The following is a 55,532-nucleotide window of genomic DNA, read 5'->3' as shown; positions in this document are numbered from 1 at the left end:
GTACTCCTTTCTCACGGTGTCGGCGAAGGTGTAGAGCTGCCTGGCGTGGGTGACCAGCGTGTCGGCGTAGCCGGGGTCGGTCGGCCGGAAGACGATCGACGCGGCGGCCATCGCCGCCGCCGTCTCGCCCGCCAGGTCCGACCCGCCGCACGACGCGTCGATCTTGTACGAGGGACGCGCCATGGACATCGCCTCGGCCGGGCCCCACCAGGCATGGTCGGTGCCGCCGTTGCCGACCTGGCCGTACAGGACGTTCGGCGACGGGTGGGCCTTGATGAAGTAGTCGTTGACCCACCGCAGGTTGTTCAGCAGGTGGGTGAGCTGGCCGGAGTTCTGGTAGGCGTCGCGGTACTCGACCGCGCCCCAGGCCAGCATGGTGGCGGAGAACGCCATCGGGAAGCCGAACTTGACGTGGTCGCCGGCGTCGTACCAGCCGCCGGTCAGGTCGCGTCCGACGTCGGCGCCGTCGTCCGTCGCGGAGTCGCCCCGCCATCCGACCCGGTTCCAGTCGGGCAGCTCGCCCGACTGCTGGGCCTCGTAGAACCAGAGCGACTTCTGAAGGGCCTCGCCGTACGCGAACGCCGGGGCCGCCGAAGCTTGGGCGCCCGGTACGGCGAGGAGCGGGAGGGCGAGGGCCGCCGCCGCGACGGCGGCGGCCCTCCGGAGGGTGCGGCTGATCACGGGAAGAGCCGCCCGTATTCGGCCAGGGCCACGGCCACGTCGACCTGCGCCCAGAACCGGTGGTAGTTGAACGTGGGCACCGGCCCGGTGCCGTCCAGGTACGCCTGGACCTCGGGCCAGTCGGGGTCGTCCTCGTAGAAGGACCTGATCGACAGGAACGTGGAGTTCGAGTTGATCGGGTCGCCGTTCGGCATGGTGCCGGTCCAGCCCGGCGGCACGTAGACCGGGTCGTCGACGCGCTGGTAGTCGGCCTTGGTCTCCTCGACCGAGACGCCCTTGTCGTCGCGGTTCTCCCACACGGCGTCGAGCAGCGCCTTGGCCGTGTCACGGGCCTCGGCGTGGTTCGCCCTGGCCGCGTAGTACATGAGCACCTTGGCATAGGAGCCGGCGACGCCCACGTCCTGGGTGTGGTTGACGACCTCGACGTGCAGGTTCGGGTTGGCCGGCGGCATGCCGGTGGTGGCGTTGAAGTTGCCCGCGGGAGCGCCGGTCCAGCGCAGCGTGGACGGGATCTGGTAGTCGCCGCCGCTGCTGACGGTGGTGTTGTCGAGCGCCCAGGTGACCCACTTGTCGAGCAGCCGCTTGGCGTCGGCGTTGCCGGTCACGTTGTACAGCTCGGCCACCCGCTCCATGGTCCAGGCCTGGAAGCCGAACCACTGGTTGGACGGCGGGTCGTGGTAGACGGGCTGCCAGTCGTAGGTCATGCCGTGGAACTTGGGCAGGTTGCTCGGCGGGGTGCCGTAGTCGCCTTCCCAGCTGTTGGTGGCGCCGCCCGCGATCGCGCCCTCGGCCGACTGCAGCCAGGTGTAGAACTGCAGCTGCCGGGTGAGGCTGGTGCTCCAGTCGTTGGCGCCGGTGGAGCTGCGCGGACGCAGCTCGGCCACGTTCGACAGGGCCCAGGCGGCGAACGGGTTCTGGTAGCCGGAGTGGTTGTGGCTGGAGCCGATCCGCCAGGCCCAGCCCGCGTTGGCGTCGGTCGCGCCGCCCCAGGCGTAGTACCAGGACATCAGGTAGGAGGCGGCGTTCTTGCCGGTGCCGGCCGGGCACGACGGGCTGGTGCACCCGGGCTGCTTGAAGTACTTGTCGTACATCGAGTAGCGCAGGTAGTCGCCCATCTTGGCGGCCTTGGCCACGGTGGCGGAGATCTGCGACTCCTTGCCCTGCGCCTTGGCCCAGGTCAGCGCCCAGTACGCCACCTGCACGGCGCGGGCGTCGGCGTCGGGGGCGTTGGTGTACTTCCACTGCTTGGCGTAGGAGGAGTCCTTGATGAACAGGTCGAGGAAGCCGTTGGGCCCGCCGTGCGCGAACGTGTCGCACGACGGCTGCGGGATGGTCTCGAACACGGACTCCTCGGCCCCGCGCTGGTAGGTGTTGATGTAGGCGGGCTTGGTGGTGCCGTCGCCGCAGCGGCCGAAGCCGTAGGTGTTGTCGACGTCGAGCAGCCAGTGCATGCCGTAGATGTCACGGGTGCCGTACGCGCTCTGCAGCTCGCCCGCGATCGGGTCGCTGCCCACGCTCACGCCCTGCTCGATCTGCGACGGGTAGTTGCTGACGCTGGTGTGCTCGGCCGCGTACGTGGCCGGCTTGGACGGGTCGTAGAACGAGTTCGTCGGCTGGTCGGCGGTGGCCGGGATGATGTACCTCTCCATGGAGGCCCAGGCGTCGTTGAACTTCGTCCAGTCACCGGTGACCTGCCCGTAGACCGCCTCCAGCCACAGGTAGTAGCTGTAGGCCTCGGACGTGGTCTCGTGCCCGTGGTCGGGCGCCTCGACCATGAACGTCTCCACCGAGTGGTACGGCACGCCCTCGGGCGAGAAGTAGCCGTTGGCGGGGTCGTGCAGGTCGTTGTACATCTCGGTGAAGCGCTGGATGTACTCGTTGTCGCCGCCGGTCCCGTCGTCGTCCACCTCGGTGGCGTTGACCTCGACCGGGGCGTAGCCGCTGGCGCTGACCCTGAACACGGCCGAGCCGCTGACGTCGTCCGCGTCGTCGGCGGCGTTGAGCGTCACGGTCTGCGCGGTGTTCCAGTTCGACGTGCTGAACGTGCGGGTCGCGCCGGTGCCGACGGTCAGGTCGGTGTCGCCGCTCACCCGCGCGGTGGTCACGGACACGTTGCCGGAGGGCTGTGCCGAGAGCCGGACGGAGAAGGAGGCGTCGCCCGACTCGGGCACGGCCAGGCTGAGCGGGCTGACGAGGAGCGCCGGCGTGTTGGTCGACGTGACGGTGATCCCGACCGGGGACGACACGGTGGTGTCACCGTCGTCGTCGGTCGCCCTGGCGGTGATCGAGTAGTTGCCCGCCGCCACGTTCTGCCAGTTGTAGGAGTAGGGCGCGCTGGTGTCGGTGCCCAGCAGCGTGCTGCCCTGGTAGAAGTCGACCTTGGCGACGGTGCCGTCGGCGTCCGCGGCGGTCGCGGCGATCGGCACGGTGGCCGGGGCGGTGAAGCTCTGCCCGGCGTTCGGCGAGGTCAGCGAGACCGTGGGCGGGTCGTTGACGGGCCCGGTGCCGCCGCAGGTGGTGCCGTTGATCGCGAACGAGGTCGGCGCCGGGTTGCTGCCCGACCAGGTGCCGTTGAAGCCGATGGAGGTGCTGGCGCCGGTGGCCAGGTTGCCGTTCCACGGCATGTTCTGCGCCGTGACCCGCGTGCCGGACTGGCTCCAGGTGGCGCTCCAGCCCTGCTGGTAGCGCTGGGTGGTGGTCGGGAAGTCGAAGGTCAGCGTCCAGTTGCTGAGCGGGTCGCCGCGGTTCTCGATGGTGATGGCCGCGGTGAAGCCGCCGCTGGAGCCGCTGCTCCAGTCGTTGGAGGTGTAGGACACCTGGCAGGCGACGGCCGCGCTGGCGGGCGCCTGGGCGAGTACGGTGGTGGTGCCCGCCACGAGGACCAGGACCGCGGGTGCGGCGAGCCTCCTGGCCAGGCGTGCGAGCATCGAACGGGGTCTACGGATCACGGTTGCTCCATGGGAGTAGGGGGTGGGAGCGCTCCCATGGGGATTGTGCGTTGCGCCGTGGAGGCGATGTCAACGAAATGCCCTCCGGGTGACGCCGGTATTTCCTCTCACCTGGTGGCGTGGCATGAAAGTTTCACGCCGGTTAAGGGGCGTTCGGCGAGCGTGCGACGGCGTGACGGGGCTCGCGGAGTGTCGTCGGCTGTACACCCTGGCGGACCGGTTGCACCATTGGGAGCGCTCCCAGTCAGCCTCTGTCCCCCTGGAGTTGATGACTCGTGAAGATCCCACGCGGCCTGCGCAGATGGGCCGTGACCGCGACCGCGACCCTCGTCGCGGCCTTCGGCCTGGTCGCCGGGCAGACCACGGCGGCGCACGCCGCGGTCGCCTGCGACGTCGTGTACACCCCCAACACGTGGACCTCCAGTCCGGGTCAGGGCGGCTTCACCGCCGGCATCACGCTGAAGAACCTCGGCGACCCGCTCAGCAACTGGACGCTGACCTTCGACTTCCCGACCACCACCCAGCGCTACACCCCCGACGGCTGGGGCGCCTCCTGGAGCCAGTCCGGCACCACCATGACCGGCCGGAACATGCCGTGGAACGGCAGCCTGGCCACCGGCGCCAGCATCTCGGTGGGCTTCAACGGCACCTGGTCGGGCACCAACCCGAACCCGACGTCGTTCGCCGTGAACGGCACCACCTGTGGCGGGCCCGGCGGCGTGACCCCCTCGGTCATCACCTCCGCCAGCTCGGTCGCGGTCGCCGAGGGCGGCACCGCCACCTTCACCGCCCGCCTTTCGTCCGCCCCCTCCTCCAACGTGACCGTGAGCACCACCAGGACCAGCGGTGACACCGACCTGACCGTCTCCTCCGGCGCCTCGCTCACCTTCACCCCGAGCAACTGGAACACCCCGCAGACCGTGACGCTCGCCGCCGCGCAGGACGCCGACACCGTCTCCGGCACCGCCGTCTTCACCGTGGGCGGCACCGGCGTCACCTCGGCGAGCGTCAACGCGAGCGAGGTGGACGACGACGCCACGCAGGAGCAGTCGCTGATCGTCACGCCCACGTCCGTGACCGTGCCGGAAGGCGGCACCGCCACGTTCACCGTCCGGCTGGCCGCCAGGCCCACCGCGAACGTGACCGTCACCACGACCGCCGGCAGCGGCGACACGAGCCTGACCGTCTCCGCCGGCGCCACGCGCACCTTCACGCCGGACAACTGGAACACCCCGCAGACCGTGACCCTGGCCGCGGCGCAGGACTCCGACACCACGGCGGGCACCCGCACCTTCACCGTGGCCTCCACCGGCCTGACCTCCCGCACCGTCACCGCCACCGAGGCGGACGACGACGGCGGCACCAACCCGACGCACGTCGAGAACCCGTACGCGGGAGCGACCGGCTACGTCAACCCTGACTGGTCGGCCAAGGCCGCGGCCGAGCCCGGCGGCGCGGCGGTGGCCAACATCTCCACCGCCGTCTGGATGGACCGGACCGCCGCCATCGCCGGCTCCGCCACCGCGATGAGCCTGCGCGAGCACCTGGACGAGGCGGTCAGGCAGGACGCCGCCAACGGCGCCTCACCGCTGACCATCCAGGTCGTCATCTACAACCTGCCGAACCGCGACTGCTCGGCGCTGGCCTCCAACGGCGAGCTGCGCATCTCCGAGAACGGCTTCAACCGCTACAAGACCGAGTACATCGACCCGATCGCCGACATCCTGGACGACTCGCAGTACGCCAACCTGCGCATCGTCACGATCATCGAGCCCGACTCGCTGCCGAACCTGATCACCAACACCGACCAGTTCGCCGACTGCCGCGAGGCGGACGGCCCGGGCGGCTACCGTGACGGCGTCCGCTACGCGCTCGACAAGCTGCACGCGATCACCAACGTCTACACCTACGTCGACGCCGCCCACCACGCCTGGCTCGGCTGGGACTCGAACTTCCAGCCCGCGGTCGACCTCTTCTACCAGACCGTGGCCGGCACCGCCGCGGGTGTGGACAGCGTGGACGGCTTCATCGTCAACACCGCCAACTACTCCGGCCTGAGGGAGCCGCACTACACGATCAACACGCAGGTGAACGGCACCTCGGTGCGCCAGTCCACCTGGGTGGACTGGAACTGGTACATCGACGAGGCGAGCTTCGCCACCGCCCTGCGCAACGCCCTGATCGCCAAGGGCTTCCGTCAGGGGCTGGGCATGCTGGTCGACACCTCGCGCAACGGCTGGGGCGGCACCGCCCGCCCGTCGGCGCCGAGCACCTCGACCAACGTGAACACGTTCGTGAACGAGTCCAGGATCGACCGCCGCATCCACGCCGGCAACTGGTGCAACCAGAGCGGCGCGGGTCTCGGCGAGCGGCCGCAGGCCGCCCCGGCGGCGGGCTTCGACGCCTACGTCTGGATCAAGCCTCCGGGCGAGTCGGACGGCGCGAGCAGGGAGATCCAGAACGACGAGGGCAAGCGCTTCGACCGGATGTGCGACCCCACCTACACGGGCAACGAGCTCAACGGCAACAACCTGACCGGCGCCCTGGCTGACGCGCCGATCTCCGGCCAGTGGTTCTCCGCCCAGTTCAGAGAGCTCGTCAGGAACGCGTACCCGCCGCTGTCCTGACACATGGCACAGGGCCCAGGCCGCCGGATCAGCCCCGGCCTGGGCCCTGTATCAAAAAGCCACGTATCAAAAGCACATGATCACTTCGAACGCCTCTCGCGCCACCGCGCGACGAGGCGTTCGACGTCGTACGGCACGAGGTTGAGCGGAGGCCCCGACAGGCCGGTCCTGATCGCCTCGCGGATCCTGTCGTTGATCTCCCCGACGATCCGCCGCAGCTCGGCCTCGGTGCGCGCCCCCTCGGCCAGGCGCAGCGCCTCCTCGGCGTCCTTGCGCAGCTGGAGCGTCGGCGGCAGCGGCATGGACAGGCCCTCGGCGCGCACCTTCTGCTTGATCCACCACATCTCGTCGTACGGCCGGTCGAGGCCGGGGATGGGCTTGCCGGCGCCCGGCAAATCGTCGAACTCCCCGCGCTCCATGGCCTCACGGATCTGCCGGTCGACCCAGTTCTCGAAGGGCATCCCCGGCGGTTTGCGCTCGCTCACGCGCTGCTCCCCAGATCTCAGGCTCTCCTGCGAGCCTATGCGAGGACCCCGCCCGCCGAAGGCGCGGGCTGTGTCACGGCAGGCGGGGCCTCGGTCCTGGGGTTCAGGCGACGAAGGTGCCTGGATGGCGGCCCAGCCCGGTGACCGCCACCCGGACGCGTCTCATGGGTGACAGCCGCCTCCCGCGGTTCTCCGGCAGGCGCATGGTGATCTCCACCCGGGTCCCCTGGGGACCGGTGCTGAACATGACGCCGTCGCTCAACCGGCGGATGAGGTAGAGCCCCCGGCCGTCGAAGGCCGAGTCGCCCGGCAGGCTGTGACCGTTCAGGCGGCCGCGGGGGATCCCCGATCCCCTGTCGACCGTCTCCGCCCGCAGGAGCCCGTCCACCGTCCACAGCGTGACGTGGCCGCTCCCGCCCGCGTGCGCCACGGCGTTGATGACGCTCTCGTGCACGGCCAGGACGAAGTCGTCGAGGCGCGGGCTCACCAGCCCGCAGCCCGTCGCGTGCCGCGCGACGGCATGGCGCAGCTCGGCCACCTCCTCGACGGTGAAGGGCTGGGCCAGAAGAGTGCGCATGGCAGGCTCCTCGCGATTGCCTGGTGTCGCCGACGCGCGGGACTCGAAGGCAGGCGTCATACGTGCGGTGCTCGTACGCGTTCGATCGGGTGGCGATGGTGAGCCCGGGGCGGGCGCGCGGGAGCCGCCGAGCTGCCGACCGGCCGGCACGATCGAGGGTTCGAGATCCATGCGGTTCCTCCGTGTCGCGATGACACCCAGGCCGCGCTTCCGGACCTCGCGTAGTTCACCCATTTCCCTGACATCAGGGATTTACACTGCCTTGCCGGAGACGGTGGCGTTTCTCACCTTTCAGGGGTGGCGCGGGCGCCGACCCCCGTGGCGAGTTCGCGCAGGCGGCCGCGCATGCTGTCGGGCGCGAGCGGGGCGGTGTCCCCGCCGGCGCCGTCGTGAATGCCCTCCAGCGCGGTACGGATCGCGTCCTCCGAGGTGTGCCGGGGCGTCCAGCCGAGCACCTCGCGGGCCCTGTCGACGTTCATCAGCGGGATCGCGAGCGCCAGCTCCATCAGGCCCGGCGCGGCGGGCACCAGCCGCAGGTGCCAGCCGGCCGACACGGCTGCCCTGGCCAGCGGTCCGGATACCGGCACGACGCGGGCGCCGAGCAGCTCGGCCAGCGTGCGCGGGTCGAGCACCGGCTCGGCGGCGATGTTGAAGGCCCCGCTGACCGGCTTGGTGACGGCCAGCCGGTAGGCCTCGGCCGCGTCCTCGGCGTGCAGCACCTGCAGCTTGAGCCCGGGGATGTCGGGCACGAACGGGATGCGCCCCGCCTTGACCATCCGCCGCGGCAGGAACGGCCCGGCGAACAGCCTGCGCTGCTCGGAGGCCGCCTCGCGCTTGAAGATGAACCCGGGCCGCATGCGCACCACCCGGATGCCCGGGTTGTCGTTCTCGAACACGTCGAGCACCCGCTCGACGTAGGCCTTCTCCCGTCCGTACGCGGCGCCGGGGAAGCCGTGGGTGGGCCAGCTCTCGTCCACCGGCACGTCCTTCGGCCGGGGCGAGTACGCGCCCACCGAGGACGCGTACACCAGAGCGGAGACCCCCGCCTCCGCGGCCGCCCTGAAGACCCGCGTGCTGCCGAGCACGTTGGCCCTCCAGGTGACGACGGCGTCCCTGGTCGGCTGGAACAGCCAGGCCAGGTGGACGACCACGTCGGCGCCCTCGAAGATGGGCGACAGGTCGGAGCGGACCACGTCCGCCTTGTGCCACTCGGTCGGGCCGCCGCGCGAGCCGGGCGGCCGTCTGGCCACGCCGACGACGGACGTCACGTTCTCGTCCGCCTCCAGCGCTCGCACCACACTGGTCCCGACATTCCCCGTCGCCCCCACCACCACGACTCTCATGGGCCTGTGGCTGCCCACCTCTCGCGCGGCGAAACCGCTGGAGTCACGGCTTGAGCAGGATCTTTATCGCACCGTCCCGCTTTTTCTGGAACATCTCGTACGCTTCGGGCGCCTGGTCGAGCGGCATGGTGTGCGTGGTGAGATCCATGACGCCGAGCGGATCGCCGTCGTCGGTGAGCAGCGGCATCAGCGCGCCGATCCAGCGCTTGACGTGCGCCTGGCCCATGCGCAGCGTGACGCCCTTGTCGAACATGCGCAGCATCGGCATCGGATCGGCCATGCCGCCGTAGACGCCGATCACCGAGATGGTGCCGCCGCGCCGGACGCTCTCGATGGACTGGTTGAGCGCGGCCAGCCGGTCCACGCCCGCGTGGGTCATGAGCGGCGCGGCCATCCTGTCCGGCAGGAAGCCGGTGAGCGTCTGGGCGAGCTTGCCGGCCGGCGAGCCGTGCGCCTCCATGCCGACCGCGTCGATCACGGAGTCGGTGCCGCGTCCGGACGTCAGGTCGCGGATGGCGGCGGGCACGTCGGTGACGTCGCTCGCGTCGACGGTCTCGATGCCGTGGCGGCGGGCCATCTCCAGGCGCTCGGGCACCCCGTCGACGCCGATCACCCGGTGGCCCAGGTGGCGGGCGATGCGGGCGCACATCTGGCCGATGGGGCCCAGGCCGAAGACGGCCACGGTGCCGCCGTCGGGGATGTCCGCCCAGTCGACGGCCTGCCAGGAAGTGGGCAGCACGTCCGACAGGTAGACGAACCGCTCGTCCGGCGGACCTTCGGGCACCCTGATCGGGCCGAACTGCGCCTGCGGCACCCGCAGGTACTCCGCCTGGCCGCCGGGCACCTGGCCGTAGAGCTTGGTGTAGCCGAACAGCGCGGCGCCCATGCCGTGCTCGCGGACCTGGGTGGTCTCGCACTGGGCGTAGAGCTCCAGCCCGCACATGTGGCAGTGGCCGCAGGCGATGTTGAACGGGATCACCACCCGGTCGCCCTTCTTGAGCCCGGTCACCTGGGCGCCGACCTCCTCCACGACGCCCATCGGCTCGTGACCGAGGATGTCGCCCTCCTGCAGGAACGGCCCGAGCACCTCGTACAGGTGGAGATCGGAGCCGCAGATGCCGCTGCTGGTGACCCTGATGACGGCGTCGGTCGGTTCCTTGATCTCCGGATCGGACACCTCTTCGACGCGTACGTCCCGCTTGCCGTGCCAGGTGACGGCTCTCATGGTCTGCCTCCCTCGATCGACCAGGCCCGAATACCCGGGATACGCGCCCCTAGACCCTCTGAACCGCAGGTCAAGGGACGTTCATGAGGAGGGCTTGGATATCCCTGGAAAACTCGGGTCCCTCAACCCGCTTTACACACTCCGTATTCGGTGAGTAACTACTCGTAGCACAGAGCAGCCCTGAAGGAGTCCGGCCGATGACCGTGAGCATCACCCCCGACTTGCTGGCGCCCCGCATCGACGACCGGCTGGCCGGGTTCCTCGAGGGCTGGCGGCCCCCGGTCGCCGACCCCGACGTGGCGGCGGCCTACGAGTTGCTGGTCGGCTTCATCCTCGGCGGGGGCAAGCGCATCAGGCCGCAGCTGTGCTACTGGGGCTGGCGGGGCGCCGGCGGCGAAGACTGCGACGAGATCATCAGCGCCGCCGCGGCGCTGGAGCTCTGCCACGCGGGGCTGCTGATCCATGACGACATCATGGACGGCAGCGAGTTGCGCCGCGGGCAGGCGACGATCCACAAAAGCCTCGCCCGCCTGCACGAAGGACCTGGCGCGGAGGCCTTCGGGCAGGCGGGCGGGATCCTCCTGGGCACGCTCAGCCTGTCCTGGTCGGATGCCCTGTTGTCGTCGTGCGACGTGGACCCGGTCCGGCTGCGGGCCGCGCACCGCGTCTTCGACGCCATGCGCACCGAGGTGATCAGTGGCCAGTATCTGGACATGCTGGCCCAGCTGCGCGCCGGGGCGAGCGTGGAGCAGGCGCTGACCACGATCAGGTTCAAGACGGCCAAATACACCGTCGAGCGGCCGCTGCAGATCGGCGGCGCGCTGGCCGGGGCCGAGCCGGACCTGCTGCGCGCCTACACCCGGTTCGGGGTGCCGCTCGGGGAGGCGTTCCAGCTCCGCGACGACGTGCTCGGCACGTTCGGCTCGTCGGGCGAGACCGGCAAGTCGGCGCTCGACGACCTGCGCGACGGCAAGCACACCGTGCTGGTCGCGCACGCGCTGGCGCGGGCCACGCCCCAGCAGCTCGCCTACCTCGCCGCCTGGCACGGCAACCCCGCGCTGGGCGAGGAGCAGGCGGCGGAGCTGCGCCTGATCCTGCTGGAGACGGGCGCGCTCGCCGAGGTCGAGTCGATGATCGACGCACGGGTCCGGCAGGCCGTGGAGGCGCTCGACACCGCCCCGGTCGCGCCCGACGCGCGGGCGGCGCTGACCCTGTTCGCGGCCCGGCTCGCCCACCGCGACAGCTGACCCCGGCCATGTCCAGAGCACGGCCGGGGCTGACCCCTGCCCACGAACGATTACCCAACGTACTTTTTCGTCACTCTCCGTAAATCTCTCATGATGGGTGGTGCCCGAATGACCGAGACGACCGACTCCGCCGCGGCAGGCCAGCAGCTGAGCCTCAGCACCGAGGCCGCGCGCAACCTCTCGACGACCACGAAGACCCCGCCGCAGATGCAGGAGATCACCTCACGGTGGCTGCTCAAGCTCCTGCCCTGGACGCAGACCTCCGGCGGCGTCTTCCGCGTCAACCGGCGGCTCACGTACACGCTCGGAGACGGCCGGATCACGTTCAGCACGAGCGGCGCCGAGGTGCGGGTGGTCCCCGCCGAGCTGTGCGAGCTGCCGATGCTGCGCGGTTTCGACGACATCGAGGTCCTGGAGGCGCTCGCGTACCGGTTCGCCCAGCGCGAGGTCGAGCCGGGCGACGAGATCGTCCGCGAGGGCGAGCCCGTCGACCAGCTCGTGCTGATCGCCCACGGCCGCGTCGGCAGGGTCGCCCAGGGCGCCTACGGCGACGAGCAGAACCTCGGCGTGCTGGCCGACGGCGACCATCTGGGCGACTCGATGCTCACCTCCGGCGGCACCTGGGAGTTCTCGGCCCGCGCCAGGACCGCCACCACCTTGCTGACGCTCTCCCGCGAGGACTTCCAGGCGCTGCTGGACCGCTCGCCAGGGCTGCGCGACCACCTGGAGGCGTGGCAGGCGGGCGGTGAGCGGGCGCGCAACGACCACGGCGAGGCCGCGATCGAGATGTCCTCCGGCCACAGCGGCGAGGCGACGCTGCCCGGCACGTTCGTCGACTACGAGCTGAGCCCGCGTGAGTACGAGCTGAGCGTGGCGCAGACCGTCCTGCGCGTCCACAGCCGGGTCTCCGACCTCTACAACCAGCCGATGAACCAGCTGGAGCAGCAGCTCAGGCTGACCATCGAGGCGCTGCGCGAGCGGCAGGAACACGACCTGATCAACAACCGCGACTTCGGGCTGCTGCACAACGCCGACTTCGCCCAGCGCATCCGCACCCGCACCGGCCCGCCCACCCCCGACGACCTGGACGACCTGCTGGCCAAGGTGTGGAAGGAACCGGCGTTCTTCCTGGCCCACCCGCAGGCCATCGCCGCCTTCGGCAGGGAGTGCAGCAAGCGCGGCCTCTACCCGCAGGCCGCCGAGGTGAGCGGCCACCGGGTGCCCGCCTGGCGGGGCGTCCCGATCTTCCCGTGCAACAAGATCCCGATCAGCGCGCAGCGGACCAGCTCGGTCATGCTCATGCGCACCGGGCAGGAGAACCAGGGCGTGATCGGGCTGCACCAGACCGGCATCCCCGACGAGTACCAACCGAGCCTGTCGGTCCGGTTCATGAACATCAACGAGAAGGCCGTCATCTCCTACCTGGTCAGCGCCTACTACTCGGCCGCGGTCCTGGTTCCCGACGCGCTGGCCGTGCTTGAGGACGTAGAGATCGGCCGCGAGGACTAGGTGCCCCGGTTGACCGAGCTGGAACGGCCGCTGAGCCTCGGCACGCCCGGGGCTCGCACGCTGGCCACGACGACCAAGACGGCTCCCCATACGCAGGAGAGCTCCCCCCGGTGGCTGCTGCGCGCGCTGCCGTGGGTGGAGCTCTCCGCGGGGAGCTACCGGGTGAACCGCCGGCTCACCCCCTCACCCGAGAGGCCCGACCCGCGCCCGCTGAACAGGCGCGGGGAGGTCGCGATCGACCTGGCGTCCGGCCACCGGGGGGAGCCGCGGCTGCCCGGCACGTTCCCCGACTACGATCCCAGCCCGCGCGAGTACGAACTGAGCGTCTCCCAGGCCGTGCTGCGGGTCCACACCAGGGTCGCCGACCTGTTCAGCGACACGATGGACCAGACCAAGGAGCAGCTCAGGCTCACCGTCGAGGCGGTGCGCGAGGCGCAGGAGCGCGAGCTGGTCGGCAACCCCCGGTTCGGGCTGCTGCACAGCGCCGACCCGAAGCAGCGGCTGACCCCCCGCTCGGGGCGGCCCGGCCCGTCCGACCTGGACGCGCTGCTGACCCGCCGGCGCAAGACCCGCTACATGCTGGCGCACCCGCTCGCCATCGCGGCGTTCGGCCGTGAGTGCAGCGCCACGGGCGTCTACCCCGACAGCGTCGAGGTCGACGGCAGCCGGATGACCGCCTGGCGCGGCGTGCCCATCCTGCCTTGCGACAAGATCCCGATCAGCCGGTCGGGCACCAGCTCGATCCTGGCCTTCCGCACCGGCGAGGAGGACCAGGGCGTGGTCGGGCTGCACCAGACCGGCATCCCCGACGAGCACCTGCCGGGGCTCAGCGTCCGGGCCATGGGCATCGACGAGCGGGGCATCACCACCTACCTCGTCAGCGCCTACTACTCGGTCGCCGTGCTCGTCCCCGACGCGCTCGGCGTGCTCGACGGCGTGGAGGTGTACGGGTGAGCTTCGACATGCCGGACTTCTACCTGCCGCATCCGGCGCGGCTCAACCCGCATCTGGAGGAGGCCAGGACCCACGCCAGGCAATGGGCGCGGGGCATGGGGATGCTGGAGGGCTCGGGCGTCTGGACCACCGACGACCTCGACGCCCACGACTACGCGCTGCTGTGCGCGTACACCCATCCCGACTGCGACGCCGCCGAGCTGTGCCTGGTGACCGACTGGTACGTGTGGGTGTTCTTCTTCGACGACCACTTCCTGGAGGTGTTCAAGCGGCCGGGCGACCGGGAGGGCGGCAAGGCCTACCTGGACCGGATGCCCGCGTTCATGCCGCTGGAGCAGGGGGCCGCCGTGCCCGAGCCGGGCAACCCGGTCGAGGCGGGGCTGGCCGACCTGTGGGCGCGCACGGTGCCGGGGACGTCGCCCGGGTGGCGTGCGCGGTTCGCCGAGAGCACCAAGGCGCTCCTGGACGAGTCGTTGTGGGAGCTGTCCAACATCAACGCGGGCCGGGTGCCGAACCCGGTCGAGTACATCGAGATGCGCCGCAAGGTCGGCGGGGCGCCCTGGTCGGCCGGGCTGGTCGAGCACGCCGTGGGAGCCGAGGTGCCGGACGTGATCGCCGGGTCGCGGCCGATGCGGGTGCTGCGCGACACCTTCGCCGACGGGGTCCACCTGCGCAACGACCTGTTCTCCTACCAGCGGGAGACCGGTGAGGAGGGCGAGCTGAGCAACGGGGTGCTGGTCCTGGAGACGTTCCTGGAGTGCACCACGCAGCAGGCGGCGGACGCGGTCAACGACCTGCTCACGGCACGGTTGCAGCAGTTCGAGCACACCTTCGCCACCGAGCTGGGGCCGCTGCTGGCCGAGCACCGGATCGACCCGGTCAGCTGTGGCGGCGTGCTGGCGTACGTCAAGGGGCTGCAGGACTGGCAGTCGGGCGGGCACGAGTGGCACGCCCGGTCCAGCCGCTACACCAAGGCCGCACCGGGGCCGGGGCTCGGCATGGCGTCGCTGGGGCTCCACCGGTTCCGCTCCCATCAGCACGTCCCGTACCAGCGGGTGGGGCCGGCCCGGGTGCCCGACCTCTTCATGCCGTTCACCGCGCGGCTCTCCCCGCACCTGGAGGGGGCCCGGCGCAACCTGGCCGCGTGGGCTCGCCGGATGGGCATACTCGACGTGGCCGTGTGGGACGAGGAGAAGCTCGCCGACTACGACCTGCCGCTGTGCGCGGCCGGCATCCACCCGGACGCCACGCCTGAGGAGCTGGACCTGTCGTCGGCCTGGCTGGCCTGGGGGACGTACGGCGACGACTACTTCCCGAAGGTGTTCGGGCGCAACCTGGTCGCCGCGCGGGCCGCGGTGGCCCGGCTGCCGGGGTTCATGCCGCTCGACGGCGTCACCTTCGCGACGCCCGCGAGCGCGCTGGAGCGCTCGCTGGCCGACCTGTGGCGGCGCTCGGCCGGGCCGATGAGCGAGGCGGCGCGGCGCGCGTTCCGCCGGTCCGTCGCGGACATGACCGAGAGCTGGGTGTGGGAGCTGGCCAACCAGGCGGCGCACCGCATCCCCGAACCGGTCGACTACGTCGAGATGCGGCGGCTGACGTTCGGCTCCGACCTGACGATGAGCCTGTGCCGGCTGGCCCGCGCCGACGAGATCCCTCCCGAGGTGTACGCGAGCGGGCCGCTCAAGTCGCTGGAGAACGCCGCGCAGGATTACGCCTGCCTGCTCAACGACGTGTTCTCGTACCAGAAGGAGATCGAGTTCGAGGGTGAGATCCACAACGGGGTGCTGGTGGTGCAGAGTTTCTTCGGCTGCGGCTATCCGGAGGGCCTGCGGATCGTGGTCGACCTGATGGAGTCGCGGATGCGGCAGTTCCAGCACGTGGCCGCGCACGAGCTGCCGGTGCTCCGCGCCGACCTCGGGCTGGACGAGCGGGCCGGGCAGGCGCTCGACGGCTACGTGCGGGACCTGGAGAACTGGATGTCCGGGATCCTCGTCTGGCACCGCGACTGCCGCCGTTACGACGAGGAGTCCCTGCGGCGGCACAACCGGCCCTTCCGCGGCCTGCCGTCCGGGCCGACGGGGCTGGGCACGGCGGCCCTGTCGGTCATCTAGACCAGCGGCTGCGCGCGGGCCTCATGGTGCCAGCCCATGAGGCCCATCAGCCGTCTCTGGAACGGTGTCACGTTGACCAGCCGGATCCACCGCCGGCCGGGCGGCACCGCGGGCATGACCAGCACCCGCAGGCCGGACAGGTCGACGAAGGTCAGCGCGCCGGTGTCGACGGTCAGCGGCTCGCCGCCGTGCCACGCGGATCGCAGGGTACGTTCGAGCGCCGAACTGTTGGTGACGTCGACCTCGCCCACCAGGAGGACAGCGTCCGAACCGCTCCGCGCGATGATCCGCAGCTGGGCGTCCTCGTAGAGCAGCCGCCCCATGTCATCGCTCATCATGCGCACACCCCCACTCGGTCTCAGGGGGTTGCCGGCGAGCCCTGCGGCCGAAACACCGGCCGCTGCCCACGATACACGCAATATGCCGACTTATGTAATCTTCGCCATGAAATGACCGTATTCACACCATCTCGTGAACGGGCGGGGCCGCGCCTCGACCGGCGGGCGAGCGGAGGCGCTCACGGAAAAACCAAGCCCTTTTCGGGATAGCGAATATCTCCTGCCGCTTCTTAGTGGCGATATGTCCGAGCTGATCCGCTTTTGTCGTGGGCCATTGTGGACGCATTTTCAGCTTGTCGCCATACGTGCATCCGGCCTGGTTAAAAGGCGTTTTATGCCTATAGGCCGGGAGCATTCATCAGGGGACGAGCGGTGCCGCGCCGGCGGCGAGGATCGGCGTGACCGACAAGGCAGAAGCGGTGAATATCCAGATGCGGGCAGTACGCATACTTATCGCCACGGCCATGGCGTGCGCTTTTCCCGGAACCTTGAATTCCGCCACGGCAATGGCACACGACTGTTTCGACCCGTACGCGGTCGAATGTTACGACGACCGGCCGTGGTATCCGCGGCCCGGCCGGGTGGTGGCCGACGCCGCCCTGGAAGCGATCGGGCTCCCGTACTCGTGGGGCGGAGGCGGCACGCGCGGGCCCGGCTACGGGATCGGGCGCGGCGCCAAGACCTGGGGCTTCGACTGCTCGGGACTGGCCCAGTACGCGTGGGCCAGGGTGGGCGTGACCATCAGCCGCACCTCGCAGAGGCAGTGGGAGGACGGGATCCGGATCCCCAGGGACGAGGTGCGCGCCGGCGACCTGGTCTTCTACGACAGTAACCCGCGCCGCCGCGGGCCGGAGCACGTCGGCATCGCGATCAACCGCAAGCGGATGGTCAACGCCCCGTTCACCGGCGCCACCGTACGGGTGGAACCGGTGGACAGGCCCACCTACATCGGCGCGGTCCGCCCGGGCGTGGAGCCGGACTGGTGAGGCTCAGGAGGTCCGCTGGATGCGGTCCATGGCGGCGCTGAGCCGCCGCAGGGACTCCACGCAGGCGTGGAAGCCGTCCGCGCCCAGCTCGGCGGCCAGGGTGGCGGCCAGCTCCCGGTGGCCGGGGACGATCCTGGCGACGGCCGCCCTGCCCTCATCGGTCGGGGTGAGGAGCTTGGCGCGCTTGTGCGCCGGGTTCGGCAGGTATTCGGCCAGGCCCTTCTCCACCAGCAGATCGGCGACCCGCTGCACGCCCTGGCGGGTCATGCCCATCACCCTGGCGATGCCGGCCACCGGCAGCGGCTCACGCAGCACCGCCCCGAGCACCTGCCACCAGGCGGCCGTCAGCCCGGCCGGACGGGCCAGCGACTCGGCCACCTCCAGGAACTGCCCGTTGAGCCGGAAGACCGTGAGAGCGGCGTCCGACAGCAGCTCCACCGTCTCGGGCGAGGCGCCGCTCACGCCGACATCAGCACCTCGTACGCCGAGGCGTCGCTGCGGGAGAACAGCCGGTACCACGCGTCGACGACCTCGGGCCGGTTGACGTCGAGCCGCAGGAAGATCTCGCGGGCGAAGGCCACCGGCTCGGTGGGGCCCGCCGTGATGAGGTCGCCGTCGGTGACCGCGTCCGTCTCGACGTAGCGGGCGGCGCCGGAGTAGCCCTCCTGGGCCTCCAGGTACTGCACCGCGCCGCTGGTGTGGGCGCGCCCGTCGAGCAGGCCCTCCCGTGCGAGACCGGCCGTGGCGCCGCAGATCGCGGCGACCGGGACCCCATCGGAGAGGAACGCGCGGGCGGTGCGGGCGAACGGCGTGAGGTCGTCCCCCTCGTCCCACGTGGCGGCGCCGGGCAGGATGAGCAGCGCGCTCCCCGAGGGCGAGAGCTCGTCGAGCGCCAGGTCGGGCGTGACCCGCAGGCCGCCCATGGTGGTGACGGGGTCGCGGGTGAGACCGACCATGACGATCTCGAAGCCGCTCTGGTCGCGGTGGAAGCGGCCGGTGCGCAGATGAGCCGTCGCGTGCCCGACCTCCCAGTCGGCCATGGTGTCGTAAGCCGCCACATGGATCGTTCTCTTCGCTTCACTCATGACAACATACTGTCATTTCGACAGCATGTTGTCAATCCATTTCGTGCGAGGATAGGGCCATGGCAGAGATCGTCGGGGGCGGGAGGCCGGTCAACGACGCCGAACGGCGCGTGATCGCCTTCCTGAGAGACAACGCGCCCGCCGACTGGCTCCTGCTGCACAACGTGGAGGTGCCGCGCGGCGACGACGTCTTCGAGGTCGACCTGATCGTGCTGACCCGCCACGCGCTGGTGGTCGTCGACGTCAAGGGCACCAGGGGCCGCATCGAGGTGTCCGGCTCGCGCTGGTTCCCCCCGCGCAGGGAGGCGTTCGGCTCACCGGTCACCAAGCTGCGCGGCACCGCCAAGGCGCTCAAGGGCCTGCTCGTCTCCCGGGCCACCCAGCTGGAGCGGGTCTACGTCGACAGCCTGGTGGTGCTCACCTCCCCCGACGCGCGGCTGGTCGACCCGGCCGGGCGCGACGCGGTCAACGTCACCGACCTGTCCGGCCTGATCGCGACGCTGGGCGACGTCTCCCGGGTCAGGCGCGGCTGCAGCCCCGACGTGCGCCCCTACCTGTCCGCCGTGCTCGACGCGCTCAACCAGACCGTACGCCGCAGCACCACGCCTCCTCGCTTCGGCAACTGGGAGGTCGAGGAGCAGCTCGGCGGCGACGCGCGGGTCACCGAATACCGCGCGTTCAACGCCACGCTGCCGGGCAGCGAGACCGTGCTGCTCCGGGTCTACCAGGCCGACCCGCTCGCCGACCAGGCGTCCAGGGCGGCCGAGCGGCAGCGCATCGCCAACGCCTACCAGACCCTGGCCCGCATCCCTCCCCACCCGTGCGTGGTGCGCTCGCGCGACTTCTTCGCCATCGACGACGAGAGCCGGTTCGTGCTGGTGCTGGACGACGTCCACGGCCAGGCGCTCCATCTGCGGCTGGGCAGCGGCGAGCGGCTGGGCGTGATCCAGGACATGCTGCGCGGCCTGGCCCACGCGCACGCCCACGGGGTGATCCACCGTGCGCTCACCCCGGCCAGCGTGCTGGTGACCGACGACGGCCACGCGGTGCTGACCGGGTTCGACTACGCCAAGCCGGGGCCGCGCGACTACACGGTGGTGCACGAGCTCCACAACGTGCTCGACGCCCACTACGTCGCGCCCGAGTGCCAGGAGCGTCCTGACCGGATGACCGCCGCCGCCGACGTGTACGCGGCGGGCGTGATCGCCTACCAGCTCCTGACCGGCGCGTTGCCGACCAGCGCCGACGCCTATGGGCGGGCGGACGTGCCGGAGGTGGTGCGGCGGATGATCGACCTCGTCCCGGCCAAGCGCCCCACCGCGGAGGAGTCGCTGGCCGCCCTGGAGGGCTCGGCGCGCGGTGGCGGCTCCCGCTTCAAGTGGCTCTTCCGCCGCCTGACGAACGGCTGACCTGGAGCGATCGCGGTTCAGGCGGGGAGTTCACGGCGCAGCAGGCTGGCGTGTTCGAGGTAGTCGAGGGCGAGGCCGGTGCGGCCGGCGGAGCGGTGCAGCTCGCCGAGCAGCTGGGTGGCGGAGGCCTCGCCGCTGCGGTCGCCCAGCTCGCGGAAGACCAGCAGCGACCGCTCCAGCCCCGCCGAGGCGGGGGCCAGTTCGCCGCGGTCCACCTGCAGCCCGGCCAGGCTCTGCAGCGCGTACGCCCCGCAGTGGCGGTCGCCGAGCGACTCGAAGATCTCCAGGGCGTGCCGGTGGAACGACATGGCCCGGTGCAGCGTGCCCATCTGCAGGCAGACGCAGCCTTCACGGTGCGCGTCGCCGAGGTCCTGGGCCAGCCGCATCGCCTGGCCGAGCGACTCCGACGCCTGCGCCAGGTCGCCGGCCTTGATGCAGGCCCGCCCGATGGCCTGCCGGGTGAACGCCTCGCCGTGCTGGTCGCCCGCCGCGAGGAACATGGCCAGCGCCTGCTTGAACTGGTCGAGCGAGCGGGCGTGCCGGCCGCTGAACTGGCTGACCGCGCCCAGCCCGCAGACCGAGGTGGCCTCCGCCCGCAGGTCCCCCAGCTCACGGAAGAGCCTGCGGGCACGGGTGAAGCCCTCGGCCGCCTCCTCGTACCGGTCCCGGTAGAGCGCGACCTGGGCGAGGCCGCGCAGCATCGCGGCCTCCCCGTACGTGTCGCCGGCGGCGCGGGCGGCGGCCAGCGCGACGTCGTGGGTGCGCTGCCAGGTGTCCAGGTGGCAGTGCAGGTCAAGGTACGGCACCATGGCGGCGGCAAGGCCCCAGGCGGAGGCCGCGAGACCGGCCTCGGCGGCCACGGACACCGCGCCGGCCAGCGCCTCGTGCTCGGTCTCGAACCAGGTGAGCGGGTCGGCGGTGAGCCGGTCCAGGGTCTGCTCGGGCAGCCGCCAGCGCGGCGCCCCGGCGGCGGTGAGGCTGAAGACGGTGGTGGGCAGCCTGGCCATGGCGTGCTCGGTGGTCGCCGTCCACGCGGCCAGCACCCTGGCCACGCCCTGCGGGTCGGGGCGGCGTTCGAGCGCGTGCCGGCGGATCAGGTCGGGTAACCGGTAGCGGGGCTGGCCGACGAGGTCGGTGCCGGCCACCTCCAGCAGGTTCACGTCGACGAGCAGGTCCGTCACGTCGTCGGCGCGGGGCCGGTCCAGCGCGGCGCCGACCACCCAGCCGGGCTGGGCGGGCGCGCCGAGCAGGCCGAGGGTGCCCAGCGTGCGGGCGGCCTCGGCCGGCAGGTGGCGGTAGCTGCGCTCCAGGCAGGCGCGGACCTCCTTCAGCTCGCCGAGCCTGTCGTCCTGGAGGCGTTGCCTGAGCACCGCCAGGGACCAGCCGGGCCGCCCGGCGAGCCGGGACCCGGCGCTGCGCAGCGCCAGCGGCAGCCGTGCGCAGGCGTCGACGATGGCCAGCGCGTCGGCGCGTTCGCGCGCCACCCGGTCGGCGCCCGCGATCCGGCCGAGCAGCAGCAGGGCCTCCTCCTGGGGCAGCTCGGCCAGGTCGACGTGGAGCGCGCCGGGCAGCTCGGTGATGCGGCGCCTGCTGGTCACGATCACGGAGCTGTCGTTGCCCGGCAGCAGCGGGCGCACCTGGGCGGCGTCGAGCGCGTCGTCGAGCAGCAGCAGCATCGGCCGCTCGGCGAGCAGCGAGCGCAGCAGGGCCGAGCGCTCCCGCACGGTCGGCGGCGGCGACTCCATGCCGAGCGCCCGCAGCGCCTCGGCGAGCAGGTCGCCCGGCTCCCTGCCGTCGAGGTCGAGGTAGAGCTGGCCCGCCGGGAAGCGGGTGCGCAGGGCCAGCGCGGCCCGTACCGCCAGCGCGGACTTGCCCACGCCGGGTGGCCCGGAGATCGTCGCGAGCGGGAACGGCCCGGCCAGCGCCGCCAGCTCGGCCTCGCGCCCGATGAAGTCGGGCACGTCGGGCGGGAGCTGGTGCGGCGCGGCGGGCGCCGGCTCGTCGGCGAGGATCGTCTCGTACGCGCGGCGCAGCTCGGTGCCGGGCTCCACGCCCAGCTCGTCCACCAGCCTGGCCCGCACCGAGGCGTAGGTGCGCAGCGCCTCGGCCCTCCTGCCGCCGCCGTGCAGGGCCAGCAGCAGCCTGGACCACAGGTCCTCCCGGTAGGGGTGCTCGCCCAGCAGTCCGCGCAGTTCGCTCACCGCCCCGGCGTGGTCGCCCGACGCGAGCCGCTGGCCGATCAGCTCCTCCGCGGCGCGTAAGCGTAAGCCGTGCAGGGGTTCGAGCCGGCGGTCCCACAGCGGGCTGCCCGGCAGGTCGGCGAGCGGCGCGCCGCGCCAGAGCGCGAGCGCGTCGGCGTAGCGCGCCTGGCCGGCCAGCTCCTCGAAGGCGAGCAGGTCGAGCGCGCCGCCGGGCACGTCGATCGCGTAGCCGGAGCCTTCGCCGCGCAGCCGGCTGCCGGCTTCCTCACCGGTCCCGGCCAGGTCGGACCGGAGCGAGCTGGCGTAGGTGCGCAGGTTGGCCAGGGCCGAGCGGGGCGCGCGCTCCGGCCAGAGCACCTCGACCAGGTCGTCGGCGCCGACCACGTGGTTGGCGTGCAGCAGCAGAGTGGCGAGCAGCAGGCGTGGCTTTCTGCCGGAGATCCGGACCGGCTGACCCGCCGACCGTACCTCCAGCGGTCCGAGCACATGAAAGGTGACCGTCATGACCGCATCAGCTCCTCTATGAGGCCTGACAGCTTGTTGTACCGGTTCTGGACGCTTTCTGTACGGGTTATCCCGACCCTGGGTGAGAGAGATCGCCCCCGAAAGGATCACCTGATGAAGATCAGCGGAGCAATCGTGGCCGGAGCCGCTCTCTTGATGAGCCTCGGCACGGCATCCGCGGCCGCCGCCGACAGGCAGGCGGAGACGCAGCAGGCGCAGGCGCTCGCCACCAACTTCCAGCTGCCGTTCCCCTGCGGCCAGGCGTGGACGGGCAACTCGAACGCGAGCAGCGCCCACCAGTCGTACGAGATCGACTTCAACCGGGGCGGCAGCGCCGACGCCGACCTCGGCGACACCGTGGTGGCGGCCGCGTCGGGCACCGTGGTGATCTCCTCGCACCAGGGCTCGACGAACGGCTTCGGCAACCTGGTCAAGATCGACCACGGCGGCGGCTGGTCCACCTACTACGCCCACCTGAACGCCCGCTCGGTCAGCGTGGGCCAGTCGGTGGCGCAGGGCCAGAAGATCGGCACCGTGGGCAAGACCAGCAAGCCGGGCAACAACATCAGCGCCCACCTGCACTACGAGGTCCGCCAGGGCACCAGCTACCCGTCGAACGTCCGCAAGGCCGTCTTCAACGGGGTCACCTTCGGCTACCCGAACCAGACGCTGACCTCGCGCAACTGCGGCGGCGGCAGCACCAACCCGCACACCCCGACCTCGGTCTGCGGCGCCGGCTACAGCGTGATCAACTCGGCCGCGCTGGGCACGGCGGGCACCGTCTACCTGCTCTACAACGCCTCCAACGGCAACAACTGCGTCACCACGATCAAGCACTCGTCGATCGGCACGGCCACGGCCACCAGCGCCTACCTGGAGGTCCAGGGCAGCGCCAGGAAGACCGACTCGGGCAACTTCTCCTACTACGCGGGCCCGGTCACCGCCCAGGCCGCCGGCAAGTGCGTCAAGTGGGGCGGCAAGGCGGGCTCGTCCACCCACGACAGCCCGTTCCAGCACTGCGGCAGCTGAGCCTCTCCGCCCCGCCGCGCACCCGCGGCGGGGCGGTTCCCTTCCCCATCCCTTCTCCGAAGCGGAAGTGACGTGAAGTCCAAGATCCTCATCGTGGCCGGGCTGCTGGCGCTGTCCGGCACGACGGCCGCGCACGCCTCCACCGAGACCGCCCAGAACCCCCTGGCGCAGGCGTTCGACCGCGCGGCGGCCGCCTACGACGTGCCGCGCGACCTGCTCGTGGCGCTCGCGTACGCGGAGTCCCGGCTGGACGGTCACCGGGGCGAGCCCAGCGCCAGCGGCGGCTACGGCATCATGCACCTGGTCAGCAACCCCACCGCCAAGACCCTGGAGCAGGCCGCGAAGCTGACCTCCAAGCCGGTCGCCGCGCTCAAGTCGGACGACGCGGCCAACGTGCTCGGCGGCGCGGCCGTGCTCCGGGCCGAGGCCGACGCGCTCGGGCTGAGCGCCGCCCAGCGGGACGACCTCGGCCGCTGGTATCCGGCCGTGGCCGCGTACGCCCACGCCGCGAACGACGCCACGGCCAGGATCTACGCCGACGCGGTGTACGAGACGCTCGCCGCCGGCGTGGACGCCCCGGGCGTCCAGGTGAAGCCCCGGGCCGTCCAGCCCGACCAGGGCGAGTACGCCGAGCAGCCGCGCGCCCTCGCCGCGGCCGTGGACTACCCCGGCGCGCTCTGGGTGGCCGCGAACAGCGCCAACTACGCGGTCTCCAGCCGCCCGTCGAGCGACCGCATCGACCGGATCGTGGTCCATGTCATGCAGGGCACCTACGCGGGCTCGATCTCGTGGTTCCAGAACCCGGCGGCCAAGTCGTCCTCGCACTACCTGGTGCGCTCGTCCGACGGGCAGATCACCCAGATGGTGCGGGAGAAGGACCGCGCCTTCCACGCGAAGGACTGGAACCGGCGCTCCGTCGGCATCGAGCACGAGGGGTTCGTCGACAACGCCTCGTGGTTCACCGACCAGATGTACCGGGCGTCGGCCGCGCTGACCCGCAACATCGCCGACAGGTACGGCATCCCGAAGGACCGCACGCACATCGTCGGCCACGTCGAGGTGCCCGGCAACGACCACACCGATCCCGGCCCGCACTGGGACTGGGCGAAGTACATGAGCTACGTGACCGGCGGCAGCGTCAACCCGCACACGCCCGAGAAGGTGTGCGGCAGCGGGTTCAAGGTCATCGACTCGGCCGCGCTGGGCACGGCGGGCACCGTCTACCTGCTCTACAACACGACCACGGGCAGCAACTGCGTGACCACGATCAAGCGGACCTCGCTCGGCACGGCCACCGCCACCAGCGCCTACCTGGAGGTCCAGGGCAGCGCCAGGAAGACCGACTCGGGCAACTTCTCCTACTACGCGGGCCCGGTCACCGCCCAGGCGGCCGGCAAGTGCGTCAAGTGGGGCGGCAAGGCGGGCTCGTCCACCTACGACAGCCCGTTCGAGCACTGCGGCTAGCAGTCGACGCAGTCCACCACGTCGACGACGTAGAGCAACCCCTCGGGCGGCGAGCCGAACGCGACCCTGCCGCCCACCCGCTGCCCGCGCAGCCCCTCGACCCAGCCGGCCGGCGCGCCGTCCCCGGTCAGGGTGAAGGCAGCGGGGCCGCCGGTGCGGTACGAGGAGTCCGCCAGGGTCCTCGACCGCCAGTCGACGGCCACGTACTGCACCACCACCTTCGACCCGGCCCGCACGGCCTCTCCCGAACCCCCTATGAGCGTGCGGGCCGGGTCGTCCGGCGTGAGGCCGGCGGGCGGCGAGGGCAGCGGCCGGCCGACCAGCCGGGCGTCCGGCGGGTAGCCGCCGAGGATGTCGACCACCGCGACCAGCGGCTCGCCCGGCGGCAGGTCGCCCGCGTCCAGGTCCAGGTCGGGGCCGAGCACCTGCGCGGCGGGCCCGACCAGCAGCAGCCGGCTGCCCGCCGGCCGGCCCACGACGGCCTCCCGCCAGACGCGCGGGATCGGCCGCCCGTCGAGGACGATCGCGATCGGCCGGTGGGTGCCGTACGTGCTCGCCCGGGTCTGGTTGCCCCGCCAGAGGCGGAGCTCGACGTCGGCCAGCACCACGTCGCCGGGAGCCGTCTCCCGCCCCCGGCCCGGCTCCAGCTCCGCCACCCGCGTCGTGCGGCCGGGCTTGCCGGCCGGGATGATCACCTGCGGCCTGGCGCCGAACGCGCCTTTCACCTCGGGCAGCGGCGGAGCGGCCGGGGCGGTGCCGCAGGACGTGGCGAGCACGAGCAGGGCGGGCCAGAGCAGGCGCAAGGTTCCTCCGCAGGATGGGCTTGCCCGGATACTCGCCGCGATCGGCACAAGGGATGCCCACCGGCCGACAAAGGCGCGGCACACTAAGGGGCGTGAGCAAGCCGAACCTGGCCCGCAGGGTCGCCCAGGCCGCCGAGATCGCGCTGGCCGACCACCAGTACGTGACGTTCATCGACGTGGTGACGGGGCTGCGCTGGCTCCACACGCGACACGTCGACGTCTGGCGGCAGGGCCGCGCGACCACGCTCGCCGAGCTGGCCGCGGTCGACGGCGAGCGCCTGCTCACCACGGCCGCCCTGCTGCGCGACTGGGCACGGGCCAAAGGGCTGCGCCCGATGCCGGCGCCGTACGTGTCGGGCAGCCGCGACCGCCGCCCGCTGCGCTTCACCGGGCATCCCGAGCAGGAGCCGTTCACCGTCCACTGGCTGTCGCCCGACCTGAGCGAGTCGCGGGTGCGGCGGCTCGCCGAGCGCCAGGCCAAGCCGCCCGACCTGGTCGCGGTCGAGCCGCTGGAGGCGTGGACGTGCGCCGGCTGCGCCGACACCGGCCCCTACCTGATCATGGAGGATGACCGGCCCCACTGCCTGACCTGCGCCGACCTGGATCATCTGGTGTTCCTGCCGTCGGGGAACGCGGCGCTGAGCCGCCGGGCCAAGCAGGAGAGCGGGCTGGCGGCGGTGGTCGTGCGCTTCGACCGGCGGCGCAAGGTCTACCAGCGCAGGGGCCTGCTGGTCGAGGAGGAGGCGCTGGCCAGGGCCGAGGAGCGGTGCCTGGCCGACGAGGAGGCGCGTTCGCGGCGGCGCGAGCGCGACCGGGAGCGCAGGGCCGAGCAGGACATCGTGTTCCAGGGGCGGATGGCCGGCGAGATCGCCAGGTTGTTCCCCGGCTGCCCGCCGGAGCGGGCCCGCGCCATCGCCGAGCACGCCGGTCTGCGCGGCAGCGGCCGGGTCGGCCGCACGGCGGCGGCCAGGGCGCTGGACGAGAACGCGATCACGCTGGCGGTGGTCGCGTCCATCCGTCACCATGACACGGGGTATGACGGAATGCTGATGGCGGGCGTGCCGCGGATGGAGGCCCGCGAGCGCATCAGGGACGACATCGAGCGCAAGCTGACCGAGTTCAGAGCGGGGCCGCGATGAGCGACTGGCACGACGTGCGGGAGGAGCTGCGCGCGTTCGCGCTCGGCCTGCCCGAGGCGTGGGAGGACCACCCGTGGGGCGACACCGTCGTCAAGGTCGGGAAGAAGATCTTCCTGTTTCTCGGCGTCGAGGAGCCCACCGAAAAGTGGCGCCCCACGTTCGGGGTGAAGCTGAGCTCGGAGGCCCACGGCCACGCGCTCACCGTCGAGGGGGCGGCGCCCAGCGGCTACGGGCTCGGCAAGGCCGGATGGGTGACGGTGCCGCTGGAGTCGCCGCTGCCGCCGTCGGAGGTGCTGCTCGACTGGGTCGAGGAGAGCTACCGGGCCGTCGCGACCAAGCGGGCGGTCAAGGAGCTCGACGGCCGGGTCACGTGACGGCGAGCCGCCTGGCGTACTTCTCGTCCCGCCACAGCTCCTTGTCCAGCACCTCCAGCAGGGTCCGCGCCGCGTCGTACACGTCCACGTAGCGGAGGTAGAGCGGCGCCAGCCCGAACCGCAGGATGTCGGGCGCGCGGAAGTCGCCGTGCACGCCCCGGTCGATGAGCGCCCGCATCACCGGATAGCCGTCGGGGTGACGGAAGGCGACGTGGCTGCCGCGCCGCTCGGGGTCGGCGGGCGAGGCCGGTTCCAGCGCGTCGCCGACCAGCCCGGCGAAGAGCTCGCCGAGTGCCACGCTCTTGGCGCGCAGCAGGTGCAGCGGCACCCGCTCCCACACGTCCAGCGCCGCGTCCAGGGCGGCGAACGACAGCACGTGCGGGGTGCTCACCGCGAACCGCCTGATCCCCTGCGCCGGCCGGTAGCCGGCCTCGAACGCGAACGGGTCGGCGTGGCCGTACCAGCCCGACAGCACGTTCACGGCATCGGCCTGGTGGCGCGGGTTCACGTACAGGAAGGCGGGCGACCCCGGCCCGCCGTTGAGGTACTTGTACGTGCACCCGACCGCGAAGTCGGCGGCCGACACGTCCACGGGCATGGCGCCGACGCTGTGGCAGACGTCCCAGATCATCAGCGCCCCCGCGGCCTGCACGCGGGCGGTCACCTCGGGCACGTCCTGGCGCTCGCCGGTGCGGTAGTCGACCTCCGACAGCAGCACCGCCGCCACGTCGTCGAACCGGCCCTCGGACACGTCGCGCACCTCGTACCCGAGCGACTCCGCCAGCCCCTGGACCATGTAGTGGTCGGTCGGGAAGTTGCGCGCGTCGGAGACGACGACCTTCCTGCCCGGGCGCAGCCGCGCCGCCGCCGAGACCGCCTGGTGGATCGCGATCGAGGTCGTGTTGCCCACCACGACCTGGCCGGGCCCGGCCCCGATGAGGGGCGCGATCCGGTCGCCCAGGGTCAGCGGCTGGTCGTACCAGCCCGCGCTGTTCCAGCCGCCGACGAGCTGACCGCCCCACTCGTCCTCCACCGCCCTGCGGAGCCGTTCGGGGGCGTGGCGCGGCAGCGCGCCGAGCGAGTTGCCCACGAGGTAGATGACGCCTTCGGGGAGCACGAACTCTTCCCTGAACTCCCGCAGCGGGTCCTCGGCGTCCAGGGCGAGGCAGCGGTCGCGATCCAGCAACTGGTCACTCCTTCGGGGGAACGGTAGCGATAACCCGATTTGTACCATTTTGGTACTGCCGGGCGTACCAGTTCTGCACCGGGTCGTGTGTTGCCGGGTCCAGCCGCAGCGGCCCCCGCGGGCTGGGTAACTCGCCGACCCCGCCCAGCTCGGCCGTCAGGTCACCGCCCCGGGCCGCGGCCCGGTCGACCAGCGACATGGCGTCCCAGCTCTGCACCGCCACCACCGAGGGGTTCCGGCCGGTCCGCGTCTGCCACTTCGCCACGAACGCGGTGTTCTCCGGGTTCTCCAGCCCCGGCGCGTACAGCCCGACGCTGACGATGCCCTCCGCGTCCGCCCCGACGGCCGCCAGCACGTCCTCGTCCGTGAGGTTCTGGCAGGTCAGCAGGTCGATCCTGGTGTCGTAGCCGAGCTGCCTGAACGCCTTGGCGAAGGCGACCGCCTCGCCCCCCGCGTAGAACGCGTACAGCAGCTCCGCCTCCGCCGGGATCCGCGCCAGGTAGGGCGCCAGGTCCGGCGTCCTGCCGTACGGGGTGAGAACGCGTTCCAGCTTGCCGGCTCCGTACCCCTCCTCGAAGCCGTCCAGGGTCTCGACGCCGGCCGAGTAGTCGGAGGCCATCAGCACGGCGGGGCGGCGGCCGTGGGCCTGGGCGGCGTAGCGGCCCGCGGCGTGCCCGTGGGCGTGGTTGGTGAACGACACCCGGAACACGCCGGGCCCGCCCAGGTCGTCGGCCCCCGCGTTGGCCACCACGACGGGAGTCCGCCCCGCCTCGGCCACCACCGCCTCGGCCACCGGCGAGGCCAGCAGGCCGGTGATCACGTCCACCCGGTCGCGCTCGATGAGCTCCCTGGCGGCCCGCCTGCCCTGCTCGGCGGTGCCGCCGTCGTCGGCGACGACCAGCCTGGCGGGCCTGCCGCCCAGCTCGCCGCCGTGCTCCTCCAGGTAGAGGCGCATGGCGCGTTCCATCTCGTCCCCGAGCGGGGCGTAGACGCCGGTCTGGGAGATGATCGCCCCCACCCGGACCTCGCCGTCCTCGTGCCGCGGCGGCTGCGGCGCGGCGCCGCCGCAGCCTGCCGCCATCAGCACCACCAGCCCGACGACGGGCGGTAACCGCATGGTGAGCTCCCCTCAGCAGCCCAGGAACACCTCGGCGTTGCGGCGCATCAGCTTGGCCCGCGCCCCGTCGGTGAGGAACCCGGCGGTCCTGACCAGCTCGCCCGCGGGCGACTCGCCCAGCGGGTACGGGTAGTCGGAGCCGAGCATGACGTGGTCCTCGCCGAAGGTGTCGACCAGCAGGCGCAGCGCCCGCTCGTCGAAGACGACCGAATCGACGCCGAACCGGCCGAGATAGGCGGACGGCGGCTTCTCCGAGACGCCGACCACGTCCTTCCTGCGGTGCCAGGCGTTCTCCAACCGGCCGAGCCAGAAGGCGAACGACCCGCCGCCGTGGGCGAAGCAGATGCGCAGGGTGTCGGGGACGCGGTCGAACACGCCGCCGAGGATCATCGCCAGGATCGACAGATGGGTCTCGGCAGGCATGCCCACCAGCCACCGCGCCATCCACCGGTCGAGCCGGGGCCCCGACGGCATGTCCCACGGGTGCACGAACACCGGGACGCCCCGGTCGGCGCAGTGGGCCAGGAACCGTACGATCCCGTCGTCGTCCAGGTCGCGGTCGCCGGCGTGGTTGCCGATCTCGACCCCCCGGTGCCCGTTGGCGAGACACCGGTCCAGCTCCTCGCAGGCCAGGTCGGGATCCTGCAGCGGCACCTGGCAGAACGGGATCAGCCGGTCGCCGTCGCAGATCTCCAGCGCCAGGTCGTTGAAGACCCTGGCGATCCGCACGCCCTCGGCGGGCGGCCGGTCGTAACCGAAGAACACCGGCGTCGGCGAGACCACCTGCCGGTCCACCCCGTCGGCGTCCATCGACTCCAGCCGCACCCGGGGGTCCCAGCACTCGTGACGGATCCGGCGGAACTCCGCGCCGCCGACGAGTATGACCGCCTCCCGCTCGGACTCCACCCGCAGGCTGGGCGCCCCCGGCCAGCCCAGGTCGGGCCAGCCCCTGGGCACGTAGTGGGTGTGGACGTCAGTGACCATTCAGCCCTTGCCCGGATGGAGCGCGCCGCAGCCCGCGCAGGTGCGCGCCTTCTCGTCGGCGTAGAACGCGTTGAACACCGGCGGCAGGTCGGCGACGATGTCGCGTACCTGCAGCTCGACCTCGTGGACCAGCGAGCCGCACTGCTCGCAGTACCACTGGAACCTCTCCAGCGTGCCCTCCGGCCGGATCCTCTCCACCACCAGCCCGACCGACCCCTCCTCGGGCCGCTGCGGGGAGTGCGGCATGGACGGGGGCAGCAGCCACATCTGCCCCTCCCTGATGTGCACGGTCTCCGGCCCCCTGTCGGTGATCACGTTGACGTGCATGTTGCCGCGGACCTGGTAGAAGAGCTCCTCGTACGGGTCGACGTGGTAGTCGGTGCGGGAGTTGGGCCCGCCGACCACCATGACGATGAAGTCCTCGGCGCCCTCGAAGACCACCTTGTTGCCGACCGGGGGCTTGAGCAGGTGGGCGTGCTCGTCGATCCACTTCGTGAAGTCGATCGGGGGGATCATGATCTCTCCAGGGGGTGATAGGCGACGGCCTGCATCTCGATCAGCAGGTGCGGGTGCGGGAGCTGGTGGACGGCCACGGTGGTGCGGGTGGGCCCCTCCTCGTCGAAGAACTCGGCGTAGACCTCGTTGTAGCCCTTGTAGTCGTTCATGTTCACCAGGTAGGCGGTGATCTGGACGAGGTCGGCCAGCGAGCCGCCCGCGGCTTTGAGTATGTCGCCGACGTTCTCGATGACGGCTCTGGTCTGGGCGCGGATGTCGAGGTCGGTGACGCCCAGCTCGTCGGCCTCGGCGCCGACGAAGGTGTTGTCCGGCCTTCTGGAGCTGGTGCCCGAGACGTACAGGAAGTCGCCGGCCCGGCGCACGTGCGGGAACCGGCCGCGCGGCGTCGCCTTGCCCTCGACCCGCAGCGCCCGGCCGCGATCGCGTGTCACGGGGAGAACACCGCCCGGACGGAGCCCAGCCCGTCGACGTGGGCCTCGAACACGTCGCCCGGCTCGGCCGGGACCACCGGCCCGAGCGCCCCGGTCAGCACCACGTCACCGGCGCGGAGCGGGAAGGCGGTGCGGCCCAGCGCGCCGGCGAGCCACACGGCGGCGTTGAGCGGGTGGCCCATGCAGGCCTCGCCCGAGCCGGTGGAGACCTCCGCGTCCGCGCGGGTCATCCGCATCCCGGCCGACCGCAGGTCGGAGCCCATCAGCGAGGTGGGCGTGTTGCCGAGCACGAAGGCGCCGGCGGAGGCGTTGTCGGCGATGGTGTCAGGGAGCGTGATGTCCCAGTCGGCGATGCGGGAGTCGGCGATCTCGATGGCCGGCAGCACGAAGTCGACCGCCCTGATCACCTCGGCCACCGTGAACGGCCCGCCCACCAGGTCGGCGCCCATCACGAAGGCGATCTCCGCCTCGACCTTGGGCTGCAGGAAGCGCGTGATGGGGATAGGAAGCCCATCGGAATACGACATATCCGCAAAAAGCATGCCGTAGTCCGGCTGGTCGATGCCGAGCTTCTCCCGCAACGGCACGTTCGTCATGCCGATCTTGCGGCCGACCAGCCGTCGCCCCTCGTCCAGGGCCCGCCGGGTGTTGATCTCCTGGACGGCGTACGCCTCCTGCGCGGTGCCGACCAGGTCGCGCACCGGCTCGCACGATTTACCCGACCGCGCGGCCTCCGCCAACCGGTCGGCCGCGTGGCTTCGCCCGTCGACCGCCTGCGACCATTCATCGTGCATCGGGTCACTCCCGCTCGATCGTGATCGTGTCTCTTAGCATCGTCTCTCGCCGCGCCGACGCGCGCCATGCCGCTCACGCTTCCCCGGCCGGGACCTGTCCTGAGGGTCATCTTCCCGTAGCCGTCGCCTGCGGACATCATGGTCCGGTGGCGCGCACGTGGGAATTATGGGGAAACGTCATTATTGCTGGTACTTTTGCCCTTCCCCTCGCTGCTCTGGCCGTGGTGCTGCTGTCGCGCCGCCGGGCCCGCCGCGGGCACCCCGCGCCCCTGCGCACCGCCCTCGCCGACGTCGGGATCGCGGCCGGCACCGCGCCCTGGATCTGGATGATCCTCACCCCGGGAACCGGCCAGGAGGGCGTCAACCTGATCCCGTTCGCCGACCTCGCCGCGGTGGTCCGATCGCCGTGGGAGACGGCGTTCGTGCAGGTCGGAGGCAACCTGCTGGTGTTCGCCGCGCTCGGCGCGCTGCTCCCGGTGCGCACCGCCAGGATGGCCTCGCCGGCCCGCGTGGCGGCCGTCGCGGGGGCCGCCTCGCTGCTCGTGGAGACCCTGCAGTACGTCCTGCGGCTCGGCCGGTTCTCGTCCGTGGACGACGTGCTGATCAACACGGCCGGTGCGGTGGCGGCGGCGCTGATTACTCGCCGCTGGTGGGCGAGAGCCGTAACGGGCGAACCGATTCTGGGATAACGGCTGCGCAAAAACCGGCCGATGTCACCACACAGGCGCACACCGCTCAAAAAGAGACTCGCGACCAACCTCCGTATCTGTGCGATCGTGGACAAGACGGGGCAAGTTCTCTGGAGACGCCAAACCCGGTTGGTGACAGAGGGTGATCTAACTGTGTCTGAATCCCCGGTACCCCAAGAACCTCCTATCTACCGCCAGATCGCCGACGCACTCCGCGACCGGATCCACTCCGGCGACCTGCGCGACGGGGACCGGCTACCAGGCGAGAACACGCTCATGACCGAGTACGCGATCGCCCGGGCCACGGCCAGGCAGGCGCTCGCGGTTCTGATCAACGAAGGTCTGGCGGTGCCGAAGCGAGGCTCGGGGGTCTACGTGCGACTGTTCAAACCCATACGCAGGCACGGCTCCCGCCGCCTGGCGCGCGAACAATGGGGGCAGGGACGATCGATCTGGGACGCCGACACCCGCGGCCGCCCCTTCACCGTCGACCAGGTCGAGGTGGCCCGCGAACAGGCCCCCGACGAGGTGGCGAACGTGCTCGGCGGCCCCGACGTCTGGGTCCGCAGGCGCCGCTACCTGGTCGACGCCAGGCCCGTGCAGCTGGCCACCTCCTACTTCCCCGCGCGGCTCGTGGAGGGCAGCCCGATCACCGAGGCCGACACCGGGCCGGGAGGCGTCTACGCCAGGCTGCGCGACCTCGAACTCCCCCCGGCCCACTTCACCGAGGAGGTCCGCGCCCGCATGCCCAGCCCCCGCGAGAGCGCCCTGCTCGGCCTGCCGGCCGGCACCCCCGTCATCGTCGTCGACCGCACCGCCTACGCCGCCGCCGGAATGCCCGTGGAGGTCAACGAGATGGTCCTGGACGCCGCGGCATACGTACTCCAGTACGACTTCGACGCCTGAATCAAGGGCGGATGTCAAGCGATAGGTTGACCTGTCCCCCACGATCATTGCGTTCTCTAGAGAAGTGGCGCACGCTCGAAGCGGATGGAACCTCGGCCAGGGGCTCTTGGAAGGGCGGTGTGGATGACCTTTGATCGGCATCTCGCCGAAATCGCCCGGGAGTACCCGCAGTGGACCATCTGGCGAAGCGATGCCGGCCGCTGGTGGGCCACGCGCCACCACCCGATCAGCGCCGAGCAGCGCGACGCCGGCTGTGCGATGACCATCGACGCGGACGACCCGGAAGACCTGCGCGAGCAGCTCCGGGACCAGGAGAGACGAGCCGGCGAGCCCGAGCGGCGCGCCGGCCCGGCACCTCCGTGAGCGGCGGACGCCTCACCCGCCGCCACCACGATCCGCCCGGTGCCGGGTCCTGCGTCTCGGCGGCCCCGGCACCGGGCCACCAAGAGGGGGCACGCGTGGAAGCCTCCGACCCGATCGGGGGCGGAGGCTTCCACCCGCTACTTGCGCAGCTCCAGACGTCCCAGGTTGACGTCCGTGTCGTCCACCGACCGCTCCTCCCGCGGCTCCTCGTCCTCGACGATGACCCGCACGTCGTCCTGCTCCTGCCCGCTCGGGAGCTCCTGCTGCGCGGCCGGCGGCGCGATCGCCTCCGGCACCAGCGGGCCCGCCCCCGCCTCCTTGCGCATCAGGTCGCTGAGCACCGAGTTGACCTCGTTCAGCCTGCGGACCACCTCGTTGTGGGTGTTGCTCAGGTACTCCACGCGGCGGCCGGCGTGCTCGTCGAGCGAGGCCACCCGCTGCTGCGCCGCCGCCAGTGACGCCTCGGCCTCCGCGCGGGCGGCCTCCACCGTCCGCTCCGCCTCGGCCCGCGCCCCTGCCATGGTCTGCTCCGCCTCGGCCGTCGCGGACGCGACCATCCGCTCGGACTCCTCCCGGGCCGCGGTGACCGTGCGTTCTGCCTCGGCCTGCGCCTCGCGCACCCGGGTCTCCGCCTCGGCGCGCGCCGACGAGCGGGCCTCCTCGGCGTCGGCCCCGGCCTGCGCCAGCATGCGCTCGGCCGCCTCGGTGGCCTCGGCGACCCGCCGCTCCGCCTCCGCCTGCGCGGAGGTGAGCATCTTGTCGGCGGTCTCGCGGGCCGAGGTCAGCAGCCGGTCGGACTCGGTCTTCGCGGACTCGCGCAGGGCGCTGCTCTCGGCCTCGGCCTCCTCCCGCATGGCGGTGGCCTCTTCGTGGCCGAGCTTGAGAATCTGCTCCAGCCGGGTGCTCGGGTTGAAGTTCTGGGGCACCTCGGCGATCTGCCGCCTGGCCTCCGCGAGCTCGACCCGGCTCTGCTCGGCCTGGTCGATCGCCCGCGCCAGCCGCTCCTCCAGGTCCCTGATCTGGTTGCCGGTCCTGGCCATGTAGTCGTGCACCTGGCGGCGGTTGTAGCCGCGCATGGCCACTTCGAAAGTGTCGTCCTGCATGAGGTCGGGGATGCTGTCGTGCCGTTGTGTCATGGGGATTACCTAATTCGCGTGAGGCGGGGGATAACTGCGGATTGTGAGGGTGTGACGACGAGACGTCAGTAATCGACTTTCCTGCCAACTGCCCATACCCGCAACCGGAATGCCAGAGCCGGGCAGGAAACGGCGGGAATTACGATGGGTCAGATGTACATCGCTGCATTGGACGACGGGGCGGCCCCGGAGATCCACCCGGACGCGTACGTCGCCCCTGGCGCCGTCGTGGTCGGCAGGGTCTCGATCGGCCGGGCGTCGAGCATCTGGTACGGCTCCGTTCTCAGGGCGGACAGTGAACGCATCGAGATCGGTGAGGAGTGCAACGTCCAGGACCTGTGCTGCCTGCACGCCGACCCCGGCGAGCCGGCCATCCTGGAGCCCCGGGTGAGCCTGGGGCACAAGGCCATGGTCCACGGCGCCCACGTCGAGTCCGGCGCGCTGATCGGCATCGGCGCGATCGTGCTGGGAGGGGCCCACGTGGGAGCCGGCACGCTCGTCGCGGCGGGCGCGCTGATCGGGCCCGGCAAGAAGATCCCGGCCGGCGTGCTGGTGGCGGGGGTGCCGGGGAAGATCGTACGCGAGCTGACCGACGACGACCGGGCGTCCTTCGCCCGCACGCCCGACACCTACATGGCGGCGGCGCTCAGGCATCGGCGGGCGTCACCACTTTGATCAGCACCTCGTCCGAGACCGACGCGGTGTTCAGCGGGTCGGCGTAATCGGGCAGCTCCGGCCGGAGGAACCGCACGTAGTCGACGGTCATCTTCAGGTCGGGCTGCCCCTTCACCTGCTTGGCGTTGCCCTTGACGTGGTCCTTCTTGAGCGCGTAGTAGCTGTCCCAGTCGGTGTACGCGACCAGGCCCCACTGCAGCACCTCGGGGAACTCGGTCGGCCAGCGGTCGGCCACCTTCCACTCGCCGCCCTCCTCCTTGTAGAGCGCGGCGCACACCCTGCCCACCCGGGCCAGCACTAACTCCGTCCAGCCGCTCTTGACGGCTGTCTCCTTGGGCTTGGAGCTGCCGTCCCTGGTGTACTTCGACTCCAGCCGGCCGGTCCTGTCGGTCGTGCCGGTGGTGACCGACACCCAGTTGGCGTTGTCGTACGAGTCCGGCACCCTGGCCATCAGGCCGCCGAGCGAGAACTTGCGCCTAGGCTTGCCGCCGCTCTTGCCCTCGACCTTCACCCTGGCGTGCATGACGATGTCGCCGGCCAGGTCCTGGTAGACGAACGGGCCGCGGAAGCCGTCGAACCAGGCGGAGGTCTTGGGCTCCAGGTACATGGCGCCCTTGGCCGTCTTGCCGACGTCCATCTTGGCGAGCCGGTCGACGTCCTTCTCCTTCTCGCTGAGCTTGAGCCACATCGACAGGTCCTTGGCGGACGCGAACTCGGTGGAGGCGCCGCCCACCTCGCCGCCCGGCGTGGGGGGCTGGGCCTTCTCCAGCGTGAGCACGCCGGGCCCCTCCAGCGGCGGCTGGGCCGCCGTGATCGTCCCGCACCCGCTCACCACACCCACGACCGCCATCATGCCCGCCAGTCTCGCCCTCATAGCGGACATTCTGCCGTGTACTGCCAACCTTCGGTTACGGACGGACTACTACGATGGCCGCCGTGCGCCCCTGGAATGCGTTCACCGCCGCGGAGGCGGAGATCCGCGCGATGGTCGACGACCCGCGCTGGCAGGGGCTGCCCGGCGACACCCGCGCGCACGCGATCGCCGCCAGGACGCTGGTGACCCGCGACGGCGACCGGTGGCTGTTCGGCGCGCACGCGCGCTGGCACCTGCACGACCCGGCCGACGGCCGCTGGCACCCCGCGCCGCCGCCCCGGCGCATCCGCGCCCGGCAGGTGGGCCACTCCCCGGCCGCGCTGCCCCCGAAGATCATCCCCGGCGGCCCCGACTTCGCCGCAGAGCCGGGCTCCACGCAGGCCTTCGTCGGCCCGGACGTGCCGCCGAAGCTGTGCGAGCGCGTCAACGACCTGCTGCGGGCCAACTGCCGCAGGAGCGAGCTCGACTATCCTCTCGCCGCCTTCGACGACGTCTTCGCCTCCGACGTGCCCAGCACGGTGGCGGCCATCTGGGGCACGATCATGTGGTGCGCGTACGCGCCGGCCTTCGACGGCAACGAACGGCTGATCACCATGTTCGGCCAGTTCCTGCGCCGGTCGCTGCCGGGCGACGAGTGGGTGCGCTGGCTGCCGGCGCCGCCGCTGGCGGGCCTGGTCGCGCTGGTGGGCGAGCGGCTGCGGGCCGGCCATCCGCGCACCGCGCTGCGCCTGGCCGCGCTGATCGCCGACACGGCTCACATCCTGTTGTCCGACACCCGGTTCAGGCCGCGCGCGCTGGCGCTGCTCACGATGGTGGAGCCCGAGCTGCGGAAGCCGGGGCTGGACGACCACGCGGCCGCGCGCGGGGACCAGGAGCTGCGCCGGGCCTGGCTGCGCCGCTGCCCGCCGCGGCTGGCCCGGGCGGTGATGGCGGAGACCGACCCGGAGGCCCACCTGTCCCACACGGTCTACGACCTGGTCGAGGCGCTGGCCTTCACGACCGACCCGCCGCGGGCCGCCGCCGCCTATCTGGCGGACCTGTCCGACTCCAAGGGGCTGCTGCCGCCCCGGCTCGACCACCGGCTCCGACACGCGTACGAGGAGCTGCTGCGGGCGGGCCTGACGAGCACGTCGGCGGGCGAGCGGACCGAGCCGGAGGGTTTTCCCGTGCGGCCCGCCGGAGGCTTTTCCGGTCAATACCGGAACCCCGATAACGAGTCGTTTACCGGCCCGCTCACCGGCTCCGGCCCACTCCCCGTCCCGGGCGGCCCCGTTACGGGAACGGGGGGCATTCCGGGGCCCAATAAGTTGAGTACAGGTCACATTTCGGAAACGACTCCGGACGACGCCGGCACGCGGCGGCTCCGGCTGCCGGGGGCCGGTCCGCCCGACCTGCGGGGCGGGTTCACGCACGTGCGCGACGAGGCCGGCACCGGCATGATGCCGCCCGACCGTGCCAGCACGGCCGCGGTGCTGGGAGCCGCGTACGCGGTGGGGCTGGCCTGGCATCGGGTGTCCGGGGCGCGGGTGCCGGAGCGGGGGTTCGCGGGGTCGGCCGCGCTGGTGCGCCGCCTGGTCCTGGAGCGCGACGACCCCATGAGTCACACGTAAACCACTAATGCCGCTATTTCACCCTAACTCCGCCTATATCGTTCTAACACTTAAGATCACGCGTTATTAGCTGAATTGTGATCTCTACCCGGGGAAATGATCCCCTTGGGGCCTCATCGGCGACGAAAGGAATGACTCCGATGGGCCATGTCGCCGGAAGGGCCCGCGCCGTAACCTCGGAGAGGGTGTGGGCTGCGGAAGGAAGGACGACGCGGTGGGGCACGAAAACTTGGACACTCGGGTCCATGACCGTGTCGCGTTGGACGAGATTGCGCTCTACGCCGAGGTGCTCACCGCCGTCGCTGTCAGCGAGCGGCGGCTGACCTTGGACGAGCTCGACGACGCGCTCGGATTGCGGACTTCGGCGAGTCGCTGAAGACGATCACATGACTTGGTCCCGGACTCCCCCAGGGGTCCGGGACATGTCATGTACGGGGTGGCTCACGATGACTAGTCCTCCCGGGGGGCGGCCCTCCTACGAACGGACGAGTCGCGCGATCGCGGCCGAGGCCTCCTTGACCTTCGCGTCGGCCTCCGGGCCACCGGTGGCGATGGCGTCGGCGACGCAGTGGGAGATGTGCTCCTCCAGCAGCCCCAGCGCCACCGCCTGCAACGCCCGCGTCGCGGCGGAGACCTGGGTGAGGACGTCGATGCAGTAGGCGTCGTCGTCGACCATGCGCTGCAGGCCCCTGATCTGCCCTTCGATGCGCCTGAGCCGCGTCAGATAGGCCTGCTTGTCTCCGCTGTACCCATGCATACATCTAAGGTACCCGCTCCGGGTATCACTCAGCGGAGCCCTGCGAACAGCTTCTCCCACTGCTCGCCCACCTCGTCGGCGGCGTGGCGGATGGCCGTGTCGAGCGCCCCGGCGGCCAGCGAGCGCCGCCTGCGCTCGTCGCCGATGAGCGCCAGCATCGCCCCGGCGAACGCCCGCTCGTCGGCCTCGGGCACCAGCACGCCGTTGTAGCCGGTGGCCACGAACTCGGCGGGCCCGTGGCTGCCCTCGAACGCCACCACGGGCACCCCGCACCCCATCGCCTCCAGCACGGTCATGCCGAGGTCGGCGGTGTGGGAGGTGTTGGCCACGATCGACGCCTTGGCGAACTCCCCGGTCAGATCGGGGGTGGTGCCCATGAAGTAGACGTGGTTGTGCAGGCCCAGCTCGTCGACCAGCGCGCGCAGCCGCCGCTCCTCGGGGCCGCTCCCGTACAGCCTGAGCCGCCAGTCGGGGCGCTCGGCGGAGACGACGGCGAAGGCGCGGATCAGCCTGTCGTACGACTTGGCGGCCACCCAGCGGCCGCCCGCCGCCACGATGCGGTTGTCCATCCGCGAGCGCGGCCACGGCGAGCCGGGCAGCGCGTCGGGGATGGCGTGCACGTGCGGCCCGGAGTCGAGCAACCTGGCCCACTCCTCGCGGGCCGGCTCGGTGGCCGCGACGACGGCGTCCAGGCGCGGGTAGAGCTTCTTGACCGGGCCGGGCACCGCCGGCCTGCCCCACTCACGGGCGATGCGCAGGATCTCGCGCGGGGCGTGCCGCGCGGCCTGGACGCTGAGCCCCGGCCTGGCGGTGACGAGAACGTCACTTCTGAGTGAGCGCAGCATCCGCCACAGGGCCACCTCCGTGCGCACCTGCCCCTGCGGGAACAGACGCCGGACGCCTGGCCTCACGTCGATCACCGAGCGCATGGTCACGCCCGCGGCGACCGGGAAGAACGGCTTCTCCTTCTGCCTCCTGAGGCTGATCACCTCGACCTCGTGCCGCTGGGCCAGCGCGCCCGCGAGGTTGAGCGCCGAGCGCACGTCTCCCCGCATCGCGTACGCGGAGGAGAGCAGGAAGGTGACCTTCACCCGCCCACCTCGATGCGCAACTCGTCGTCGGCGGTGTAGGAGGGCTTGATGGGCACGCCGTCGATGCGGGCCGACGGGTAGTGCAGGCGGCGCCGCTTGCCGTCGACGTCGTCGAGCCAGCCGCCCAGCCGCAACGGCTCGCCGACCCCGTCCACCTCCAGCGACGGCTCCCACGTACCCGAGGCCTCGGGGTCGGCGGCGAGCACGTCGACCAGCGAGACCGCGGCGTGGAAGCGCACGCCCTGGACGGTGGCGTTGGCCGACACGCGCGCGCCCGTCTGCCTGCGCTGCAGCGCCAGCATGGCCTCGTGGCGGGAGTCGTCGTCCTCCAGGCCGGTGTAGGCGAGCAGGCCGGTCACCTCGAAGCGGCCCTCCCTGAACCAGACCGCGCGCACCTCCGCCACGGGCGCGGCATCGTCGATCTTCAGCGCCAGATAGCCGTTGCGGGTGCGGTAGGAGCGGTAGGCGAGCGTGCGCTTGCAGAGCGCGTACGCGTCGAGATGGTCGAGCGAGAAGCCGGGGTCGATGCTGCGCAGCCTGTTGCGTCTGCCCTGGTGGCGCAGGTAGGCGTCCCAGCGCCCGGCGGTGAGCAGCAGCGGGGCCAGCGACACGGCGACGGTGGCCTCGCGCGCGACGGCGCCCGGCGTGCCGAGCGTCACCTCTCGCTCCACGCCGCTGGTGCGGTGGCGCAGCACCAGCTCGGTGCCGCTCTTCAGCGGCTCCTCCATGGCGAGCCGGAGGGAGAGGACGTCGGCAAGGGTGACTTCGGAGTCTGTCACGACAACGCTCATCACGAGCCCCCCTCCCCGTCGAATAGAGCCATGCGACGTTGAGGTTACCGTGATTTACCCGTTATGTGGATGCCGGATTTCCGGCGATCACCCCCTTTGACCGGCGAAACTCCTCCACAGACACCTGTGGAGGAGTTTCACTTTCCGGGTCAGACGGGGGTCTTCACGGATTTGATCAGGAGCTGCGCGACGTCGACGACCTCCAGCGACTCCTTGGCCTCGCCGCTGTTCTTCTTCTCATTGATCGCATCGCCCAGCATCACCATGCAGAACGGGCACGCGGTGGAAACCGTGTCCGGATCCGTGGTCAACGCCTCGTCCACCCGCTCGGTGTTGATGCGCTTGCCGATCCGCTCTTCCATCCACATCCGCGCCCCGCCCGCGCCGCAGCAGAAACCGCGGTCCTTGTGCCGGTGCATCTCCTGCGTCTGCACTCCCGGCACCTTGGACATGATGTCGCGGGGCTGGGAGTAGACCTTGTTGTGCCGGCCCAGGAAACACGGGTCGTGGTAGGTGATCTTCTCCTCGATCGGCGTGATCGGGGTCAGCTTGCCCTCATCGACCAGCTTGGCCAGCAGCTGGGTGTGGTGCACAACCTCGAACATGCCGCCCAGCTGCGGATACTCGTTGGCCAGCGTGTTGAAGCAGTGCGGGCACGTGGCCACGATCTTCTTGACCCCGGCCTCGTTCAGCGTCTCGATGTTCTGCTGGGCCAGCATGTTGAACAGGTACTCCATGCCCAGCCGGCGGGCCGGGTCACCGGTGCACGCCTCCATCGGGCCGAGCACCGCGAACTTCACCCCGGCGATGTGCAGCAGCTCCGCCACCGCCTTGGTGGTCTTCTTCGCCCGGTCCTCCAGCGCACCCGCGCAGCCCACCCAGAACAGGTACTCGGCGTCCTCGGGCATCTTCTCCTCGACCAGCTCGACCTCGAAATCGAGCTCGGCGATCCAGTCGGCCCGCTTCATCTCCGACATGCCCCACGGGTTGCCCTTGTTCTCCAGGTTCTTCACCATCACCCCCGCCTCCGACGGGAACGACGACTCCACCATCACCTGGTAACGACGCATGTCGATGATGTGGTCGATGTGCTCGATGTCCACCGGGCACTGCTCCACACACGCGCCGCAGTTGGTGCACGACCACAGCACGTCCGGGTGGATCACACCCTCCTCGCCCACCAGCGGCTTGTTCAGCAGCGCCAGCACGTCGGTGTCCTCGTGCCCGTTGCCCCCGTTGGCGGCGGCCATCAGGTACGGGGCGACCGCGAAGGCGTGGTCACGCTGGTCCAGGATGAGCATCTTCGGCGACAGCGGCTTGTCGGTGTTCCACGCCGGGCACTGCGACTGGCAGCGCCCGCACTCGGTGCAGGAGTAGAAGTCCAGGAACCCCTTCCACGTGGTGTCACCGATCTTGCCCCGGCCCAGCCGCTCCGGATCCAGGTCCTCGTCCTCGAAGTCGACCGGCTTGCCGTCGACGCGCATCTCCGGCACCGCGCCCATGCCGTCCGGGCGGCGCGAGAACAACACGTTCAGCGGCGCGGTGAAGATGTGCAGGTGCTTGGAGTTCACCACGATGATCAGGAACACCAGCATGAAGCCGATGTGCAGGAGCAGCGCGATCTCCTCCAGCAGCCCGCTGGCCGGCAGCACCTGACCCAGCGGGATCGACACGAACGCGCCGGAGGAGTACGGCAGGTTGCCGTTGGCCGCCGCCGCACCCCTGGCCAGGAACAGCGTCCAGATGATGTTGAAGATCATGAACAGCACCAGCCACGCGCCGCCCAGGTGCGAGCCGGAGAACCGCGACCCGCGGCCCAGCTTGGCCGGCGACTCACGCAACCGGATGACCGCGAAGGCGACCAGGCCCAGCAGACACGCCACCGCGATGAAGTCCTGCAGGAACCCGAGCACCGGCCACTGCCCGATCAACGGGATGTGGAAGTTCGGCCGGCCGGTGATCGCACCCTGGATGATCGCGCCGTACGCCTCGATGTAGACGGTCAGCAGGATGAAGAACGCCCACATGACGAAGAAGTGCGCCACACCCGACGGCGTCCATTTGAGCAGCTTCTTCTGGCCGAGCACCTCCACCAGCTGCGTCTTGATCTCGGCGCCGGCGTTGTCCTTGGCGTACTGAATGCGCTCGGGGGCCGGCGGGCCCACCGTGGCGAGCTTGAACAGGAACAGAGCCCTGCGGCCCGCGACGGCCACCGCCACGACGGTCATCACGAGCCCGATGATGGCTACCCAGAGCACGGGTCCTCCCACAACGACGTTGTTTGTCAGCGTACGGTCACCCCGCTGACCTGGCCCCGCCGGGATCCTACCCGCGAGTAACTTCCTGGAGGTAACCGAGTTTCACCTTATGGTGAGGATCAGCTCCAGAACAATGCTCTACAGTGTGAGATAGCGCTGAATCGTCGGCGCCAGCAGCTCCGCCAGTTCCTCGGGCTCGGCGCTCGCCATGGGCTCCAGCCGCAGCACGTGACGGGCCACGATCACCCCGAACATCTGCGAGAAGGCGGCCTCGATCCGGAGGTGGGGGATCCCGAGGTGGTCGGCCACCCTGTAGAGCAGGGCGTTGGTGATGAACTCGCGGAACAGCACGCGCGACTGCTCGTGGGTCATGGCTGAGCGGACCAGCGCGATCATCGGCTCACGGGTCTCGGGATCACCGGTCACCGTGAGCATCATGGTAACCAGGCGCCTCCCGAGCTCTTCACGGGGGCCGTCGAGCAGCACCGAGACGACCAGGTCAGGCGTGATCGGCAGCCGCATCGCCGCCGCGAACATGCCCTCCTTGGTGTCGAAGTAGTGGTGGACCAGCGCCGGGTCGACCTTCGCCTCCCTGGCGATGCCGCGCACCGTGGCCTTGTCGAAGCCCTTCTCGGCGAAGACCTTCCGGGCCGCCGCGAGGATCTCCCCGCGCGTGTCGGCCGAGCCGGGACGCCGCCCCGGACGCCTCTTGATGGTGCTCACCGGCCTACCGCCAGGTAGACCCGCATCGGCACCGACACCACGTTGTCGGGGAACTCACGGCGCAGCTCGGCCCGCTGCCGCTCCACGAGCGCGTCGGCCTCCCCCGCCGACAGCGCCGCCATGTAGGAGTGGGAGCGCAGGTGGAGCAGGAAGTCCTCGATCGCGACCAGGCGGGTCCACGGGATCCAGCGCTCCTCCACCACGTCGAACGCGGCCGCGATCGGCGGCACCGACCACTCCTCACTGGCCGGCCCCCAGTAGGTGGGGCACGCCCCGGCCAGCCGCTCCTCGTAGGCGGCCAGCCACTCGGCCTGGGCCACGTGCGCGAGGTTCCAGCAGGCGGCGATGGCCCCGCCCGGCCGCAGCACCCGCCTGGCCTCCTCGATCGAGGCCACCGGGTCGAGCCAGTGCCAGGACTGGCCGTACGTCACCAGGTCGGCGGACCGGCCCGCCAGCGGCAGCGCGTTGCCGTCGGCCAGCACCGCGGACACCCCCGCCGTGCCCTTGGACCGCAGCCTGGCCAGCATCTCCGCGCCCGGGTCGACCGCGACCACCCGCGAGCCGCGGGCCCGCAGGGCGTGCGCGAGCTTCCCGGTGCCGGCGCCCACGTCGACCGCCGTGGCGCCGTCGAGCGGCACGCCCGACACCTCCGACAGGGCGCGGTAGAGCTCGTCTGGGTAGCCGGGCCGACCTGCCTCGTAGGCGTCGGCCACCCGGTCGAACACCCGGCCGAGTTCCCTGCTCGGGCCCGTGCGCAGGTGCTCGGGGCTCATGTCGAGGCCGCCAGGTAGAGCCGGGCGAAGGCGAGCGCCTCGGCCAGGTCGTCGATGCGCTCGGAGCGACTGGCCGCCTTGCGGGTGTTGATCTCCAGGACGACCAGGCCGTCGTAGCCGTTGCGGGCCAGACGCTCCAGCATGGGCGCGCACGGCTGGTTGCCCCTGCCGGGCACCAGGTGCTCGTCCTTGTTGGTGACCCCCATGCCGTCGGCCAGGTGCAGGTGCGCCAGCCGGTCGCCGAGCTTGGTCGCCATGTCCATGGCGTCGGAGCCGGACACGGCGGTGTGCGACAGGTCGAGCGTGACGTGCGGGAAGTCGTAGTCGGTCGGGTTCCAGTCGGGCGAGTAGGGCACCACGTCGTTGCCGCGGGCCCTGAGGGGGAACATGTTCTCGACCGCGAAGATCACGTCGGTCTCGTCGCGCATGCGGGCCAGCCCGACCTCGAACTCGCGGGCGTAGTCGCGCTGCCAGCGGAACGGAGGGTGCACGACGACGGCCGACGCGCCGAGCCGCTCGGCCGCCTTCTGCGCGCGGACCAGCTTGGCCCACGGGTCGCGCCCCCACACCCGCTGGGTGACGAGCAGGCAGGGCGCGTGGATGGCGAGGACGGGCACCTCGTAATGGTCGGAGAGCCGCTCGATCACGTCGATGTCCTGGCTCACCGGGTCGGCGCCGACCATGATCTCGACACCGTCGTAGCCCAGCCGGGCAGCCAGCTCGAACGCATCAGGCGTGCGTTCCGGATATACCGAAGCGGTGGACAATGCGATCTTCGCATTGGGCACGCGGATGACATCAGCCACGTTGCCAGCCTAAGCCGGATGTCCCGTGCCGGCGCGCCACCCCGTACGGTTGTCGCATGCCCAGGACGGTCCGAGGCGCGATCCCGAGCCCCAACATCTGGAACACACCGCAGGTGTACGAGCTGGAGAACCGCGCGGTCGACCCCGACGACATCGCCGGCGCGGCGATGCGGAAACTCCGGCCGTGGCAGGGCGCGACCGTGCTCGACATCGGCTGCGGCACCGGCTACCACCTGCCGGGCTACGCCGCCGAGGCCGCCCGGGTGATCGGCGTCGAGCCGCACCGCGACCTGGCCGCCGCGGCCCGCCGCCGGTGCGCCGCGCTCCCGTCCGTCGAGGTGCGCGAAGCCGCCGCCCAGGACCTGCCGCTGCCGGACGCCTCGGTCGACGTCGCGATCGCGCGCTGGGCCTACTTCTTCGGGCCCGGCTGCGAGCCGGGCCTGCGCGAGCTGTCGCGGGTCGTACGGCGCGGCGGCGCGGCCTTCGTCCTCGACCTCGACGCCACCGGGGGCCCGTTCGGCCGGTGGTTCCAGCGCACGGTCCCCGCCTACTCCGCGCCGAAGGTGGAGGCGTTCTGGGACCGCCAGGGCTGGCAGCGGCGGCGGCTCGACCTGCGCATGGTCTTCGAGCGGCGGGCCGACCTGGAGGCGGTGCTGCGCATCGAGTTCGCCCCCGAGGTGGCCGAGCAGGCCATCGCCGAGACGCCGGGCCTGGAGCTGGCCTATCCCAACGTGCTCCGCTGGCGCTACTTCTGAGCGCTTGACCTTGACGCCGGTGTCAACGTTTACCTTGAGCGCATGCGCATCGGAGAGCTGGCCCGGCGGACCGGGGTGAGCACCCGCTCGCTCCGCTACTACGAGCAGCACGGGCTGTTGCGCGCCCACAGGAGCGCCAACGGCTACCGCCACTACGCGGAGGCGGACGTCCGGCTCGTGTCGGAGATCCGCGCCCTGCTGTCGGTGGGGTTCACGCTGGAGGACACCCGCCCGTTCGTCGACTGCCTGCGCTCGGGCCACGACAGCGGCGGGTCCTGCCCCGAGTCGATGGCCGTCTACCAGCGCAAGCTCGCCGAGATCGACGACGAGATCCGGCTGCTCCTGACCCGCCGCGCGGAGGTCGCCGCGCAACTCGCCGGATCGTGCGAAGGCTGCTTCTTCAGAGGAGACACATGATCACGCTCACCACGGACAACTTCGACGAGCAGGTGCTCGGCGCGGGCAAGCCGGTGCTCGTCGACTTCTGGGCCGAATGGTGCCCGCCCTGCAAGATGATCGCCCCGGTGCTGGAGGAGATCGAGGCCGAGCACGGGCTGACCATCGGCAAGCTCGACACCGACCACCACCCCGAGATCCAGGCCCGCTACGGCGTCATGAGCCTGCCCACGCTGCTGCTGTTCGAGGACGGCCGGCCGGTCAGGCAGATCGTCGGGGCCCGGCCCAAGCGCATGCTCGTCAAGGAGCTGGGCCTGGCGTAGCGGCGGCTTGTCGGTCCGGCCCGCTAGCCTGCTCGCCATGGCCAAGACTGCGCAGAAGCCCGGATACCGCTGCGCCGAGTGCGGCTGGCGCACCCCCAAGTGGGTCGGCCGGTGCGGCGAGTGCCAGGCGTGGGGCACCGTCGACGAGGAGGGCGGCCGCGCCGGCGCGCACGTCGTCCAGGCCGGCGCCACCACCGCCCCGGCGATGCCGATCGGCCAGGTCAAGGCCGAGATCGCCGCCGCCCGCACCACAGGCGTCGGCGAGCTCGACCGGGTGCTCGGCGGCGGCCTGGTGCCGGGCGCGGTCGTGCTGCTGGCCGGCGAGCCCGGCATCGGCAAGTCGACGCTGCTGCTGGAGGCCGCCGCCCGCATCGCCGAGCGCGAGACCGTCCTCTACGTCACCGGCGAGGAGTCGGCCGCCCAGGTCCGGCTCCGCGCCGACCGCATCGGCGCCATCCGCGACCGCCTCTACCTGGCGGCCGAGACCGAGCTGTCGGCGCTGGTCGCCCACGTGGAGAAGATCCAGCCCCGCATGCTCGTGGTCGACTCGGTGCAGACCGTCGGCTCCGCCCAGGCCACCGGTGTCCCCGGCGGCGTCACCCAGGTCCGCGAGGTCGCGGCCAACCTCGTGCGGCTGGCCAAGGAGCGCGACATGTCGACCGTCCTGGTCGGCCACGTCACCAAGGAAGGCTCCATCGCCGGCCCGCGCACCCTCGAACACCTCGTCGACGTGGTGCTCAACTTCGAGGGCGACCGCCACTCCCGGCTCCGCATGGTCCGCGCGATCAAGAACAGGTTCGGCCCCACCGACGAGGTCGGCTGCTTCGACCTGCACGAGCGCGGCATCGAGGGCATCACCGACCCCAGCGGCCTGTTCGTCTCCCGCCGCTCCGACCCCGTCCCCGGCACCTGCGTGACCGTCACGGTCGAGGGCACCCGCCCGCTGCCCGCCGAGGTCCAGGCCCTGGTGGCGCGCACCGAGGCCCAGCAGCCGCGGCGCACCTCCTCCGGCCTCGACACCTACCGCGTCCAGATGGTCCTCGCCGTGCTGGAGCGCCGGCTCAACGCCCGGCTGGGCGGCTGCGACGTCTTCACCGCCACCGTGGGCGGCATCAAGCTCAGCGACCCGGCCGTCGACCTGTCGGTCATGCTCGCCGTCGCCAGCGCCGCGGGCGACAAGCCCCTCCCGGCGGGCCTGGTCGCGCTCGGCGAGGTCGGCCTCGCGGGCGAGCTCCGCCCCGTCAAGGACGTCCGCCGCCGCCTCACCGAAGCCGCCCGCCTCGGCTTCAAACGCGGCCTGGTCCCCGTCGGCTCCCTCGACGAGGGCACCCGCAAGCCCAACGGCCAGCGTTCCCTCGTCCCGGTCGGCCCGGTCGCCTTCGCCCCCGGCTTCGAGGTCGTCGAGGCGGAGAACGTCTGGGACGCCCTCACCCACGTGACCTGACCCGTACCTCTGAGGACCTGAGAGGGCGCTAGCCTCCCAGGGCCGACTTGACCGCCGCCGTGACCAGGTCGCGCACCGGCCGCGGCGCGTCCAGGAACGCCGTCAGGTCACCGCCGCGGCCCTCCAGCAGCCCCGCGCCGATGTTGGAGAACGTCGACATCGTGTGCCCCACCTGGTAGGGCTCCAGCCCGGCCAGCGACGCCCGCGTCTCGCCCAGCGGAGCCGGCCGGTACTCGACGGGCCGGCCGAGCGTCTCGGCCAGCGCCTCGGCGAGCTCCCGCCCGCCGACCGCCTCCACGCCCTCCAGCTCGTACGTGCGGCCCGCGTGCCGCCGCTGCGCCCCCGACGCCCCCGATGCCAGGTCCGCCTGCGCCTCGGCCGCCACCCGCACGGCCACGGCGGCCAGGTCGTCGCGTGCGACGGCCGACTGCCGCCCGTCGCCGAGCGGCGCGGCGAACACCCCGCTCGCCGCCGCCGCGGCGGCCCCGGCCACGGCCAGCCCGGCCGGGATCTCGGCGTACAGGCCGTTGCGCAGGACGGTGACGTCGAAGGGCGCCTCGGCCAGCCGCGCCTCGGTCCAGCGGTGCGCGAGCGCGATCGTGAGCCGCTCCCCCGAGCCGGCCAGGCTGGTGTAGATCACGTGCCGGACTCCGGCGGCGGTGGCCGCCCGCACCACGGCGCCGTGGCGGGCCAGCACGACGTCGTCCTCGGCGTACCCCGCCGAGACGAACACCAGCACGTCCACGCCCGCGAAGGCCGACTCCAGCGTTTCCGGCCGGTCGAAGTCGGCGAGCCGCACCACCGCGCCGTCGCCGGAACTGCTGGCCCCGACCGTCACCGGCCCGTCCACGGCCCGCAGCCCGGCGAGGATCGCACTGCCGAGTTTCCCCGACACGCCGGTGACGAGAATCATGAGACCACTCCTGTTGTTGAGGTGCGCGAAAAGGTGAATGACGCCCAGCATGGAGCGTCCGGGCGCCGACTTTAAGGAGGCACTTTCATGTCAGCCGCGAACACGGAGGTAACCCCCCAGGCCCCCGGGCCGTGCGGGGATGACGACTGCGGCATCCGGGATGTGCTCGACCGTCTCGGCGACAAATGGACGGTGCTGGTGATAGTGGAGCTGGCCAAAGGCGTGCGGCGGTTCAGGGAGCTGCAACGGGCGATCCCCGGCATCTCGCAGCGGATGCTGACGTTGACGACACGGCGGCTGTGCCGGGACGGGCTGGTCGAGCGGACGGCGTACCCCACGATCCCGCCGCAGGTCGAGTACCGGCTGACGCCGGTCGGCCGGAGCCTGGCCGAGACGGTCGAGCGGCTGGCCGACTGGTCGAGGGAGCACAGGGACACCATGGCGGCGGCCCGGGAGCGGTGGGATGCCGCCGGCCGTTGAACCCGGACCCGGGTGACTCGCTACCGTGGTATGACCCGCCCAAAGGCGGAGGAGAGAGTGAGACGGCGCAGCTAAGCTGGGCTTGACTATTTCGACACGGGGGTCAGGTGCCAAACGACAGGAGTCTTGACGACCGCCGTCGCGAAGCCCTGGCCGCGGTGGCCCCGGGCACACCACTGCGCGACGGTCTGGAGCGGATCCTGCGCGGGCAGACCGGCGGCCTGCTCGTGCTCGGCTACAACAAGATGGTCGAGCGCCTCTGCAGCGGCGGCTTCCATCTCGACGTCGACTTCTCCGCCACCAGGCTGCGCGAGCTGGCCAAGATGGACGGGGCGATCGTCATCAGCGACGACCACAAGATCGTGCGCGCCGCCGTCCACCTGGTTCCCGACCCCACCATCCCCACCGACGAGTCCGGCACCCGCCACCGCACCGCCCAGCGCGTGGCCAAGGAGACGGGCCTGCCGATCATCGCGATCAGCAAGTCCATGCGGATCATCGCCCTCTACCTCGACGGCATCCGCTACGTGCTCGAAGAGTCGGCCGCGATCATGTCCAAGGCCAACCAAGCCCTGGCCACCCTTGAGCGCTACAAGCACCGCCTCGACGAGGTCTCCGGCACGCTCTCCGCGCTGGAGATCGAGGATCTGGTCACCGTGCGCGACGTGGCGGCCGTGGCGCAGCGGCTGGAGATGGTCCGGCGCATCTCCGACGAGATCAAGGGCTACGTGGTCGAGCTCGGCACCGACGGCAGGCTGCTGTCCCTGCAGCTCGACGAGCTGGTCTCCGGCGTCGACTCCGAGCGGGAGCTGGTGGTGCGCGACTACCTTCCGGCCCCGTCGAGCCGCCGCCAGCGCCGCCTGTCCGACGCCCTGCACGATCTCGACGCGCTGTCCGGCAACGAGCTGCTCGACCTGCCGGTGGTCGCCGGCCTGCTGGGCCACAACGGCGGCGACAAGCTCGACAGCCCGGTCAGCCCGCGCGGGTTCCGCCTGCTGGCCAAGGTGCCCCGGCTGCCCGCCACCGTGGTCGACCGCCTGGTCAACCACTTCGGCAGCCTGCAGAAGCTCCTGGCGGCCAGCATCGACGACCTCCAGGCCGTGGGCGGCGTCGGTGAGTCCAGGGCCCGCAGTGTCCGCGAAGGGCTCTCCCGCCTCGCGGAGTCCTCGATCCTGGAGCGCTACGTCTGACCAGACGCCCCCCGTACGCCTCTGAGACGCCCTGTGAGAGGCGACGGGCTCAGCGGAGGTGGAAGACGCCCTTCGGGCTCTTGTGCTCGCCCAGGCGCGCCACCACCACGTACGTGCCGGGAAGGGCGGCGGGCGGGTCGGCGCGGCAGCTCCCGCTGGAGCGGCGGCGGTTCCAGTCGAGGGTGCGGACGTAGGGCACGCCGCGCTGCAGCTCGCGCGTCTCCGTCCCCGGGCCGCTGACGCAGTCGGCCGTGGACCAGATGCGGTCCTCGCCCGAGGTGATGCGGATCTCCAGCGCCCGCGGGCCGACGTCGGCCTTGCACATCACCGGCCCGGTGTTGACCACGGTGACGATGAAGTGCGGGCGCGCGCCGCTCGCGTAGATCTCCTGCTCGCCCTGGAGGTGGAGCACGAGGTCCTTGTCGTCGCAGGGCTCGCCCGCGCGCCTGGCGCGCGGGGTCTTGCTCGGGCTGGGCGTCGGTGACGGGCTGGCGGTGCCCATGGCCAGCGTGCGCAGCCCCGCCAGCAGCGGGTCCGTGACCGGGGCGGGGCTGGGTGAGACCTGGGCGTCGGACCGCTTCTCCGGGCCGCCCGAACTGGAGCAGGCCCACGCCACCACGGCAACGACCACGAGCACTCCGATGAGCAGGCTCATGCGCCGCCGCCAGTAGACGTCGCCCCCGATTCCCGAGTCTCCGCGCATGGTTTCCGGATCCATGCCGCCAGGATGGGTAACCATCCGGTGACGCGTCGTGACGACACGCCGGACCTTGCCATCTCGTCATACGCTGGGCTGCGTGATCGAGCCGAAACTCCTACACCTTCCCATTCTGGAGTGGTACGAAAACAACGCCCGGGACCTCCCCTGGCGCACCCCTGACCGGACCCCGTGGGGAGTGCTCGTCAGCGAGATCATGCTGCAGCAGACGCCGGTGGCCCGGGTGCTGCCCGTCTGGCACGAGTGGATGGCCCGCTGGCCCACTCCGAAGGCGCTGGCCGCGGAGCCCTCCGGCGAGGCCGTGCGCGCCTGGGGGCGGCTCGGCTACCCGCGCCGGGCGCTGCGCCTGCACGCGTGCGCCACGGCCATCACCGAGCGGCACGGCGGCGAGGTCCCTTCCGACCACGCGACGCTGCTCGCCCTGCCGGGGATCGGCGAGTACACCGCCGCCGCGGTCGCCGGCTTCGCGTTCGGCGGCCGGCACGCGATCCTGGACACCAACGTGCGACGGGTGTTCGCGCGGGCGGTACGGGCCGAGGAGTATCCCCCGACGGCCACCTCCGCCGCCGAACGCCACCTCGCGGAGGCGCTCCTGCCCGAGCTGGGCGCGCCCCGCTGGGGAGTGGCGGTGATGGAGCTGGGGGCGCTCGTCTGCACCGCCCGCGCCCCCCGGTGCGAGGGCTGCCCGATCGCGGGGGTGTGCGCGTGGCGGCTGGCCGGCAAGCCGCCGCACGCGGGTCCCGCCCGCAAGGGTCAGACGTACGCGGGCACCGACCGCCAGTGCCGCGGGCGCCTGCTCGCGGTCCTGCGCGCCGCCCACGGGCCGGTGCCGAAGGCGGCGCTGGACGCGGTCTGGGAGGACGCCGTGCAGCGTGAGCGGGCGCTCGACGGCCTCGTCGCGGACGGCCTGGCCCAGGTCCTGGAGGACGGCACGTACTGCCTCTAGCCAGGAACGACGATCTGCCTCTGGGCAGGAACGACGATCGCGTATGAATCCGCGACAGCCGAGCATGGGCCGTCGCGCGCCTTCCTCCTACGGTTGACGATCAGTGAGTCCTTCGGGGAGGGAAAGAAGTGTCACAACGGATTCTGGTGACGGCGGCGACCGGCACGGTCGGGCGCCACGTGACGGCGCGGCTGGCGGAGGACGGGGCCGAGGTCCGGGCACTGTCCCGGACCCCGGCGGGCTTCCCGCCCGGCGTCCAGCCCCTGCGCGGCGACCTGTCGGCGCCCGGTTCGCTGGCCCCGGCGGTCGACGGCGTCGACGCCGTGAGGTGGCCGACGACGTCCTGCGCGCCCAGGCCGCGATGACCGCCGGCCCGGCGCCGGTCACCACCACGGTCGAGAAGGTCACCGGCACTCCGGCCCGCACCTTCCGCTCCTGGGCCGACGCCCACACCCACCTGTTCCAGCCCTCGTCCTGAGCCCGGTCACCGGGCCCAGGGCACCCGCACCTTCCACTCCCGAGCCGAGGCCCACCTGCCGTGAGGCCGGCCACCGGGCCCAGGGCACCCTCCTGGGCCGACGCCCACGCGCACCTGTCCTGAGGGCGGTCACCGGGCCCAGGGCAGGGGCATGCTGCGGGTGCCTTCCGGTACGAGGTCGCAGGCGTCCGGGGTGTCGAGCCCGTCCGGGTTGTAGACCTGGACGCCCGCGGGGGCGGCCACGATCGCCGCGAAGCCGTGCCGCTCGTCGGCGAACAACCGGCGCAGCGCGCCGGCGGGCAGCACCATGGTGTCGCCCGCCGCGACCTCGACCCGTTCGCCGCCGAGCTGGACGGTGCAGCGGCCCGCCAGCCAGGTCCACACCGACTCGGTGTCGAAGGCGTGCAGCGGGCCCGCCGTGCCGGGCTTGGCGTCCACGCGCCACACGGCCTGGCGGGACTCGCCCTGGGTGGGCGAGGCGAGCGTGGTCATGGTCCCGTTGGGCGTCTCGATCCTGCGTGCCCGCGCGTCGCGGATGACGGTCATGGCAGGTGCTCCTCTAAGATAGACAACGTTATTGTCTAGATAGTGAACCAGGTTGTCTATCGTGTCAAGCACACCCCCGGGGTTCGAACTCCCGCTCCGCCTCTTCCTGGCCTTCCGGGTGCTCATCGACGAGCTCCACGCCGAGCTGGGCCGTCAGGGGCATCCGGACATCCGGCCCATGCACGGCTTCGTCATGCAGGCCATCGGGCCCGACGGCACGACCGCGGTCGACCTGGGCCGCACGCTCGGCGTCACCAAGCAGGCCGCGGGCAAGACCGTCGAGGCACTCGAACGCATCGGCTACGTCGAACGCACCCGCGACCCCGCCGACACCCGGCGCAAGATCGTCCGTCTGACCCCGTACGGCATGGACGCCCTCGCCCGCTCGGCCGCGATCTTCGACGACCTGCGCGCCCGCTGGGCCGCCGAGCTGGGCGAGGACCGGCTGCGGGCGCTGGAGGCCGACCTCCGCAAAATGACCCCCGCCAACCTGTGGCGCCTCGACATCCCGGGCTGGTTCGGCGCCCCGTGAGGCGCCGGACCAGCCCCCGGGTCAGGCGGCGAGCTGGAGACCCAGGCTGGTGAGGCTGGTGCGGGCCCAGTCGAGCTCCTGGGCCAGGAGCGAGACCAGGGCGCCGGGGCCCTTCGCGCGGCCCGGGACCACCAGGTTGTGGGTCTCGACCTCGATGTGGGCGCTGCCGCTCACCGCGCCGGAGAGCATCGCCGTCAGGGTGTCGTGCAGGACGCCGCCGGTGTTGGGCGATCCGCCGGTGTGGTGGTGCACGTGGCCGAGCTTGACCACGGGGGCGCCGGTCTTGGCCAGGCCGCGCAGCGCCTCACCGGTCTCCTCGGCGCCGCGGGCCAGGTGGCACGCGTCGAGGCAGACGCCCAGGTGGTCGGAGTCGATGCCGCGCACCCGCTCCAGCGCCTGCTCCGTGGTCTCCAGCACGCAGCCGGGCCACGGCTCGAAACCGACCCTGACCGTCTTGCCGGTGATGCTGTGGAGGCCGCGCAGCTCGCGGGCGAGCCGCTCCAGCCGCCGGGTGGCGATCGCCTGCAGGTCGGCCGGCCAGTCGCGGCGCCAGCCGATCGGGATGGTGGAGATGCTGCCCGACTGGATGTCGTCCGGCAGCAGGAACGCGAGGATCTTGGCCAGCGCCATCGTGTAGCGGTAGCGCTCGGGCTTGGCCCAGTCGGGGCCGGGCGCCTCCTGGTTGCGACCGCCGGTGCCGTTGAGGCTGACGACCTCCAGGCCGCGCTCTTCGAGGGAGCGGCGCAGGCGGACGAGCTCTATGCGGTCGGCGGTCAGATGGTCGGCGACGGCGGGCGAGAGCCACAGGCCGACCCCCATCCGCTCCACGCCGAGCCGCTTGCGCACCGGCACGGCGTAGCGGGTGAGATGGGCGATCAGGTTCTCCAGATCCTCCGCGGGGTGCACGCCTGCGTTGTAGGCGAGGTGAACGAGCGTTCCGTCATCGTGACGCAGGCGCATCGGTTTCCTCCACGACTCTCACTGGTTTCCCCCTCGCCCGCTGGTGCCACTCAGAGCATGTCGGCCCGCGGCGGCGTGCGCGTCAGCCCTGGGTTGATCTCTTGCTACTCCCAGGGGAGCAGTCCCGACCGTAGAGACACGCTCTTGCGGATCACTTGGACAGGACTTGGCGAAGCTCTACACAGAGTAGTACTACTTGTCGTGGCGGGGCCACTCGGCCTTCAACGATTCGGCAACGTTTCCCGTCACCACATGCGAAAACCCCCGTGCGCCGGAGCGCACCAGCGCCTCCTTTTACCGGATGCCCTCTCGCCGGAGAGTGGCAGCCAGCT

Annotated in this window: 57 protein-coding genes (1 of these 57 running past the window's edge); 26 read left to right on the top strand and 31 right to left on the bottom strand. The window is 71.5% G+C overall.

Annotated features, from left to right (window positions below; all coding sequences use genetic code 11):
- Positions 1-735 carry the 5' end (the start) of a glycoside hydrolase family 9 protein gene (locus tag KME79_RS00285; RefSeq protein WP_372452396.1) on the bottom strand. The gene continues 1,860 nt to the left of window position 1, outside the view, so the window shows 735 of its 2,595 coding nt (coding positions 1-735); the start codon lies at positions 733-735; its stop codon lies beyond the left edge, outside the window.
- Positions 678-3,608 carry a glycoside hydrolase family 48 protein gene (locus KME79_RS00280; protein ID WP_219543045.1) on the bottom strand — a complete coding sequence of 977 codons (2,931 nt, stop codon included), beginning with the start codon at positions 3,606-3,608 and terminating at the stop codon, positions 678-680. Before KME79_RS00280 ends, KME79_RS00285 begins: the two co-directional genes overlap by 58 nt.
- A gap of 296 nt (positions 3,609-3,904) precedes the next feature.
- Here KME79_RS00280 and KME79_RS46055 point away from each other — a divergent pair, with 296 nt between their 5' ends.
- Positions 3,905-6,256 carry a glycoside hydrolase family 6 protein gene (locus KME79_RS46055; protein WP_308248722.1) on the top strand — a complete coding sequence of 784 codons (2,352 nt, stop codon included), beginning with the start codon at positions 3,905-3,907 and terminating at the stop codon, positions 6,254-6,256.
- A gap of 80 nt (positions 6,257-6,336) precedes the next feature.
- Here KME79_RS46055 and KME79_RS00270 read toward each other — a convergent pair whose 3' ends face one another.
- The 4 genes from KME79_RS00270 to KME79_RS00255 form a co-directional block, all read right to left on the bottom strand.
- Positions 6,337-6,741, bottom strand: coding sequence for a DnaJ family domain-containing protein (locus KME79_RS00270; RefSeq protein WP_148035560.1), 405 nt, complete (start codon positions 6,739-6,741; stop codon positions 6,337-6,339).
- Positions 6,742-6,844: 103 nt separating this feature from the next.
- Entirely contained in the window at positions 6,845-7,318 is a 474-nt protein-coding gene (locus KME79_RS00265) for an ATP-binding protein (protein WP_219542786.1), read from the bottom strand.
- Between the two features lie 284 nt (positions 7,319-7,602).
- The gene (locus tag KME79_RS00260; RefSeq protein ID WP_219542785.1) at positions 7,603-8,661 is read right to left on the bottom strand and encodes an NAD-dependent epimerase/dehydratase family protein; all 1,059 of its coding nucleotides are present in this window, start codon (positions 8,659-8,661) and stop codon (positions 7,603-7,605) included.
- A 43-nt stretch (positions 8,662-8,704) separates the two neighbouring features.
- Positions 8,705-9,886: a zinc-dependent alcohol dehydrogenase gene (locus tag KME79_RS00255; RefSeq protein WP_219542784.1), complete on the bottom strand. Its 1,182-nt coding sequence runs from the start codon at positions 9,884-9,886 to the stop codon at positions 8,705-8,707.
- Positions 9,887-10,083: 197 nt separating this feature from the next.
- Here KME79_RS00255 and KME79_RS00250 point away from each other — a divergent pair, with 197 nt between their 5' ends.
- From KME79_RS00250 to KME79_RS00235, 4 genes are all read left to right on the top strand, one after another.
- Entirely contained in the window at positions 10,084-11,133 is a 1,050-nt protein-coding gene (locus tag KME79_RS00250; RefSeq protein WP_219542783.1) for a polyprenyl synthetase family protein, read from the top strand.
- 108 nt (positions 11,134-11,241) lie between these two features.
- Positions 11,242-12,642: a family 2B encapsulin nanocompartment shell protein gene (locus tag KME79_RS00245; protein ID WP_219542782.1), complete on the top strand. Its 1,401-nt coding sequence runs from the start codon at positions 11,242-11,244 to the stop codon at positions 12,640-12,642.
- Between the two features lie 9 nt (positions 12,643-12,651).
- Positions 12,652-13,596 carry a family 2B encapsulin nanocompartment shell protein gene (locus tag KME79_RS00240; protein ID WP_219542781.1) on the top strand — a complete coding sequence of 315 codons (945 nt, stop codon included), beginning with the start codon at positions 12,652-12,654 and terminating at the stop codon, positions 13,594-13,596.
- Positions 13,593-15,707: a terpene synthase family protein gene (locus tag KME79_RS00235; protein WP_308248721.1), complete on the top strand. Its 2,115-nt coding sequence runs from the start codon at positions 13,593-13,595 to the stop codon at positions 15,705-15,707. Before KME79_RS00240 ends, KME79_RS00235 begins: the two co-directional genes overlap by 4 nt.
- Here KME79_RS00235 and KME79_RS00230 read toward each other — a convergent pair.
- Complete coding sequence (locus tag KME79_RS00230) at positions 15,704-16,045, bottom strand: STAS domain-containing protein (RefSeq protein WP_219542780.1); 342 nt, start codon at positions 16,043-16,045, stop codon at positions 15,704-15,706. The two genes, KME79_RS00235 and KME79_RS00230, sit on opposite strands and share 4 nt — an antisense overlap.
- Before the next feature lie 358 nt (positions 16,046-16,403).
- Positions 16,404-16,547, bottom strand: a complete 144-nt coding sequence (locus tag KME79_RS00225) for a hypothetical protein (protein WP_219542779.1) — start codon at positions 16,545-16,547, stop codon at positions 16,404-16,406.
- 4 nt (positions 16,548-16,551) lie between these two features.
- Between KME79_RS00225 and KME79_RS00220 the strand changes: the two genes are divergently transcribed.
- Positions 16,552-17,031, top strand: coding sequence for a C40 family peptidase (locus KME79_RS00220; protein ID WP_219542778.1), 480 nt, complete (start codon positions 16,552-16,554; stop codon positions 17,029-17,031).
- Between the two features lie 3 nt (positions 17,032-17,034).
- On the opposite strand, the gene KME79_RS00215 is transcribed toward KME79_RS00220, so the two are convergent.
- A complete protein-coding gene (locus KME79_RS00215) occupies positions 17,035-17,493 on the bottom strand; it encodes a MarR family winged helix-turn-helix transcriptional regulator (protein WP_219542777.1) in 459 nt (152 codons plus the stop codon).
- Positions 17,490-18,116, bottom strand: coding sequence for a type 1 glutamine amidotransferase family protein (locus KME79_RS00210; RefSeq protein ID WP_219542776.1), 627 nt, complete (start codon positions 18,114-18,116; stop codon positions 17,490-17,492). The genes KME79_RS00215 and KME79_RS00210 overlap by 4 nt, the downstream gene beginning before the upstream one ends.
- Before the next feature lie 59 nt (positions 18,117-18,175).
- Here KME79_RS00210 and mads6 point away from each other — a divergent pair, with 59 nt between their 5' ends.
- Positions 18,176-19,525 carry a methylation-associated defense system protein kinase MAD6 gene (mads6, locus tag KME79_RS00205; protein ID WP_219542775.1) on the top strand — a complete coding sequence of 450 codons (1,350 nt, stop codon included), beginning with the start codon at positions 18,176-18,178 and terminating at the stop codon, positions 19,523-19,525.
- Positions 19,526-19,542: 17 nt separating this feature from the next.
- On the opposite strand, the gene KME79_RS00200 is transcribed toward mads6, so the two are convergent.
- Positions 19,543-22,230, bottom strand: coding sequence for an AfsR/SARP family transcriptional regulator (locus tag KME79_RS00200; protein WP_219542774.1), 2,688 nt, complete (start codon positions 22,228-22,230; stop codon positions 19,543-19,545).
- A gap of 114 nt (positions 22,231-22,344) precedes the next feature.
- Here KME79_RS00200 and KME79_RS00195 point away from each other — a divergent pair, with 114 nt between their 5' ends.
- Positions 22,345-23,259 carry a M23 family metallopeptidase gene (locus KME79_RS00195; RefSeq protein WP_219542773.1) on the top strand — a complete coding sequence of 305 codons (915 nt, stop codon included), beginning with the start codon at positions 22,345-22,347 and terminating at the stop codon, positions 23,257-23,259.
- Positions 23,260-23,331: 72 nt separating this feature from the next.
- Positions 23,332-24,723 (top strand): N-acetylmuramoyl-L-alanine amidase, encoded by a 1,392-nt coding sequence (locus KME79_RS00190; RefSeq protein ID WP_219542772.1) that lies wholly within the window; start codon positions 23,332-23,334, stop codon positions 24,721-24,723.
- Here KME79_RS00190 and KME79_RS00185 read toward each other — a convergent pair.
- Positions 24,720-25,526, bottom strand: a complete 807-nt coding sequence (locus KME79_RS00185) for an FKBP-type peptidyl-prolyl cis-trans isomerase (protein ID WP_219542771.1) — start codon at positions 25,524-25,526, stop codon at positions 24,720-24,722. The genes KME79_RS00190 and KME79_RS00185 overlap by 4 nt on opposite strands.
- A 92-nt stretch (positions 25,527-25,618) precedes the next feature.
- On the opposite strand from KME79_RS00185, the gene KME79_RS00180 reads away from it, so the two are divergent.
- Together KME79_RS00180 and KME79_RS00175 are read left to right on the top strand one after the other, a co-directional pair.
- Positions 25,619-26,665: a DUF2293 domain-containing protein gene (locus KME79_RS00180; protein ID WP_308248720.1), complete on the top strand. Its 1,047-nt coding sequence runs from the start codon at positions 25,619-25,621 to the stop codon at positions 26,663-26,665.
- Positions 26,662-27,039, top strand: a complete 378-nt coding sequence (locus tag KME79_RS00175; RefSeq protein ID WP_219542769.1) for an MmcQ/YjbR family DNA-binding protein — start codon at positions 26,662-26,664, stop codon at positions 27,037-27,039. The genes KME79_RS00180 and KME79_RS00175 overlap by 4 nt, the downstream gene beginning before the upstream one ends.
- Here KME79_RS00175 and kynU read toward each other — a convergent pair.
- From kynU to KME79_RS00145, 6 genes are read right to left on the bottom strand one after another with little or no spacing between them, the layout of a single operon-like run.
- Complete coding sequence (kynU, locus tag KME79_RS00170; RefSeq protein WP_219542768.1) at positions 27,032-28,273, bottom strand: kynureninase; 1,242 nt, start codon at positions 28,271-28,273, stop codon at positions 27,032-27,034. The two genes, KME79_RS00175 and kynU, sit on opposite strands and share 8 nt — an antisense overlap.
- Positions 28,230-29,342 (bottom strand): ABC transporter substrate-binding protein, encoded by a 1,113-nt coding sequence (locus KME79_RS00165; RefSeq protein ID WP_219542767.1) that lies wholly within the window; start codon positions 29,340-29,342, stop codon positions 28,230-28,232. The genes kynU and KME79_RS00165 overlap by 44 nt, the downstream gene beginning before the upstream one ends.
- Before the next feature lie 12 nt (positions 29,343-29,354).
- Entirely contained in the window at positions 29,355-30,326 is a 972-nt protein-coding gene (locus tag KME79_RS00160; protein WP_219542766.1) for an amidohydrolase family protein, read from the bottom strand.
- A complete protein-coding gene (locus tag KME79_RS00155) occupies positions 30,327-30,842 on the bottom strand; it encodes a 3-hydroxyanthranilate 3,4-dioxygenase (protein WP_148035580.1) in 516 nt (171 codons plus the stop codon).
- Positions 30,839-31,273, bottom strand: a complete 435-nt coding sequence (locus KME79_RS00150) for a RidA family protein (RefSeq protein ID WP_148035581.1) — start codon at positions 31,271-31,273, stop codon at positions 30,839-30,841. Before KME79_RS00150 ends, KME79_RS00155 begins: the two co-directional genes overlap by 4 nt.
- Positions 31,270-32,067 (bottom strand): 2-keto-4-pentenoate hydratase, encoded by a 798-nt coding sequence (locus tag KME79_RS00145; RefSeq protein ID WP_219542765.1) that lies wholly within the window; start codon positions 32,065-32,067, stop codon positions 31,270-31,272. The genes KME79_RS00150 and KME79_RS00145 overlap by 4 nt, the downstream gene beginning before the upstream one ends.
- A gap of 221 nt (positions 32,068-32,288) precedes the next feature.
- Here KME79_RS00145 and KME79_RS00140 point away from each other — a divergent pair, with 221 nt between their 5' ends.
- The 3 genes from KME79_RS00140 (at position 32,289) to KME79_RS00130 (ending at position 34,025) form a co-directional block, all read left to right on the top strand.
- The gene (locus tag KME79_RS00140; RefSeq protein WP_219542764.1) at positions 32,289-32,756 is read left to right on the top strand and encodes a VanZ family protein; all 468 of its coding nucleotides are present in this window, start codon (positions 32,289-32,291) and stop codon (positions 32,754-32,756) included.
- A gap of 153 nt (positions 32,757-32,909) precedes the next feature.
- Positions 32,910-33,662, top strand: a complete 753-nt coding sequence (locus KME79_RS00135; RefSeq protein ID WP_308248719.1) for a GntR family transcriptional regulator — start codon at positions 32,910-32,912, stop codon at positions 33,660-33,662.
- Positions 33,663-33,785: 123 nt separating this feature from the next.
- The gene (locus KME79_RS00130) at positions 33,786-34,025 is read left to right on the top strand and encodes a hypothetical protein (RefSeq protein WP_148035585.1); all 240 of its coding nucleotides are present in this window, start codon (positions 33,786-33,788) and stop codon (positions 34,023-34,025) included.
- Between the two features lie 137 nt (positions 34,026-34,162).
- Here KME79_RS00130 and KME79_RS00125 read toward each other — a convergent pair whose 3' ends face one another.
- Entirely contained in the window at positions 34,163-35,161 is a 999-nt protein-coding gene (locus tag KME79_RS00125; protein ID WP_219542762.1) for a coiled-coil domain-containing protein, read from the bottom strand.
- A 153-nt stretch (positions 35,162-35,314) separates the two neighbouring features.
- Between KME79_RS00125 and KME79_RS00120 the strand changes: the two genes are divergently transcribed.
- Complete coding sequence (locus KME79_RS00120) at positions 35,315-35,836, top strand: gamma carbonic anhydrase family protein (RefSeq protein ID WP_187281519.1); 522 nt, start codon at positions 35,315-35,317, stop codon at positions 35,834-35,836.
- Here the strand turns inward: KME79_RS00120 and KME79_RS00115 are convergent.
- Positions 35,808-36,710, bottom strand: a complete 903-nt coding sequence (locus tag KME79_RS00115; protein WP_219542761.1) for a DUF1349 domain-containing protein — start codon at positions 36,708-36,710, stop codon at positions 35,808-35,810. The two genes, KME79_RS00120 and KME79_RS00115, sit on opposite strands and share 29 nt — an antisense overlap.
- Before the next feature lie 62 nt (positions 36,711-36,772).
- Here KME79_RS00115 and KME79_RS00110 point away from each other — a divergent pair, with 62 nt between their 5' ends.
- The gene (locus tag KME79_RS00110; protein WP_219542760.1) at positions 36,773-38,320 is read left to right on the top strand and encodes a hypothetical protein; all 1,548 of its coding nucleotides are present in this window, start codon (positions 36,773-36,775) and stop codon (positions 38,318-38,320) included.
- A 475-nt stretch (positions 38,321-38,795) separates the two neighbouring features.
- Here KME79_RS00110 and KME79_RS00105 read toward each other — a convergent pair whose 3' ends face one another.
- The 7 genes from KME79_RS00105 to KME79_RS00075 form a co-directional block, all read right to left on the bottom strand.
- A complete protein-coding gene (locus KME79_RS00105; protein ID WP_049560737.1) occupies positions 38,796-39,077 on the bottom strand; it encodes a metal-sensitive transcriptional regulator in 282 nt (93 codons plus the stop codon).
- A gap of 29 nt (positions 39,078-39,106) precedes the next feature.
- A complete protein-coding gene (locus KME79_RS00100) occupies positions 39,107-40,168 on the bottom strand; it encodes a glycosyltransferase (RefSeq protein WP_219542759.1) in 1,062 nt (353 codons plus the stop codon).
- Positions 40,165-40,947 (bottom strand): hypothetical protein, encoded by a 783-nt coding sequence (locus KME79_RS00095; RefSeq protein WP_261808956.1) that lies wholly within the window; start codon positions 40,945-40,947, stop codon positions 40,165-40,167. The genes KME79_RS00100 and KME79_RS00095 overlap by 4 nt, the downstream gene beginning before the upstream one ends.
- Positions 40,948-41,108: 161 nt before the next feature.
- A complete protein-coding gene (locus KME79_RS00090) occupies positions 41,109-43,217 on the bottom strand; it encodes a (Fe-S)-binding protein (RefSeq protein ID WP_219542758.1) in 2,109 nt (702 codons plus the stop codon).
- A 138-nt stretch (positions 43,218-43,355) separates the two neighbouring features.
- On the bottom strand, positions 43,356-43,940 hold the full coding sequence (locus KME79_RS44385) for a TetR/AcrR family transcriptional regulator (RefSeq protein ID WP_219542757.1): 585 nt from the start codon (positions 43,938-43,940) through the stop codon (positions 43,356-43,358).
- Complete coding sequence (locus tag KME79_RS00080; protein WP_219542756.1) at positions 43,937-44,713, bottom strand: class I SAM-dependent methyltransferase; 777 nt, start codon at positions 44,711-44,713, stop codon at positions 43,937-43,939. The genes KME79_RS44385 and KME79_RS00080 overlap by 4 nt, the downstream gene beginning before the upstream one ends.
- On the bottom strand, positions 44,710-45,519 hold the full coding sequence (locus tag KME79_RS00075) for a sugar phosphate isomerase/epimerase family protein (RefSeq protein ID WP_148035595.1): 810 nt from the start codon (positions 45,517-45,519) through the stop codon (positions 44,710-44,712). The genes KME79_RS00080 and KME79_RS00075 overlap by 4 nt, the downstream gene beginning before the upstream one ends.
- 56 nt (positions 45,520-45,575) lie before the next feature.
- Here KME79_RS00075 and KME79_RS00070 point away from each other — a divergent pair, with 56 nt between their 5' ends.
- The 4 genes from KME79_RS00070 to radA are packed head-to-tail and all read left to right on the top strand — an operon-like array spanning position 45,576 to position 48,437.
- Complete coding sequence (locus KME79_RS00070; RefSeq protein ID WP_148035596.1) at positions 45,576-46,274, top strand: class I SAM-dependent methyltransferase; 699 nt, start codon at positions 45,576-45,578, stop codon at positions 46,272-46,274.
- Positions 46,275-46,316: 42 nt separating this feature from the next.
- Entirely contained in the window at positions 46,317-46,691 is a 375-nt protein-coding gene (locus tag KME79_RS00065; protein WP_148035597.1) for a MerR family transcriptional regulator, read from the top strand.
- Complete coding sequence (gene trxA / locus KME79_RS00060) at positions 46,688-46,993, top strand: thioredoxin (RefSeq protein WP_148035598.1); 306 nt, start codon at positions 46,688-46,690, stop codon at positions 46,991-46,993. Before KME79_RS00065 ends, trxA begins: the two co-directional genes overlap by 4 nt.
- A gap of 37 nt (positions 46,994-47,030) precedes the next feature.
- Positions 47,031-48,437 (top strand): DNA repair protein RadA, encoded by a 1,407-nt coding sequence (gene radA, locus KME79_RS00055; RefSeq protein WP_219542755.1) that lies wholly within the window; start codon positions 47,031-47,033, stop codon positions 48,435-48,437.
- Between the two features lie 28 nt (positions 48,438-48,465).
- Here the strand turns inward: radA and KME79_RS00050 are convergent, their stop codons facing one another.
- A complete protein-coding gene (locus tag KME79_RS00050; RefSeq protein ID WP_219542754.1) occupies positions 48,466-49,350 on the bottom strand; it encodes an NAD(P)H-binding protein in 885 nt (294 codons plus the stop codon).
- Between the two features lie 87 nt (positions 49,351-49,437).
- On the opposite strand from KME79_RS00050, the gene KME79_RS00045 reads away from it, so the two are divergent.
- Positions 49,438-49,830: a winged helix-turn-helix transcriptional regulator gene (locus KME79_RS00045; protein ID WP_219542753.1), complete on the top strand. Its 393-nt coding sequence runs from the start codon at positions 49,438-49,440 to the stop codon at positions 49,828-49,830.
- Positions 49,831-49,937: 107 nt separating this feature from the next.
- Positions 49,938-51,020, top strand: a complete 1,083-nt coding sequence (gene disA, locus KME79_RS00040; protein WP_148035602.1) for a DNA integrity scanning diadenylate cyclase DisA — start codon at positions 49,938-49,940, stop codon at positions 51,018-51,020.
- A gap of 49 nt (positions 51,021-51,069) precedes the next feature.
- On the opposite strand, the gene KME79_RS00035 is transcribed toward disA, so the two are convergent.
- Positions 51,070-51,738, bottom strand: a complete 669-nt coding sequence (locus tag KME79_RS00035) for a hypothetical protein (protein ID WP_219542752.1) — start codon at positions 51,736-51,738, stop codon at positions 51,070-51,072.
- Between the two features lie 79 nt (positions 51,739-51,817).
- On the opposite strand from KME79_RS00035, the gene KME79_RS00030 reads away from it, so the two are divergent.
- The 3 genes from KME79_RS00030 (at position 51,818) to KME79_RS00020 (ending at position 53,162) form a co-directional block, all read left to right on the top strand.
- Positions 51,818-52,684 (top strand): iron-sulfur binding domain-containing protein, encoded by an 867-nt coding sequence (locus KME79_RS00030; RefSeq protein WP_219542751.1) that lies wholly within the window; start codon positions 51,818-51,820, stop codon positions 52,682-52,684.
- Between the two features lie 128 nt (positions 52,685-52,812).
- Entirely contained in the window at positions 52,813-53,049 is a 237-nt protein-coding gene (locus tag KME79_RS00025) for an SDR family oxidoreductase (RefSeq protein ID WP_308248718.1), read from the top strand.
- Positions 53,013-53,162 (top strand): hypothetical protein, encoded by a 150-nt coding sequence (locus KME79_RS00020; RefSeq protein ID WP_219542750.1) that lies wholly within the window; start codon positions 53,013-53,015, stop codon positions 53,160-53,162. The genes KME79_RS00025 and KME79_RS00020 overlap by 37 nt, the downstream gene beginning before the upstream one ends.
- Before the next feature lie 129 nt (positions 53,163-53,291).
- On the opposite strand, the gene KME79_RS00015 is transcribed toward KME79_RS00020, so the two are convergent.
- The gene (locus KME79_RS00015; RefSeq protein WP_219542749.1) at positions 53,292-53,708 is read right to left on the bottom strand and encodes a cupin domain-containing protein; all 417 of its coding nucleotides are present in this window, start codon (positions 53,706-53,708) and stop codon (positions 53,292-53,294) included.
- A 61-nt stretch (positions 53,709-53,769) separates the two neighbouring features.
- Between KME79_RS00015 and KME79_RS00010 the strand changes: the two genes are divergently transcribed.
- Positions 53,770-54,240, top strand: a complete 471-nt coding sequence (locus KME79_RS00010; RefSeq protein ID WP_219542748.1) for a MarR family winged helix-turn-helix transcriptional regulator — start codon at positions 53,770-53,772, stop codon at positions 54,238-54,240.
- Between the two features lie 21 nt (positions 54,241-54,261).
- Here KME79_RS00010 and KME79_RS00005 read toward each other — a convergent pair whose 3' ends face one another.
- Entirely contained in the window at positions 54,262-55,200 is a 939-nt protein-coding gene (locus KME79_RS00005) for a TIM barrel protein (RefSeq protein ID WP_219542747.1), read from the bottom strand.
- Between the last annotated feature and the right edge of the window lie 332 nt (positions 55,201-55,532).

This window comes from Nonomuraea harbinensis (assembly GCF_019396385.1).
Lineage (GTDB): Bacteria > Actinomycetota > Actinomycetes > Streptosporangiales > Streptosporangiaceae > Nonomuraea > Nonomuraea ferruginea.
This window is presented reverse-complemented; position numbering and strand designations above follow the sequence as displayed.

Excerpts from the sequence above, each read along its gene's own strand:
- KME79_RS00280 (WP_219543045.1), bottom strand. The coding sequence starts at position 3,608 with ATGCTCGCACGCCTGGCCAGGAGGCTCGCCGCACCCGCGGTCCTGGTC.
- KME79_RS00265 (WP_219542786.1), bottom strand. The coding sequence starts at position 7,318 with ATGCGCACTCTTCTGGCCCAGCCCTTCACCGTCGAGGAGGTGGCCGAG.
- KME79_RS00260 (WP_219542785.1), bottom strand. The coding sequence starts at position 8,661 with ATGAGAGTCGTGGTGGTGGGGGCGACGGGGAATGTCGGGACCAGTGTG.
- KME79_RS00255 (WP_219542784.1), bottom strand. The coding sequence starts at position 9,886 with ATGAGAGCCGTCACCTGGCACGGCAAGCGGGACGTACGCGTCGAAGAG.
- KME79_RS00250 (WP_219542783.1), top strand. The coding sequence starts at position 10,084 with ATGACCGTGAGCATCACCCCCGACTTGCTGGCGCCCCGCATCGACGAC.
- KME79_RS00245 (WP_219542782.1), top strand. The coding sequence starts at position 11,242 with ATGACCGAGACGACCGACTCCGCCGCGGCAGGCCAGCAGCTGAGCCTC.
- KME79_RS00230 (WP_219542780.1), bottom strand. The coding sequence starts at position 16,045 with ATGATGAGCGATGACATGGGGCGGCTGCTCTACGAGGACGCCCAGCTG.
- KME79_RS00220 (WP_219542778.1), top strand. The coding sequence starts at position 16,552 with ATGGCACACGACTGTTTCGACCCGTACGCGGTCGAATGTTACGACGAC.
- KME79_RS00210 (WP_219542776.1), bottom strand. The coding sequence starts at position 18,116 with ATGAGTGAAGCGAAGAGAACGATCCATGTGGCGGCTTACGACACCATG.
- mads6 (WP_219542775.1), top strand. The coding sequence starts at position 18,176 with ATGGCAGAGATCGTCGGGGGCGGGAGGCCGGTCAACGACGCCGAACGG.
- KME79_RS00200 (WP_219542774.1), bottom strand. The coding sequence starts at position 22,230 with ATGACGGTCACCTTTCATGTGCTCGGACCGCTGGAGGTACGGTCGGCG.
- KME79_RS00195 (WP_219542773.1), top strand. The coding sequence starts at position 22,345 with ATGAAGATCAGCGGAGCAATCGTGGCCGGAGCCGCTCTCTTGATGAGC.
- KME79_RS00175 (WP_219542769.1), top strand. The coding sequence starts at position 26,662 with ATGAGCGACTGGCACGACGTGCGGGAGGAGCTGCGCGCGTTCGCGCTC.
- kynU (WP_219542768.1), bottom strand. The coding sequence starts at position 28,273 with ATGGTACAAATCGGGTTATCGCTACCGTTCCCCCGAAGGAGTGACCAG.
- KME79_RS00165 (WP_219542767.1), bottom strand. The coding sequence starts at position 29,342 with ATGCGGTTACCGCCCGTCGTCGGGCTGGTGGTGCTGATGGCGGCAGGC.
- KME79_RS00160 (WP_219542766.1), bottom strand. The coding sequence starts at position 30,326 with ATGGTCACTGACGTCCACACCCACTACGTGCCCAGGGGCTGGCCCGAC.
- KME79_RS00155 (WP_148035580.1), bottom strand. The coding sequence starts at position 30,842 with ATGATCCCCCCGATCGACTTCACGAAGTGGATCGACGAGCACGCCCAC.
- KME79_RS00145 (WP_219542765.1), bottom strand. The coding sequence starts at position 32,067 with ATGCACGATGAATGGTCGCAGGCGGTCGACGGGCGAAGCCACGCGGCC.
- KME79_RS00130 (WP_148035585.1), top strand. The coding sequence starts at position 33,786 with ATGACCTTTGATCGGCATCTCGCCGAAATCGCCCGGGAGTACCCGCAG.
- KME79_RS00125 (WP_219542762.1), bottom strand. The coding sequence starts at position 35,161 with ATGACACAACGGCACGACAGCATCCCCGACCTCATGCAGGACGACACT.
- KME79_RS00120 (WP_187281519.1), top strand. The coding sequence starts at position 35,315 with ATGTACATCGCTGCATTGGACGACGGGGCGGCCCCGGAGATCCACCCG.
- KME79_RS00115 (WP_219542761.1), bottom strand. The coding sequence starts at position 36,710 with ATGAGGGCGAGACTGGCGGGCATGATGGCGGTCGTGGGTGTGGTGAGC.
- KME79_RS00105 (WP_049560737.1), bottom strand. The coding sequence starts at position 39,077 with ATGCATGGGTACAGCGGAGACAAGCAGGCCTATCTGACGCGGCTCAGG.
- KME79_RS00080 (WP_219542756.1), bottom strand. The coding sequence starts at position 44,713 with ATGAGCCCCGAGCACCTGCGCACGGGCCCGAGCAGGGAACTCGGCCGG.
- KME79_RS00070 (WP_148035596.1), top strand. The coding sequence starts at position 45,576 with ATGCCCAGGACGGTCCGAGGCGCGATCCCGAGCCCCAACATCTGGAAC.
- KME79_RS00065 (WP_148035597.1), top strand. The coding sequence starts at position 46,317 with ATGCGCATCGGAGAGCTGGCCCGGCGGACCGGGGTGAGCACCCGCTCG.
- trxA (WP_148035598.1), top strand. The coding sequence starts at position 46,688 with ATGATCACGCTCACCACGGACAACTTCGACGAGCAGGTGCTCGGCGCG.
- radA (WP_219542755.1), top strand. The coding sequence starts at position 47,031 with ATGGCCAAGACTGCGCAGAAGCCCGGATACCGCTGCGCCGAGTGCGGC.
- KME79_RS00050 (WP_219542754.1), bottom strand. The coding sequence starts at position 49,350 with ATGATTCTCGTCACCGGCGTGTCGGGGAAACTCGGCAGTGCGATCCTC.
- KME79_RS00045 (WP_219542753.1), top strand. The coding sequence starts at position 49,438 with ATGTCAGCCGCGAACACGGAGGTAACCCCCCAGGCCCCCGGGCCGTGC.
- KME79_RS00035 (WP_219542752.1), bottom strand. The coding sequence starts at position 51,738 with ATGGATCCGGAAACCATGCGCGGAGACTCGGGAATCGGGGGCGACGTC.
- KME79_RS00015 (WP_219542749.1), bottom strand. The coding sequence starts at position 53,708 with ATGACCGTCATCCGCGACGCGCGGGCACGCAGGATCGAGACGCCCAAC.
- KME79_RS00005 (WP_219542747.1), bottom strand. The coding sequence starts at position 55,200 with ATGCGCCTGCGTCACGATGACGGAACGCTCGTTCACCTCGCCTACAAC.